Origin of the sequence: Desulfovibrio porci (assembly GCF_009696265.1) — a bacterium.
GTDB classification, from domain to species: domain Bacteria; phylum Desulfobacterota; class Desulfovibrionia; order Desulfovibrionales; family Desulfovibrionaceae; genus Desulfovibrio; species Desulfovibrio porci.
This window is the reverse complement of record NZ_VUMH01000018.1, coordinates 1-48,613: the sequence shown is the minus strand read 5'-3', so window position 1 is coordinate 48,613 and position 48,613 is coordinate 1. Positions and strand designations below refer to the sequence as shown.

Annotated in this window: 39 protein-coding genes and 1 CRISPR repeat array; of the genes, 16 read left to right on the top strand and 23 right to left on the bottom strand. The window is 62.7% G+C overall.

Annotation, left to right across the window (positions count from 1 at the left end):
• Positions 1–28 precede the first annotated feature (28 nt).
• Positions 29–11,118: a CRISPR direct-repeat array (repeat unit 32 nt; unit sequence GTTTCAATCCACGCCTCCGCGTGGGAGGCGAC).
• A 178-nt stretch (positions 11,119–11,296) separates the two neighbouring features.
• The 7 genes from cas2 to FYJ44_RS13305 all read right to left on the bottom strand — a co-directional run bounded on the left by cas2 (position 11,297) and on the right by FYJ44_RS13305 (position 19,140).
• Positions 11,297–11,587, bottom strand: coding sequence for a CRISPR-associated endonuclease Cas2 (gene cas2, locus FYJ44_RS13335; protein WP_154512963.1), 291 nt, complete (start codon positions 11,585–11,587; stop codon positions 11,297–11,299).
• 3 nt (positions 11,588–11,590) lie between these two features.
• On the bottom strand, positions 11,591–12,622 hold the full coding sequence (cas1c, locus tag FYJ44_RS13330; RefSeq protein ID WP_154512961.1) for a type I-C CRISPR-associated endonuclease Cas1c: 1,032 nt from the start codon (positions 12,620–12,622) through the stop codon (positions 11,591–11,593).
• Positions 12,619–13,248, bottom strand: coding sequence for a CRISPR-associated protein Cas4 (cas4, locus tag FYJ44_RS13325; protein ID WP_154512959.1), 630 nt, complete (start codon positions 13,246–13,248; stop codon positions 12,619–12,621). Before cas4 ends, cas1c begins: the two co-directional genes overlap by 4 nt.
• 17 nt (positions 13,249–13,265) lie before the next feature.
• Entirely contained in the window at positions 13,266–14,135 is an 870-nt protein-coding gene (cas7c, locus tag FYJ44_RS13320; protein ID WP_154512957.1) for a type I-C CRISPR-associated protein Cas7/Csd2, read from the bottom strand.
• Positions 14,136–14,138: 3 nt separating this feature from the next.
• Positions 14,139–15,872, bottom strand: coding sequence for a type I-C CRISPR-associated protein Cas8c/Csd1 (cas8c, locus tag FYJ44_RS13315; protein WP_154512955.1), 1,734 nt, complete (start codon positions 15,870–15,872; stop codon positions 14,139–14,141).
• Positions 15,869–16,537 (bottom strand): type I-C CRISPR-associated protein Cas5c, encoded by a 669-nt coding sequence (gene cas5c / locus FYJ44_RS13310; RefSeq protein WP_154512953.1) that lies wholly within the window; start codon positions 16,535–16,537, stop codon positions 15,869–15,871. The genes cas8c and cas5c overlap by 4 nt, the downstream gene beginning before the upstream one ends.
• 290 nt (positions 16,538–16,827) lie before the next feature.
• Positions 16,828–19,140 carry a CRISPR-associated endonuclease Cas3'' gene (locus FYJ44_RS13305; protein WP_154512951.1) on the bottom strand — a complete coding sequence of 771 codons (2,313 nt, stop codon included), beginning with the start codon at positions 19,138–19,140 and terminating at the stop codon, positions 16,828–16,830.
• A 159-nt stretch (positions 19,141–19,299) separates the two neighbouring features.
• Here FYJ44_RS13305 and FYJ44_RS13300 point away from each other — a divergent pair, with 159 nt between their 5' ends.
• The 3 genes from FYJ44_RS13300 to FYJ44_RS13290 all read left to right on the top strand — a co-directional run bounded on the left by FYJ44_RS13300 (position 19,300) and on the right by FYJ44_RS13290 (position 22,856).
• Positions 19,300–20,085 carry an HD domain-containing protein gene (locus FYJ44_RS13300; RefSeq protein WP_154512949.1) on the top strand — a complete coding sequence of 262 codons (786 nt, stop codon included), beginning with the start codon at positions 19,300–19,302 and terminating at the stop codon, positions 20,083–20,085.
• On the top strand, positions 20,078–20,575 hold the full coding sequence (locus FYJ44_RS13295) for a hypothetical protein (RefSeq protein ID WP_326833691.1): 498 nt from the start codon (positions 20,078–20,080) through the stop codon (positions 20,573–20,575). The genes FYJ44_RS13300 and FYJ44_RS13295 overlap by 8 nt, the downstream gene beginning before the upstream one ends.
• 127 nt (positions 20,576–20,702) lie before the next feature.
• Positions 20,703–22,856, top strand: a complete 2,154-nt coding sequence (locus FYJ44_RS13290) for a CDP-glycerol glycerophosphotransferase family protein (RefSeq protein WP_154512947.1) — start codon at positions 20,703–20,705, stop codon at positions 22,854–22,856.
• A 54-nt stretch (positions 22,857–22,910) separates the two neighbouring features.
• Here the strand turns inward: FYJ44_RS13290 and FYJ44_RS14775 are convergent, their stop codons facing one another.
• The 5 genes from FYJ44_RS14775 to rfbD all read right to left on the bottom strand — a co-directional run bounded on the left by FYJ44_RS14775 (position 22,911) and on the right by rfbD (position 26,622).
• Entirely contained in the window at positions 22,911–23,525 is a 615-nt protein-coding gene (locus FYJ44_RS14775; RefSeq protein ID WP_288230685.1) for an adenylyl-sulfate kinase, read from the bottom strand.
• A gap of 293 nt (positions 23,526–23,818) precedes the next feature.
• Entirely contained in the window at positions 23,819–24,349 is a 531-nt protein-coding gene (locus FYJ44_RS13280) for a gamma-glutamyl-gamma-aminobutyrate hydrolase family protein (RefSeq protein ID WP_154512945.1), read from the bottom strand.
• Positions 24,349–24,483, bottom strand: coding sequence for a hypothetical protein (locus FYJ44_RS14910; RefSeq protein WP_268234086.1), 135 nt, complete (start codon positions 24,481–24,483; stop codon positions 24,349–24,351). The genes FYJ44_RS13280 and FYJ44_RS14910 overlap by 1 nt, the downstream gene beginning before the upstream one ends.
• 1 nt (position 24,484) lies before the next feature.
• Complete coding sequence (locus FYJ44_RS13275) at positions 24,485–25,666, bottom strand: DUF3179 domain-containing protein (RefSeq protein ID WP_229772715.1); 1,182 nt, start codon at positions 25,664–25,666, stop codon at positions 24,485–24,487.
• Positions 25,667–25,731: 65 nt separating this feature from the next.
• Complete coding sequence (gene rfbD / locus FYJ44_RS13270; protein ID WP_154512943.1) at positions 25,732–26,622, bottom strand: dTDP-4-dehydrorhamnose reductase; 891 nt, start codon at positions 26,620–26,622, stop codon at positions 25,732–25,734.
• 195 nt (positions 26,623–26,817) lie between these two features.
• Here rfbD and FYJ44_RS13265 point away from each other — a divergent pair, with 195 nt between their 5' ends.
• Together FYJ44_RS13265 and FYJ44_RS13260 are read left to right on the top strand one after the other, a co-directional pair.
• A complete protein-coding gene (locus tag FYJ44_RS13265; protein ID WP_154512941.1) occupies positions 26,818–27,618 on the top strand; it encodes a sirohydrochlorin cobaltochelatase in 801 nt (266 codons plus the stop codon).
• Positions 27,619–27,688: 70 nt separating this feature from the next.
• The gene (locus FYJ44_RS13260; RefSeq protein WP_154512939.1) at positions 27,689–28,561 is read left to right on the top strand and encodes a hypothetical protein; all 873 of its coding nucleotides are present in this window, start codon (positions 27,689–27,691) and stop codon (positions 28,559–28,561) included.
• Positions 28,562–28,700: 139 nt separating this feature from the next.
• On the opposite strand, the gene FYJ44_RS13255 is transcribed toward FYJ44_RS13260, so the two are convergent.
• The 3 genes from FYJ44_RS13255 to mqnE are packed head-to-tail and all read right to left on the bottom strand — an operon-like array spanning position 28,701 to position 31,839.
• Entirely contained in the window at positions 28,701–29,540 is an 840-nt protein-coding gene (locus FYJ44_RS13255) for a menaquinone biosynthesis protein (protein ID WP_154512937.1), read from the bottom strand.
• 17 nt (positions 29,541–29,557) lie between these two features.
• Positions 29,558–30,685: a cyclic dehypoxanthinyl futalosine synthase gene (gene mqnC / locus FYJ44_RS13250; protein ID WP_154512935.1), complete on the bottom strand. Its 1,128-nt coding sequence runs from the start codon at positions 30,683–30,685 to the stop codon at positions 29,558–29,560.
• Positions 30,682–31,839: an aminofutalosine synthase MqnE gene (gene mqnE / locus FYJ44_RS13245; protein WP_154512933.1), complete on the bottom strand. Its 1,158-nt coding sequence runs from the start codon at positions 31,837–31,839 to the stop codon at positions 30,682–30,684. Before mqnE ends, mqnC begins: the two co-directional genes overlap by 4 nt.
• 89 nt (positions 31,840–31,928) lie before the next feature.
• On the opposite strand from mqnE, the gene FYJ44_RS13240 reads away from it, so the two are divergent.
• Together FYJ44_RS13240 and FYJ44_RS13235 are read left to right on the top strand one after the other, a co-directional pair.
• On the top strand, positions 31,929–32,774 hold the full coding sequence (locus tag FYJ44_RS13240) for a 1,4-dihydroxy-6-naphtoate synthase (RefSeq protein WP_154512931.1): 846 nt from the start codon (positions 31,929–31,931) through the stop codon (positions 32,772–32,774).
• A 4-nt stretch (positions 32,775–32,778) separates the two neighbouring features.
• Entirely contained in the window at positions 32,779–34,203 is a 1,425-nt protein-coding gene (locus FYJ44_RS13235) for an MATE family efflux transporter (RefSeq protein WP_154512929.1), read from the top strand.
• Positions 34,204–34,240: 37 nt separating this feature from the next.
• Here FYJ44_RS13235 and FYJ44_RS13230 read toward each other — a convergent pair whose 3' ends face one another.
• The 5 genes from FYJ44_RS13230 to FYJ44_RS13210 form a co-directional block, all read right to left on the bottom strand.
• Positions 34,241–35,779 (bottom strand): response regulator, encoded by a 1,539-nt coding sequence (locus FYJ44_RS13230; protein WP_154512969.1) that lies wholly within the window; start codon positions 35,777–35,779, stop codon positions 34,241–34,243.
• 137 nt (positions 35,780–35,916) lie between these two features.
• A complete protein-coding gene (locus tag FYJ44_RS13225; RefSeq protein ID WP_154512927.1) occupies positions 35,917–36,324 on the bottom strand; it encodes a hypothetical protein in 408 nt (135 codons plus the stop codon).
• 326 nt (positions 36,325–36,650) lie between these two features.
• Positions 36,651–37,268 (bottom strand): bifunctional nuclease family protein, encoded by a 618-nt coding sequence (locus FYJ44_RS13220; RefSeq protein WP_154512925.1) that lies wholly within the window; start codon positions 37,266–37,268, stop codon positions 36,651–36,653.
• Positions 37,262–38,611, bottom strand: coding sequence for a tRNA (N6-isopentenyl adenosine(37)-C2)-methylthiotransferase MiaB (gene miaB / locus FYJ44_RS13215; protein ID WP_154512923.1), 1,350 nt, complete (start codon positions 38,609–38,611; stop codon positions 37,262–37,264). The genes FYJ44_RS13220 and miaB overlap by 7 nt, the downstream gene beginning before the upstream one ends.
• 23 nt (positions 38,612–38,634) lie before the next feature.
• Entirely contained in the window at positions 38,635–39,009 is a 375-nt protein-coding gene (locus tag FYJ44_RS13210; RefSeq protein WP_154512921.1) for a hypothetical protein, read from the bottom strand.
• A gap of 201 nt (positions 39,010–39,210) precedes the next feature.
• On the opposite strand from FYJ44_RS13210, the gene FYJ44_RS13205 reads away from it, so the two are divergent.
• Complete coding sequence (locus FYJ44_RS13205) at positions 39,211–39,786, top strand: hypothetical protein (protein WP_288230683.1); 576 nt, start codon at positions 39,211–39,213, stop codon at positions 39,784–39,786.
• A gap of 156 nt (positions 39,787–39,942) precedes the next feature.
• Here the strand turns inward: FYJ44_RS13205 and FYJ44_RS13200 are convergent, their stop codons facing one another.
• Positions 39,943–40,221, bottom strand: a complete 279-nt coding sequence (locus FYJ44_RS13200) for a DUF5334 domain-containing protein (protein WP_154512919.1) — start codon at positions 40,219–40,221, stop codon at positions 39,943–39,945.
• A 65-nt stretch (positions 40,222–40,286) separates the two neighbouring features.
• On the opposite strand from FYJ44_RS13200, the gene moaA reads away from it, so the two are divergent.
• From moaA to FYJ44_RS13165, 7 genes are all read left to right on the top strand, one after another.
• Complete coding sequence (moaA, locus tag FYJ44_RS13195; protein ID WP_154512917.1) at positions 40,287–41,291, top strand: GTP 3',8-cyclase MoaA; 1,005 nt, start codon at positions 40,287–40,289, stop codon at positions 41,289–41,291.
• A complete protein-coding gene (locus tag FYJ44_RS13190; RefSeq protein WP_229772714.1) occupies positions 41,291–41,710 on the top strand; it encodes an EamA family transporter in 420 nt (139 codons plus the stop codon). The genes moaA and FYJ44_RS13190 overlap by 1 nt, the downstream gene beginning before the upstream one ends.
• A 160-nt stretch (positions 41,711–41,870) precedes the next feature.
• A complete protein-coding gene (ruvA, locus tag FYJ44_RS13185; protein ID WP_154512915.1) occupies positions 41,871–42,482 on the top strand; it encodes a Holliday junction branch migration protein RuvA in 612 nt (203 codons plus the stop codon).
• The gene (ruvB, locus tag FYJ44_RS13180) at positions 42,482–43,471 is read left to right on the top strand and encodes a Holliday junction branch migration DNA helicase RuvB (protein ID WP_154512913.1); all 990 of its coding nucleotides are present in this window, start codon (positions 42,482–42,484) and stop codon (positions 43,469–43,471) included. Before ruvA ends, ruvB begins: the two co-directional genes overlap by 1 nt.
• Positions 43,472–43,487: 16 nt before the next feature.
• A complete protein-coding gene (locus FYJ44_RS13175; protein ID WP_154512911.1) occupies positions 43,488–44,150 on the top strand; it encodes a YczE/YyaS/YitT family protein in 663 nt (220 codons plus the stop codon).
• A gap of 12 nt (positions 44,151–44,162) precedes the next feature.
• Positions 44,163–44,528, top strand: coding sequence for an ACT domain-containing protein (locus FYJ44_RS13170; RefSeq protein ID WP_154512909.1), 366 nt, complete (start codon positions 44,163–44,165; stop codon positions 44,526–44,528).
• An 86-nt stretch (positions 44,529–44,614) separates the two neighbouring features.
• Complete coding sequence (locus tag FYJ44_RS13165) at positions 44,615–45,826, top strand: metallophosphoesterase (protein WP_154512907.1); 1,212 nt, start codon at positions 44,615–44,617, stop codon at positions 45,824–45,826.
• Positions 45,827–45,911: 85 nt separating this feature from the next.
• On the opposite strand, the gene FYJ44_RS13160 is transcribed toward FYJ44_RS13165, so the two are convergent.
• Both FYJ44_RS13160 and FYJ44_RS13155 read right to left on the bottom strand, forming a co-directional pair.
• Positions 45,912–47,855 carry a heavy metal translocating P-type ATPase gene (locus tag FYJ44_RS13160; RefSeq protein WP_154512905.1) on the bottom strand — a complete coding sequence of 648 codons (1,944 nt, stop codon included), beginning with the start codon at positions 47,853–47,855 and terminating at the stop codon, positions 45,912–45,914.
• Entirely contained in the window at positions 47,848–48,279 is a 432-nt protein-coding gene (locus FYJ44_RS13155) for an ArsR/SmtB family transcription factor (protein WP_154512903.1), read from the bottom strand. Before FYJ44_RS13155 ends, FYJ44_RS13160 begins: the two co-directional genes overlap by 8 nt.
• A gap of 100 nt (positions 48,280–48,379) precedes the next feature.
• On the opposite strand from FYJ44_RS13155, the gene FYJ44_RS14770 reads away from it, so the two are divergent.
• On the top strand, positions 48,380–48,613 hold a 234-nt coding region (locus FYJ44_RS14770), incomplete at its 3' end, for a hypothetical protein (protein ID WP_229772713.1).

The following is a 48,613-nucleotide window of genomic DNA, read 5'->3' as shown; positions in this document are numbered from 1 at the left end:
GGATCGCCTGCTGGGCCTGCTGGGCCAGGTTTCAATCCACGCCTCCGCGTGGGAGGCGACGTCAGCGGAGACGGCTCGATGCCGGCAAGTTGCTTGTTTCAATCCACGCCTCCGCGTGGGAGGCGACTATTGCCCGTGTCGGCCGTGTTGTACGCCTGAGGAGTTTCAATCCACGCCTCCGCGTGGGAGGCGACGGTGCAAGAATACAATGCCTACGTCAACGCTGGGTTTCAATCCACGCCTCCGCGTGGGAGGCGACCAGTGGGCGTTATCCATGGAGGCATAACCAAAGAGTTTCAATCCACGCCTCCGCGTGGGAGGCGACTGACGCGTCTCCTGGTCCGTCGCATTGATATCCGTGTTTCAATCCACGCCTCCGCGTGGGAGGCGACGACCACGCCGGGCGTAGTTGCACATGTCCTGATAAGTTTCAATCCACGCCTCCGCGTGGGAGGCGACCCCTGACAGATCGCCCAGATCGGCGGCCCGCTCCAGTTTCAATCCACGCCTCCGCGTGGGAGGCGACTCAGGGGGCCAATCAACGCCTGCCTTCGTTACGAAGATGTTTCAATCCACGCCTCCGCGTGGGAGGCGACGGCGGCAATTTCGGCATCAGTGAAAGCAGGCTGAGTTTCAATCCACGCCTCCGCGTGGGAGGCGACCTCAAGGGTTTGCAGACCGGACAGGCCGCCCCCAAAGTTTCAATCCACGCCTCCGCGTGGGAGGCGACGCCGTGTGCGCGCATTGGATGGCGAGGATTTGCACGTTTCAATCCACGCCTCCGCGTGGGAGGCGACCATACCTTTCTGAGGCCAAGGGCGGGCAGTGGTGTTTCAATCCACGCCTCCGCGTGGGAGGCGACGCCTGCCGTCCGTGGCGGCAAACACGCCACAGGGGTTTCAATCCACGCCTCCGCGTGGGAGGCGACTATCCAGTCCTTTACCGAATTTATCAAACAGCCAGCCGTTTCAATCCACGCCTCCGCGTGGGAGGCGACCGGTGGGAGCCAATGCAGTAGTCCCTCTACTGACCGTTTCAATCCACGCCTCCGCGTGGGAGGCGACGCCAGGATGACCGTCGTCCGGCGGCTCATCCCAACGTTTCAATCCACGCCTCCGCGTGGGAGGCGACCGGGAGTTTGGGACATGGTTTTTTCTCCATGGGATGTTTCAATCCACGCCTCCGCGTGGGAGGCGACTTGGGATTCTTTATCCTCGTCGCCTCGTCTATGATGTTTCAATCCACGCCTCCGCGTGGGAGGCGACGGGCCGTTTTCCCGGCGGGGCAAAACCCCTGTACCGGTTTCAATCCACGCCTCCGCGTGGGAGGCGACGTTGCGCCCAAAGATCTTTCGTCCATATACATCAAGTTTCAATCCACGCCTCCGCGTGGGAGGCGACTCGGAGTATCCCGCTTCAATTTCCGGATTGGTCAAAGTTTCAATCCACGCCTCCGCGTGGGAGGCGACACTATGGAGGCTGTATGACCCTTCACGAGGCATTGTTTCAATCCACGCCTCCGCGTGGGAGGCGACGGCCCGCTGCAGCCCGGCGAAGCTGGATTGGTCGTTTCAATCCACGCCTCCGCGTGGGAGGCGACTCTTATCCGCGCGCCGGAATAATTTCACAGGCGCGTGTTTCAATCCACGCCTCCGCGTGGGAGGCGACGACTGGCTTTAACGCTGCCGCCAATCTCCAATGGGTTTCAATCCACGCCTCCGCGTGGGAGGCGACGCCTTGATCCTCCTTGTCCAGTCCGCTATCGCACGTGTTTCAATCCACGCCTCCGCGTGGGAGGCGACACCAACGCACGTACGATCGTTGTGGGCTTGGAAGTTTCAATCCACGCCTCCGCGTGGGAGGCGACTTTTTTGAGAAATTTTTTTGTCAGACTCATTTTGTTTCAATCCACGCCTCCGCGTGGGAGGCGACTCTACCACGCGGAAAAGACATATTACGTCACAGGAGTTTCAATCCACGCCTCCGCGTGGGAGGCGACAACCACGGCTAACTACCGTGGCAAAGATAAGTATGAGTTTCAATCCACGCCTCCGCGTGGGAGGCGACTTCTCGTGCTCCCGGCCCTTAGCAATCGCCACATGTTTCAATCCACGCCTCCGCGTGGGAGGCGACGCTCTGCTTTCGTAGTCGCATTGTCCGGAGCTGAGTTTCAATCCACGCCTCCGCGTGGGAGGCGACTGCCAGATCCCGGCTCTACGCCTTCATGACTGTGAGTTTCAATCCACGCCTCCGCGTGGGAGGCGACCGTCAGGGTATCCATAATCAGCGGGCTTCCAAGGAAGTTTCAATCCACGCCTCCGCGTGGGAGGCGACGAGTATTGGCGAGCAAACTGTACTGAGCCAGCGGGAGTTTCAATCCACGCCTCCGCGTGGGAGGCGACGACCAGCTGATACGCGCCCTGTTGCGTACCAAGAGTTTCAATCCACGCCTCCGCGTGGGAGGCGACTCGGGTGAGAGGGGTATGGGTATGTTTTATTTTAGTTTCAATCCACGCCTCCGCGTGGGAGGCGACGCGGCAATTTCGGCATCAGTGAAAGCAGGCTGAGGTTTCAATCCACGCCTCCGCGTGGGAGGCGACCGGTGCTGACACTACCACGGTCATGGCTTTGCAACGTTTCAATCCACGCCTCCGCGTGGGAGGCGACCGGCCGTACAACTCGTAGTGTAATAGATGGACAGTTTCAATCCACGCCTCCGCGTGGGAGGCGACAACTGCTTCACGCGCTGCTTTTTAAGCTTATACGGTTTCAATCCACGCCTCCGCGTGGGAGGCGACGGGGGGGGGTCTCGCTGTCACTCGCCACAGTACAGTTTCAATCCACGCCTCCGCGTGGGAGGCGACACGAGCGATAGGTATATCGGACGCCGCCGCCAGGTTTCAATCCACGCCTCCGCGTGGGAGGCGACAACCTTCGCCGATCGTCGACGCATTATTGTCCAGTTTCAATCCACGCCTCCGCGTGGGAGGCGACCTATCGCCTATGCGGCGGTCGGTGCTGAAGTCACGTTTCAATCCACGCCTCCGCGTGGGAGGCGACCAGGCCGTCCACGCCCAGATTGAAGGCCATGTTCAGTTTCAATCCACGCCTCCGCGTGGGAGGCGACCAGCGAGAGGTTTCATTATGACCACACTTGAGATGTTTCAATCCACGCCTCCGCGTGGGAGGCGACGATATATATGGCTACGTTAACCCCTGAAGGCCGTGTTTCAATCCACGCCTCCGCGTGGGAGGCGACTATGGAGCCCTTGACGAACTCATTTCACTTATCAAGTTTCAATCCACGCCTCCGCGTGGGAGGCGACTTTTCTGAGCGGCAAAGATGCGCTCGGTAGGCACGGTTTCAATCCACGCCTCCGCGTGGGAGGCGACGTTGCGCCCAAAGATCTTTCGGCCATATACGTCAAGTTTCAATCCACGCCTCCGCGTGGGAGGCGACGCGGAACCGCTTTCACGTGGCCTCCGTCTTCATAGGGTTTCAATCCACGCCTCCGCGTGGGAGGCGACGACGACTGGACACGTCTATTGTACGCAAGATCCAGTTTCAATCCACGCCTCCGCGTGGGAGGCGACCGTTTTCCCGGCGGGGCAAAACCCCCTGTACCGGGTTTCAATCCACGCCTCCGCGTGGGAGGCGACATGTTCGGCTCTGGTGATCCAGACGTAGCGGATAAAGTTTCAATCCACGCCTCCGCGTGGGAGGCGACGCCTCATGCCGGGCCACAACTTCAACTGTGAGGCTGTTTCAATCCACGCCTCCGCGTGGGAGGCGACACGTAGCGGATAAAGAAGCCAAGGCCAGAGTGGACGGTTTCAATCCACGCCTCCGCGTGGGAGGCGACCGGCGGCAATTTCGGCATCAGTGAAAGCAGGCTGAGTTTCAATCCACGCCTCCGCGTGGGAGGCGACCCAACATGGCCATGTTGACGTTGAACTGGCCGGGTTTCAATCCACGCCTCCGCGTGGGAGGCGACCGTCAGGACTGGGCGGACGCCGCCGCGCGGCTCGGGTTTCAATCCACGCCTCCGCGTGGGAGGCGACGACAAAAGCTGATCTCGAACCTGCCTACCTACCGGTTTCAATCCACGCCTCCGCGTGGGAGGCGACGCCATCGCTTCATCTATCACAGATGTGTTCGTGGTGTTTCAATCCACGCCTCCGCGTGGGAGGCGACCTGGCTATGGGTGTGGAGCAATATTTTTCAGGTGGTTTCAATCCACGCCTCCGCGTGGGAGGCGACGGTGGCCATGGTGCGGTGGCTGGGAGATCAGCTTGTTTCAATCCACGCCTCCGCGTGGGAGGCGACATTCAGTGCTTCCGCCATGTTGCTTAACACAGCCCCGTTTCAATCCACGCCTCCGCGTGGGAGGCGACGCGGTTCACAAGGATGGCCTGACCGGTGTAGCCGGTGTTTCAATCCACGCCTCCGCGTGGGAGGCGACCTTTTTCATAGCTTGTCTCTTGTGTTAAATATTCTGTTTCAATCCACGCCTCCGCGTGGGAGGCGACGTCAGTACCTTCAGCGGTTTGGAGTACCTCACTGTTTCAATCCACGCCTCCGCGTGGGAGGCGACCTTATCGCGCTCGTGGCTCTGCAGACCAAAATTGTTTCAATCCACGCCTCCGCGTGGGAGGCGAGTAGTGGAAAGCGGGCCACAGGTGCCGCTCGTCAGTTTCAATCCACGCCTCCGCGTGGGAGGCGACGCCCGGGCCAAAAGACGACGAGAGCGCTTCGGTGTTTCAATCCACGCCTCCGCGTGGGAGGCGACACCTGCGACGGCTGGAGCGGCCCCTATCACAGCCGGTTTCAATCCACGCCTCCGCGTGGGAGGCGACGATTGGCCGGATGTGTAGACGTACTTGCAGGCGGTTTCAATCCACGCCTCCGCGTGGGAGGCGACGCGAAGCTCAATAGCGTCTTCGTTGTAATCCTGAAGTTTCAATCCACGCCTCCGCGTGGGAGGCGACTTCTTCGCCTCTTTGCTGGGTCAGCATTTTTGGCGTTTCAATCCACGCCTCCGCGTGGGAGGCGACCGGCGCCGGAAAATCCCGGTCCGGTCACGACACTGGTTTCAATCCACGCCTCCGCGTGGGAGGCGACTACCGGGGTGGTATTGGCAAAGAGTGGCTGGGAATGTTTCAATCCACGCCTCCGCGTGGGAGGCGACTCAAGGCAGCATATGCTTTTATGCTGTTCAGTCGGTTTCAATCCACGCCTCCGCGTGGGAGGCGACTTGCACTGAGGAGAGATGCTTTGCAATACGCGCAAGTTTCAATCCACGCCTCCGCGTGGGAGGCGACCGTCATACGTGCAATTGAGTATGTTCGGTGACATGTTTCAATCCACGCCTCCGCGTGGGAGGCGACTGCCCAAGGGCAATGTGCCTGTGCGGGTGGACGAGTTTCAATCCACGCCTCCGCGTGGGAGGCGACGCCGACGCTACGTCAGACAGCGCAGTAACAGTAGAGTTTCAATCCACGCCTCCGCGTGGGAGGCGATCTCAACCATAGGAGTTTGCACCATGTCGCAAGCTGTTTCAATCCACGCCTCCGCGTGGGAGGCGACTTCTTGTCGCCCGTATTGAGCGCCGCTGGCTGACTGGTTTCAATCCACGCCTCCGCGTGGGAGGCGATAGCGCTACGCCCAGCTGACCACGAGCATCAGCCATGTTTCAATCCACGCCTCCGCGTGGGAGGCGACGGGTGGCATCCATGTTGAGCCGGATGGCATCATTTTGTTTCAATCCACGCCTCCGCGTGGGAGGCGACGCTCGGGTATGGTCAAACGCGTAAGCGTCAAGGAGTTTCAATCCACGCCTCCGCGTGGGAGGCGACGCGTCCGGGGCTGGCGTGGACGACGGAGCCGCCGTTTCAATCCACGCCTCCGCGTGGGAGGCGACCCAGTTCGTTAAGCAGCGTGGACGCTGTAGAGCGTTTCAATCCACGCCTCCGCGTGGGAGGCGACATCCTTATTCTGGTGATTGGTATGCTTGGGACAGGTTTCAATCCACGCCTCCGCGTGGGAGGCGACGCCGCCGCCTTTGCCAGTTTTGCGCAGGGAGAAGAGGTTTCAATCCACGCCTCCGCGTGGGAGGCGACTCCTGTTGCCCTCCCCCTGCACTATGATCGCCCTGTTTCAATCCACGCCTCCGCGTGGGAGGCGACCACATTAAGCAGGGCAAAGGCCACGGCGCGGTTGTTTCAATCCACGCCTCCGCGTGGGAGGCGACTCCTGCGCCAGCCGCGCCACCTCGTCAGAGTAATTGTTTCAATCCACGCCTCCGCGTGGGAGGCGACAATTGCTATTATATTTTAATCAACAAAAGGGGGAGTTTCAATCCACGCCTCCGCGTGGGAGGCGACGGGTTAAAAACCACCGTACTCGTGGCCGACGGCGCGTTTCAATCCACGCCTCCGCGTGGGAGGCGACGCAGGGGCAGCGGCATACACTGGCCGGACGTGGATGTTTCAATCCACGCCTCCGCGTGGGAGGCGACTGTAGAGGCCGGATGGAGCAACACTGAGCTGAGAGTTTCAATCCACGCCTCCGCGTGGGAGGCGAGCCGCCGCCTTTGCCAGTTTTGCGCAGGGAGAAGAGCTGAGAGTTTCAATCCACGCCTCCGCGTGGGAGGCGACGTCAGGGTATCCATAATCAGCGGGCTTCCAAGGAGTTTCAATCCACGCCTCCGCGTGGGAGGCGAGATTCCGGCTTTTGTTGCTGGAGCGATGATACCAGTTTCAATCCACGCCTCCGCGTGGGAGGCGACGCGATTACCAACACGCTTTGGATATGGATTATGCGTTTCAATCCACGCCTCCGCGTGGGAGGCGACTCCTGCTGGCCTATGTGTTCCAATTCCTTTTGCCAAGTTTCAATCCACGCCTCCGCGTGGGAGGCGACAAGCAAAAGTAGCTCTTCAAAGACGCCTGAGTCCAGTTTCAATCCACGCCTCCGCGTGGGAGGCGACTTGCGCCCAAAGATCTTTCGGCCATATACGTCAAGTTTCAATCCACGCCTCCGCGTGGGAGGCGACGCCCGCGCTGGCCAACGTCTTCGGCCCATGCCCTGTTTCAATCCACGCCTCCGCGTGGGAGGCGACGTGCTCTTGCAAATCAAACATAGGATCGCCGTCGATGTTTCAATCCACGCCTCCGCGTGGGAGGCGACGCTTCCTTCCGTCAGCTTGCCGGATTTCCCGCTGATGTTTCAATCCACGCCTCCGCGTGGGAGGCGACTGGCTGAGCCGCACATGATCCGGCACTGTGGGCGTTTCAATCCACGCCTCCGCGTGGGAGGCGACTATCCTGTTCCGTGGCCGCCTGCTTTTTCAGGGGTTTCAATCCACGCCTCCGCGTGGGAGGCGACGGAGCGGCTGGGCGACCACTATATAGCTTCCGCAGTTTCAATCCACGCCTCCGCGTGGGAGGCGACACGGCTCTGATGGCCTGTGGAATGGGCAAGCTCATGTTTCAATCCACGCCTCCGCGTGGGAGGCGACTCCTGACTCATGATGCCTCCTCTATATCAGCCCCTGTTTCAATCCACGCCTCCGCGTGGGAGGCGACGTGCCGGGATCGGTGGCGGCGTCGTAGTAGGCGGGTTTCAATCCACGCCTCCGCGTGGGAGGCGACCCCGCGTTCCAATCGCAAAATGCGTAACACACTGTTTCAATCCACGCCTCCGCGTGGGAGGCGACCGCGCTCTGGCTGACCCACGCGGCGGCACAGCATCAGTTTCAATCCACGCCTCCGCGTGGGAGGCGACCCTTGCCGCCGAACATCTCGCTCAGGGCATCCAGTTTCAATCCACGCCTCCGCGTGGGAGGCGACGCCGTCCTCCTGACGCAGACGAAGGGCTTTCAGGTTTCAATCCACGCCTCCGCGTGGGAGGCGACTTAGATCTGGTGGAGAGTTAAACGGATGGGTCGTGGTTTCAATCCACGCCTCCGCGTGGGAGGCGACCCTATAACTGCCTTTGCAATAATACTTGGACAAACGTGGTTTCAATCCACGCCTCCGCGTGGGAGGCGATTCTCAATTACTGGCATATGGCCCGTGACTTTGACGTGGTTTCAATCCACGCCTCCGCGTGGGAGGCGACGCGTACTGCAGAGCATCTCTCCTCAGTGCAAGAAGTTTCAATCCACGCCTCCGCGTGGGAGGCGACTGATAGAGGTCAGGCGAGCCAGACCACGGCGGTTGTTTCAATCCACGCCTCCGCGTGGGAGGCGACTCACATACTGCATAACATAAGCAACAGAGAAGAGTTTCAATCCACGCCTCCGCGTGGGAGGCGACGTCTGCACCGCTCTTGCTCATGAGCTTGCCAGACGGTTTCAATCCACGCCTCCGCGTGGGAGGCGACGACCAAGGCTCCTGGGCGGGCATCCACGTGGAGCTGTTTCAATCCACGCCTCCGCGTGGGAGGCGACGTCCCACTGAAACGGTTCCTCTCGGTCAAAGAAGTTTCAATCCACGCCTCCGCGTGGGAGGCGACCGTAGCCGTGGCCGCGCTGGCCGCCGCCGCCGTGGGTTTCAATCCACGCCTCCGCGTGGGAGGCGACAGAGCGCGTCAATGGCGGTGGGAAGAGAAGAGAGGTTTCAATCCACGCCTCCGCGTGGGAGGCGACCCGAACGACGTCATATTCGTCCATGAGCACGATGTTTCAATCCACGCCTCCGCGTGGGAGGCGACGTAATCGTCCGGCAGTTGCGTCACATTGATGACGTTTCAATCCACGCCTCCGCGTGGGAGGCGACTTGGGCGGATGTGGCGGAACCGGCGGCGGGAATGATGACGTTTCAATCCACGCCTCCGCGTGGGAGGCGACAGCAGCACAAAGCGTCCTTAAGCTTATTGCTGCCGGTTTCAATCCACGCCTCCGCGTGGGAGGCGACGACGAATGCAAACGAGAGTTTTTTCTGGTACAGGGTTTCAATCCACGCCTCCGCGTGGGAGGCGACGACGGCATCCGAGGCTTTTTCGCCTTCCTCAAGGCGTTTCAATCCACGCCTCCGCGTGGGAGGCGACCACCAAGAATAGATGGTGGATATATCTGGAGAACAGTTTCAATCCACGCCTCCGCGTGGGAGGCGACTCCGGGTGTGGGCTAATACAATACCGATTCGTCGGGTTTCAATCCACGCCTCCGCGTGGGAGGCGACTCAAGGTGCTTCAGCCGATACGGGACTTTTTCGGAGTTTCAATCCACGCCTCCGCGTGGGAGGCGACTATTGCTCGTGTCGGCCGTGTTGTACGCCTGAGGAGTTTCAATCCACGCCTCCGCGTGGGAGGCGATGTTCGGCTCTGGTGATCCAGACGTAGCGGACAAAGTTTCAATCCACGCCTCCGCGTGGGAGGCGAGGCCTCCACGCTTGCGGCGTCCACACCAGCACTCTGTTTCAATCCACGCCTCCGCGTGGGAGGCGACTTTCTCTTCTGGACTCAGGCGTCTTTGATTAAGGGTTTCAATCCACGCCTCCGCGTGGGAGGCGACACTGGCCGCCGTATACTGTTCAGAATCACACAGAGTTTCAATCCACGCCTCCGCGTGGGAGGCGACCTGCGCACCACCTGCCACCCCGGCGCCGTCACCATGTTTCAATCCACGCCTCCGCGTGGGAGGCGACGCCTCTTTGTGATTTCAGGGTAGATGGTATTTCTAGTTTCAATCCACGCCTCCGCGTGGGAGGCGACGGCCACGGCTTCGGCGTTCTTGCGGGCCGTCTCGATGTTTCAATCCACGCCTCCGCGTGGGAGGCGAGGAAAATGCCCGCCAGCGTGGTGGCCCGCTACGCCGTTTCAATCCACGCCTCCGCGTGGGAGGCGACAAGGCCGGGAAAGAGGAAGCGTTCAGCGCCAGAGTTTCAATCCACGCCTCCGCGTGGGAGGCGACTATGCGGCGAAAATATGAATCTCATGGTTATGAAGTTTCAATCCACGCCTCCGCGTGGGAGGCGACGCTTGACTTCGCCACTTCGTATCTGCGTATGGCTGTTTCAATCCACGCCTCCGCGTGGGAGGCGACTCTGCCTCCCATTTTTTTGCCTCTGCCTTGGTCGGTTTCAATCCACGCCTCCGCGTGGGAGGCGACGCAACTCAACAGTCGCCTGCACCACGTCTTCTCCCGTTTCAATCCACGCCTCCGCGTGGGAGGCGACTTGGCGGCAGGGGCAGTAGCGGTAACGGCGGCGGTGTTTCAATCCACGCCTCCGCGTGGGAGGCGACTGTTTCGTTGCCAAAGCTTTCCGGCGGCAGGTCGAGTTTCAATCCACGCCTCCGCGTGGGAGGCGACCCTTCGCCCCCTTGGAAAAAGCGATTTGCACATGTTTCAATCCACGCCTCCGCGTGGGAGGCGACATGCGCGCCTGATTCACTGTTCCCGCCCCCTGCCGTTTCAATCCACGCCTCCGCGTGGGAGGCGACATCATCGCCATCAACAAGCCCGAAAATGACCACCTCGTTTCAATCCACGCCTCCGCGTGGGAGGCGACTCAGCACCTTCAAGCGTTCTTCCTTGTGCCGTGGTTTCAATCCACGCCTCCGCGTGGGAGGCGACACGAACCACGGCTCACCATCACGTTCCACCACGCGTTTCAATCCACGCCTCCGCGTGGGAGGCGACACTACGGGTTGTGCGTCCGTCAACACCCACGCTGGTTTCAATCCACGCCTCCGCGTGGGAGGCGACCTTGGCTTGCAGAAGTGCCGGAGTCGTTTGAGGAACGCTGGTTTCAATCCACGCCTCCGCGTGGGAGGCGACGGCGCAAAGTGCTCGGTATTAGCCAGACGGGTTCCGTTTCAATCCACGCCTCCGCGTGGGAGGCGACGGAGCCGGACGCAAGCCTGGATCGCGTTCGCCCCGGTTTCAATCCACGCCTCCGCGTGGGAGGCGACAAGGCTATTAATGATGCTATTGGCCCCGATAGCCACGTTTCAATCCACGCCTCCGCGTGGGAGGCGACCAGCGGGAAGCGACGCGACGGCAGGGAAGGGGTGGTTTCAATCCACGCCTCCGCGTGGGAGGCGACCTCTGCGCATTGGTATATTTTTCATTCTCTACCGGGTTTCAATCCACGCCTCCGCGTGGGAGGCGACGTGGCAGGCCTCAGCCTGCGCGCATAAAGGTTTTGCGGGGGCCATTTCGGGAATCTGCCGTTTGGCGCTGCCCGGCTTTCCGTATTTTTTATAGCTATACAATTATTGTGTTATATTCCAATATGCTGGATGTATCGCGGATCTTCCTGCAAAAAGCCGTCAACTTGAGGTCCCCGCTTCAGAAAATCAACGGCCCCTCAGGATCGTAGCCCGGCTTAACGCCCCAGTGCTCTATCTTGCCCCGCCAGGAGCTGCCGAGAAAATAAAAGCGCAGGCTGTCCTTGTCCTGATCCATCTCATTGAGCAGCGCCGCGCGCAGGTTTTTCCACTGCGCCGGATCCACGGCGCATTCAAAAACAGAGAATTGCACGCGCTGTCCCCAGTTCTGGCAATGCCGGGCAATGCGCCGCAGGCGCCGCCGCCCCGCCGCGTCTTCCGTATTGACGTCATAGCTCACCAGGACAAGCATGCGTCACCTGATGACAAAGGGCGGGTAGGCGTCCATCTCGCCCCTGATATGCCGGGCCAGCAGACGCGCCTGCATATGCCAGAGCAGGCCTGTGGTCATGCGTTCATTCAGAAAAGGATGCAGTATTTCTTCGCGTTTGCGTTCCTGGTAGGCCACAAGCACTTCCTTGCGGGCTTTTTCTTTCAGAAGGACCGCGCCGGACGCGGTCTGCTCAAAATCTTTCGCCCGTATCTGCCCCCTGTTGACCAGCGTCAGCGCCAGCCGGTCCGCCAGAACAGGGCGGAATTCCTCCATCATATCCAGGGCGAGACTCGGCCTGCCCGGCCTGTCCCGATGCAGAAAGCCCACAGCGGGATCAAGCCCGACGCTTTCAATGGCCCCACGCAGGTCCGCCGCCAGCAGCGTGTAGAAAAAGGAGAGCAGGCAATTGATCTCATCCAGCGGCGGACGGCGGCTGCGTCCGGTGAAACGTATGCCTTTGGCCTTGGCGGAGATGAGGCGGCCAAAAACACTGAAGTACATTCCGGCCGCCTCGCCCTCCAGACCACGGATTTCATCAAGCGACCGCGCCTGGGGCAGACGCTGCAGACAGGATGTGAGGCTTTCACAGGCCCGGGCCAGCCCGCCGTCGGCGTGTTCCTCGGGATGTTCTCTGGCCGCCCGCCGCAAGACCGTGCGGCAATTGACAATCTTGCCGGTGATGAAGGCGCGGGCCAAAGGGACCGCCCCTTCCGCGCTGTCCGTTTTGCGGTACTGCTCACGCCGCAGCAGCACATTGCCTGTGGTGGGACCATGCATTGCGGCCATGAAACGCCCGTTTTCCGTGAGCCAGGACACGGCCACGCCGTTCTGGGCGCAATGGCCGAGCAGAAAGGAACTGCAACTGACCTGCCCAAAGCAGACCAGCGACCCGATGGTGTGGATGGGAACTTTTCCCAGTTCCCGCCCTTCCGCGCGCAGACTGACACACTCGCCGTCCTTGGACAGCCAGGTATTTTGCGTGGTCACGAAAAGCGTGTTCAGGTGGCGTTTCATGGTTCTCTCCACAGAGCTTCAAGATAACGCGCGGCCAGCGCGGATTCTTCCACAAAAGCGGGCATGCAGGCGTTTTGGAGAGAGCAGGCCGCGCAATGGCCCCGTTTTTCCGGAAGCGGCGTTTTGCCGATCCGGAAAAGCTCATGCACGGCCAGGGCGATATCCGCGCTTTTCCGGCGCAAGTCCTCCGTGAGCGGCACAACGCTTCTGCGCCGCTGAGCGCCATAAAAGATCGCCGCTTCGGGGATGGACGTTCCCAGCATTTCCTCAAGGCAGACGGCCTGCGCGCAGACCTGTACGGCGTCGGCCTCGGCATGCCCGTGCGGCGAGCCTTTTTTGTATTCCACGGGATAGGGCCGCCATGCGCCGCCGCAACGCCTGAATTCGACCACATCCGCCTTGCCGCTGACGCCCAGGCGGACGGAGCGCAACGGCAGGTCCGTTACAAGACGGACCTGGCCGCGCGCCGTGCTTTCCCCGCTGTGGGCATGCTCGTGCATGAGCCGTCCCTCGGCGGTATGGCTGTTTTCCTCCCAGATTTGTTCCAGGTGGATCAGCGCGCACTGCCGGGGGCAATAGGCATAGTGCTGCAATGCGGAAAGAGGCACAAAGTCCGCTTCGTCCATGGGCGGGCCTCTTCGGTTTATAATTTTTCCTGAATTTCAACGGATTCCAGGCCGTCGCGCCGCACCTGAACCTCGTAGTCGCTGAAGGCTCTGGCCGGGCCGGCCCCGGCATCCACGCGCGTTACCGTGACGCGCTCGAACAGGGCGTGCGCGGGCATGTTGCCCAGGCGGTTGGCATGTTTGAAGACAATCAGTTTCCGCGCGCTCATTTTGCCGCGCGCGGCGGAGTGATCGTGCTCGAACATATTGATCAGCGCTTCCCACAGCAGATCGAGATCGCCTTCGCTGAAGCCGGTTTTTTCAGCAAACGGCGCGGAGACATAGCCTTCGGCCCGGTAGAGGCCGTAGGGCACAATGGCTTTGCGGCCCATGGTGCGTTCTTTTTCCAGATCCTTCTCATTGGTGACGGCCATGCGGGTGATGCTGACCTCCTGCGGCACAATGGGTTCCACGCTACGGGCAAAGGCCAGCTGTACCGGGCCGCGCACCTGGCCGCAGTTGATTTCCGTGCTCATGACGGCTCCGAAGGCGCGCACGTCGTAGAAATTGGCGCACATCCAGGCCGTGAGGCGGGCGGCGTCCTCCGTTTTCTTGGGCAGGCGCTTGCCGCTTTTGTCCGGCTCCAGGCCGCAGGCCTTGTACGCCAGCTCATGGCGCTGATTGAGCACGGCTTTTTCCTGAATATAAATCTTGAGGCCTTCCGCGCCGTTGTGGGCCAGCTCCACGTAATTGCGGATCTTGCGCTTCAGGCAGACATCCGTGACCAGGCCGCAACCGGTTTCCGGGTCGAGGCGGGGCAGGTTGCCCGCGTCCGGGTCGCCGTTGGGATTGCCGTTTTCCACGTCAAACAGCAGTACGAATTCATAACGGTTGGCAAGAGCGGACATGGCTTACTCCTTTTCCTTTTTCTGATAATTGGCGACGCGCTGGTGATAATAGCCGATGAAGAAATCTCCCTGTTCCGGCAGGCTCAGGTGGGGCGGAAAAGCGCTGATGTCCCGCATGACCCCGGCTATTCTGTCTTCGTTATATTTGCCGTAGTCCGCCTTGCTGATATGGTGCTGGGCCAGACGCAGCAGTTGGGGAAAGACCAGAAGCGGCGTGGCGGAAGCGGCACCAATGTAGCGATCCTTGATGGAGGCGCCTACCGCGCCCACAGCGTCGCTTTGCGTTTTTTCCAGCAGGGCGAACAGTCTGCCCAGCAGATAGGGGAGATCTTTGCGGCTTTCGTCAAGTTCCATGGTCCAGGCTCCTTGTGAAGGATGGTTGCGCAGCAGAAAGGCTTTGAGCAGCGCCGCGCGCAAATAGGAAATATTCTTGTCCGCGCGGATGCGCTGCATGACAATCGCCAACAGATTCTCGGGATAGCGGCCGCCGGAGAGAACCGCGCGGGACAGGGCGTCGCCCAGGCCGGCCGGGATATTTTCCGTTTTGCCCTGCGGGGCCAGCTCGCGCAGCAGCATCCAGAGCGGCGGTAGAGGCGGATCGTTCGCGTACTGCGGCGCGAGGGCCAGGTCGTGATAATGGCGGCCAAGGTTTTCCAGCAGTTGCCCGAACGAGGATATTTGCCACACTGTGACGCCCAGGCGGGCCTGGTTGGGCTTCAGGCCCAGCAGGAAGAAGCGCGTTTCCGCCGCGCGCAGGGCCGCCAGATCAGCGTCCGCCGGTTTTTTCCCGTCACGCGCGGCGCGCAGGACAGCGCGCGTCCTGCCCAGCAGTTCCCGGTCTTCAGCCGTATCAGCGCCGCATTCCAGCGCCTCGCCGTCCTCGTAGAGCAGGCAGGAGGCAAAGACTTTTTCCGCCGGGCCGGGCTGCTCCGTCCAGAAAACGAGGCTGGTGGAACCCAGGCGCAGGCAGTGCCCGCTGTCCTTTCGCAGCAGAAAGTTCAGCGCCGTGGTATAGGCTTCGGCGGCCTCGCCGCTCACGGGCGCGTTGAAACTCTGGCTTTTCCCGTAGGATTCAAAGGCGTCGCAGTTGAAGGACACCAGGGCCGCGCCTGTGGGATTGGCCCCGCTGACGCCCCTGATGGGCGGATGGATGCGGGCAATGGGCGCGGTTTTTCCCGTCGCCAGACAGATGCCGGTCGGCTCCTCCCCTCCGGCGCGGCGTTGTTCCTCCCAGATGCGGCGGATGTCAGGTTGATCGTGTAAAAAGCCCTGATCTTCTTCAATCTGAAAGACGCCGTTTTTGTCCAGAATAAGCGGGCCGACGTCCAGATCCGCAAACATTTCGGGCCGCCAGGCTTCCAGAAAAGCGGCCACTGCCTGAAGCCGGGCGTTGCCGGTGCCACGGGCCAGCTCTTCGTGGACCTGCCGGAAGGCGGCGAATGTTTTGGCGCTGCGCTCGGGTTTGCCCTTGCCGTCCACGCCCAGCAAATAGCCGGTGTTGTCCCAGAAAAGATTGGGGCTGATGCCGGAACCGGACTGCTTTCGCGGCGCGGGCACCAGCAGGGGCCGGGCTTTGCCCTTGTCGTCCAGGCGGGGCAGAATGCGGCGCAGAACGCCTCGGGGCGTCAGCACCAGAACAAAACCGATCAGTTCCCGGCTGTAGCCGGGCAGGGGCAATTCCGTATCCGGCTCTTGCAGCATACGCTGGTAAAAGGCCGCCAGTTCGCTCAGAATCATGCTTGCGCCTCCCCGGACCGGCGCAGGCAGTCCGCCACGTCGATGACGCCGCCTTCCAGGCGGGGGCGGTAGAAAATGGGCCGCATGCCGTGGGCGAAATCCAGGTCATAGAGCATCCAGCCCAGATCGCGGGGCGCATCACGGGCCAGTTGGGAGGGCGGCAGGCTGTCTTCCAGTAACGTGAAATGGGCGGGAAATTCCCGGCAGCCCAGACAAGGCCGGTGAAAGCACTGTCCGGCTCTGGCCCGGCGGGTGAAGATGTCCAGATGCTTGCCCGGGTTGTCGCCCGGTCCGGCCTTGTCCGTGAGTTCAAAATGGGCTTCGATCACATAAGCCACTTGGCGCAGCACCAACGAGGCCCGCTGCTGACGCGCATCCTCCACGCAGATATGCAGTGGCGTCATGTTTTTCATGGCCTGGGACGCATTTTGCGCTGAACCTTTACAAGCCAGCTCGTTACGGCGTATGGAATCAAAGCGGATAGGATTCAGGATATGCAGCCTGTCGATAATCCAGCGTATGGCGGGTTTCCAGTGCAGCGATTCAAGAATGCCGCGCGCCGCTGACGGAGTTATTACTTCGTAAGACATGCGTTCCGATTTTGTCTCCGGTCGTGTAAATAAGGCATATTCACCCCAGACATGCAGTGCTATGCCGTAGGCCATGCGTACCTCCTGAACATGCCGGGTCCCGGCGTTGTCCGTTTCAGAAATACCCGCGCGCAGATGCGCGGGTGGTCGCTGTCTAAGCCCAATAATTATTTCAATCCACGGCGCGTATGGATGCGCCGACCAGCTCGTCACGCCGCCTTGTCATCCTCCTTTATTTGCGGATGTGGCCTGTGCACAGGCCACATCCCTTCCTGCGGGAGCTGGCAGAACTCCCTCAAGTGAAAAATTCATAACAAATATTCTATATAAATGCAATAGTATAATTCTATTAATGGGTTTATAAATTAAAAAAGGCAGTCCTCCGGAGTCTGGCGGGTGGGGTCGTCCACCAGCAGGCCCAGTTTCGGATCATAGCCCGCGCCGTTGCGCAGCACGTCAAAGCAGCCGTGCAGGGTTTCCAGGTTGCCAGCCGCGCGCAGCCTTTTCAGTTCATGCGGATAAATCTGCACGCTGTAGCCCTGCAGCAGGCGCAGGGTCAGACGGCGGGGCGGGTATTCCGTTTCCAGGCGGCGGACAAGCGTATGGCTTTGTTCCGCCAGATCGCCGCCGTCTTTCGCGCCGTGCGTGATGATCACCGGAACCGAGCCGTCCGTAATGAAACGGTAACGGGCGTCCATCTGCCGGAAGTCAAAGGCATGGGGAAATGCGGCATTTTTTTCGCGCAGCATTGCCAGCAGGCGCTCTTTGTCCAGGTCCGTGAAACCGTAAAGCGCTTTGAAATAGGCTTCCACCGCCGCCGGGGCAAAGATGTCCGCATGTTCTTCCGCCACCTGGCTGAAAAAACAGGCGCGCAGATAAAGGTCGGCCTGGGCGGAGGAAAGGGGCTGTTCCGGCGTGTAAACAAACAGGCTGCCGGAAGGCAGTTCGCCCGAGCGGTTGCAGCGGCCCGCGGCCTGTGCCACGGAGTCCAGGCCGCAGTGGGCCCGGTACACGCAGGGGAAGCTGATATCCACCCCGCATTCGATGAGGGACGTGCTGACCACCCGGCAGGGTAGTCCCCGGCGCAGACGTTGGCGCACGGCGTCCAGTACGAGCAGCCGGTGTCGCGGCGTCATGCGCGCGCTCAGGTGAAAATGGGCTTCGTCATTTCCCAGGCTTTCATAGGTCGCGCGGGCCTGGGCGCGGCTGTTGACGATGCAGAGCGCCTGATGCTCTTGCCGCAGGCGGCGGCCCAGTTCCTCATTGTCGAGCTTGCCCGGCTGGGAAACACGCATGCGCCTCTGGGTTGTGAAGGTGCTGAAAAGTTCCTCCACCCGTGGGGCGGGGATCAGTTCGCGCAGGCTGTCCTTTGCGAAGCCGTTTTTCAGAGGACCGTCCCGGCGCAGCGCCGGTTGGGTGGCGGTGCAGAGCACAAGGCTTGCGCCGTAATGTTCCGTCAGTTCCCGCAGCGCGAGCACCGAAGGTTCCAGCAAAGGAACGGGCAACATCTGCGCCTCATCCAGAATAACCACGCTGCGGGCTATATTGTGCAGTTTGCGGCAGCGGGAGGGGCGGTTGGAAAACAGGGATTCAAAGAATTGCACCGCCGTGGTGACGATGACCGGCGCGTCCCAGTTTTCGGCGGCCAGCCTGAAGGGCAGGACCGCCCGCCCCTGGTCGTCGGCGTTTTCTCCGGACTGATCCGCCGCCTGCTCACTGGGGTGGACATAGTTGCTGTGGTGCTCCAGCACGGCCTCCTCTCCGAGGACATCGCGCAGCACCCGCGCATTCTGCTCAATGATGCTGGTGTAGGGGGCCACCAGAATGATTCTGTCCAGCTGATGCCGCCGGGCGTGCTCCAGGGCGAAGGCCAGCGAGGAGAGCGTTTTGCCGCCGCCGGTGGGCACAGTGAGGGTGAATGCGCCGGGCGGCAGCGCGGCAGCGTCCAGGCAATGGCCGAGAATTTCTTTTCTGGCCGTGACAATGGGGCTGTCGTCAGACGCCGCGCGCAGAAAGCCTTTGGTGGACAAAAAATTGTGCAGCCGTTCGCATAGCGTATCCAGAGAAGGCCAGCAGCCGCGCTGCTGACAATTCTCCGGAGTGTAAAAGTGTTCCGTATCCAGAAAATCAGCGTCCGTGAGGCAGGAGAAAAGCATGCGCACGAAGAAAGTGACGCTGAATGCGGCATGTTCTCTGGCAAGGCGAAAGGGGAAGGGCAGCGCGTCCGGTTGAGGAATGTCAGCCAGCGCCGCCAGATCCAATCCGGCGGAATAGTCGGGGATGGCATAGGCCGGGTCCAGGCGGGAACGCAGGCTGCCCACATCCGAGGCCCCGTCTCCCAGGTCCGGCAGGCCGCCGTGGTGTCCGGCTATGCAGTAGGCCAGCCAGAGGGCTCTGTATTCTCCCGGCTTGCCCCAGGCCTTCCAGCGTTGCAAAAGCAGGCGTGCCCCGGCGGTGGAGTGGTCGATGCGACGGCGTCCGTTTTGGCCGCTGATGTAGGCCTGGAATTCCGGCGAGGCCTTACCCAGATCGTGCAGGCGGGCGGCCAGCGCGGCCCACTCGCCCGCGCCGAATGCGCGACCGAATGCCCCGGCCCGTTGCGCGCTTTCCCGCAGATGATCTTCAAGGCTTTGCCACTGGGAAACATCCTGGTCCGGGAGGCTGTGGGCATAGAGCATGAGCGCGCTCCTGTTGTATAGCTGTGATCAAATAAAGGTAAAGGTATTGTCGGGCCGGGTCAATGCGCGAGCGGCGGATGAAAGTGAGGATGCGACCTCTTACGGGGTGGGGGGGGGGCGGACTTGCCTTGCGCGCCGCCCCGGCGTACATCCAGAACCATGAACCCGGACATCAGCCAGCATGAAGAATGGTTCGCGGCCTATGCCGCGCGGGAACGCGCCAGGGAGCACGGCGACCCCGCGCCCATGGATCTGAAGCTCAAGCATACCATGGCCGTACTGGATAATGCCCGGCGCATGGCGGAGAGCGAAGGTTTTGCTCCTGCCCTGGCCCGCGCCTGCCTTCTGGCCGCGCTGTATCACGATGTGGCCCGCTTTGAGCAGTATTTGCGCTATCATACCTTCCGGGATCGGGAATCCTGCAACCACGGCCTGCTGGGCGTGAAAATCCTCAAACGCGAGGCCCGTCTGGCCGGGGAAGACGCCGCCACGCGCAAGATCGTCCTGGCCGCCGTGGGTCTGCACAACCGCTTCGTCCTGCCCGCGCATCTGCCGCGCGAAACGGAACTGGCCGCGCATGTGGTGCGCGACGCGGACAAGCTGGATATTCTGCGGGTTATGGATGAGCATCTGGGCGGACCTGGCCCCTACAGTCCCACCGTGGTTCTGAACCTGCCGGATGATCCGGCCCTGGCCGGGCAGGCCGTGTTGCGCGCGGCCCTGGAAGGGCGGGTGGCGGCCTATGCCGATCTGCGCAGCGTCAATGATTTCCGCGTACTGCTGAATACCTGGTTTTTCGACATGCATTTCGCGGCCAGCCGTCGCCAGTTTGTGGAGGACGGCCATGCCCGCCGCCTGCTGGAGGGGCTGCCGTCAAACGCGGTATATGGTCCGGCGCGGGCGGCCTTGCTGGCCCGGCTTGACGGAGCCGACGCGCGTGGCTGAAGCGCCGCTTGCGCCGCGTTTTTTCCCGCAGGCGGTTTTGGCCCGGCGCGTGCCCTGGCCGACGGCGGCGCTGGGCGCGCCGCTCAATCCCGCGCGGGACCGACTGCTGAGAGCACAAGAGGGAGATGCGGCGTGTATCCGCTTGGCATATGTACTGTTTTATCTGCCGCCGGAAGAGGGCGCGGAATTGCTGGGCCTGGCCGTCAGAGCAGGGCGGGAAGTGCTGGCGGCGGATTTCAAGCTGCCGGAACGCAATCTGGAACTGCCTGCCTGTCTGCTGGCGCGCGGTCTGTTGGGGGCCTGGCCGGGACTCTGGCCGGGAACCCGTGGCGGCACGGCCCTGACGGCATTTCTGGCGCGGGGCGGCCTTGAAGGGCTTGTCCTCCGCGCGGGACTGCATGTCTCGTCGCGCCGCCCGCTGCTCGGCGGCGCGGCGGTGCTGCTGGGGCTGAATCGGGGAGAAAGCGTCCGGACGGGTGCGGGAGCATAAGGCTGGACCTGTACGCTGTCTTCGTCAGGCCACCACGCAGGGGCGTGCGCAACTATAGGCGGACACTGGACCTGCGTGTGATGTTGCCGGACCGTTATTGTACTGGAAGGACATTTTGGAGGAACTCATGCCGCAAGAAGTGCTCGCATTGCGCTCCGCTGAAGATTGTCACCGTTTGGGGGCTTTGCTTGATGCACGCCCGGTCATCGCGTTGTGGGCGACCGTGAATGTCCGTTCCTCAGTGGACGTTATGCTTTTTTTTCGTAACATGCTGAGGGAAAAAGGCTATCAGACCATTCTGCTGCTCCGACATGCCGGAGTAGAGCGATTCCGCAAGCTTTGTCCCCAGGAATATTTCGGGCTGGTCAGGCAGTTGGACAATGCGGCTCTGTTACGTCACTGCCCCTTTATCAATCTTTTGTTTACGGACGATCTGTGCTGCGGCGACAAACCCGCGGGCTTTGCGGGCAAGGTCTGCCTGTTCCCGCACAATCTTTCAACGGCGGTGCCGTCGGGAGAACGCTACTGGGCGGATTACGCGGTCGCGCCGACGCCGGAAGCCGCCGCTTTTCCGTTCTGGAGATATCCCAATAGTGTGAAAATAATGAAAAATCACACATATACGGTTATCCCGGCGGGTTATCCAAAATTCGATCTTCTTGCCGATGCCCGTGCGCGATTTGGTCCGGGGCCGCATCGGAGGATCAGCTTTTATCCATTTTGGCTTCCAGTGGAAAGCGACAAGGCCGAAGAGCGTGTCCTGCTCTGGCGGGAGGCTATCAAGAGCACGCTGCGCGCCTTCCCCGACTGGAACTTTGTCTTGCGCCCCTTTCCAACAAACAGGGAAAATCCTCTTTTGCTGAGCATTCGGGAGGAATTTGCTGCGGAACCGGGCTTTATCTGGGATGTCGGCGATGAAAATATTACTTATATAGCTTCAGCCGATTTTATGATTACGGATTATTCTTCCGTATGGAAAAACTTCGTTTACACGGCGTTGCGCCCGGCCATTCGGCTGTGTCCCGCCGAAAAGGGTGGTGACAACGGGGTGACGCATGAAGGACTCGCCTATTTGGCCCATAGCGGGGCCATGGTTGTCGATGCCGTCAGGCATGCGCTACGGCATACGGTGGTCTGGGAAGAGACAATCCGGCGCCAGCGGGATGCCGACATTTGCCATTTTGGGGCTTCATGCGCATATCTCTGCGGGCATATTAACGATATGCTCAAGGACAATCCCGTTCCGGACTGGATCGTGCTGAATAAGGGCGATACCCCATATGACCGTCCCGTTGACTGGTTGCGGCTTCTGGCGGAACCGTTCGGAGAATGGAAAGCCAATGATCCTCCGTGGCTCATGCCTTGGAGTCGCGATCTCATCGGTGCGGACGGACGTGTGGCGCTATTGTTCGTGCGTTCCTGCCTGCTCTCTTGGGGCCGTTATTACCGTTTTCCCGCCAAGGAAAACCTGCGCGTACAAATAGAAATGGCCTTGAGCGCGGCTTCTCCGGAATGGATGTGCGGCCTCCTGCTGCATATGCGGGACAGACATTCGGATTGCGCCGCGCTTTTTGTCTGGCTGGCCGAGGTTCTGTCCCGCTATCGGCCCGGTTCGCCGGAGCTGGTCCGCTCCCTAGACAAGGCTCTGACTCTGCCCCTCGACATCGTGCTGGCCGGAATGGCCGCGCGGTTGCTGCGCACGGCTGCTAAACGCTCTCAAGCGGCGTGCGTTTTTCTTGACGATGCGCTGGCCCGGAGCGAGGAGGTTTTGCCGGAGCGTTTTTATGTTTTGGCCTTCTGCCTCCGGCTTGAAAACGGACGCGTGCGGGAGGCGTCCGCCCTGTTGGATCTCTGGGGGAAGCTCTGTTCCTGTTGCGAAAAAGGCGTGGCGTATTTTTTATGCCGGGGAATATTGGAAGCGGCGGTTCAGGGCAACATGCCCGCATTTTTCATATCCGAAGGGCCGCTGGCCATCCATGTGGACGATGTGCCCGTCAGTTTTCAGAATACGCGGCAGGCCCATGTCTGCCTGAAGAGCGCCCTTGGACTTCTGCGGCACAGAGTTCGGGAAGATCCTGCCCTGAACGTGGAATGCGCCCTGCTGCACGGTATGTCGGGGCAATGGGCTTCAGCCCTGCTCACCGTCCGCAAGATAGCTGATCTGGACAGAAGCGGGAGACGGAAAATCCTTGCCCTTGCGGAAATCATGCGGGCAAATGGGGAGAATGAAAGATCACGCGAGGTATTACGCTGCTTGCGTGGTCTGCACGCCAAGGATTAAGTAAGGGTCGGACTGCCGTTCAGCACGTGAGCCGGGCAATGCGCCACCGGTATGTCATGCGCCGTGCAGAATTTCAAGGAGCTTCCTGAGGCAGACCTCGGCAGAAAGTTTCGCCGTGTCCAGAGTCAGGTGCGGGGCTTCGGGCAGGTCTATCGTCGTGTCCCGCCCGGCCATCTGCGTCATCCTGCCCTGATCCGCCGCCGCGTGGAGTCCTTTGGGATCACGGTTCCGCCGCGCGCTTTCGGGCACGTCCAGAAAAACCTCCAGATAGCCCGGCAGATGGGCGCGGTTCCAGGCGTGAACCTCATGGAACAGGGAAATGGTGGCGATGACCACGGTCTGTCCCTGGTCGGCCAGCAGCTTGCAGAGCCGGGCGTAGATCATGGCCAGGTCCAGGCGGCTTTGCCGGTCGAAACCGGCATGGGACGTGTCGAGAACCGTCTTGCTCACGCCGTGACCGCTGGTGACCGTGTCGGTGCGACCGGAAACGTCGTCGTAATTGATCACATAATAGGGAGAACCGTCCTCCAGAGCGCGGGTCATAGCCACACCACACATGCTTACTTCGCCGACCATGGGTTGCACCAGCACTTGGTCGCGCTCGTCGCGGAAGACGGAGATGGCGTCTTCAATAGCCCGGCCCAGTTGCGGGGCATCTTGCGCGGACACATGCAGGACGCTCTGGAAAGCTCCGGCCAGGGAATGTTCACTGCCGTCCTCACAGCAAGCCGAGGAGCATATGCCAGACTGCCGGATGGGAAGCGATTCTGGATGCTGCGCAGCACTTGGCGCGGGTCGGCATGCCATTGACGGGCTTCAAAGAAATAGCTGGGCGGCACGGGGAAGCCTTGGTCCGCCAGACAGGGCAAGATTTCCGCTTTGGTTCCAAAAGATTGACGCACAGGGCTCTCTCCGCATGTATTTGCCTGGTGTCAGCAAAAAACATATCAGAATTTGGCCGACTATGCGGCTGCGGGCGCAACCTCAGGTGCGCGGCGCAATACGGAATGCCGCCGGAAGAGTTTCAGGTCTTCGGGGTGCGGCACGGCTTCCCGTTCCGGGTGCCATATGATGCCGAGCCAGGGCAAATGGCGGGCGCGCAAAACCTTCACGCTGCCGTCTTCGGGACAGAGAGCCAGAGTTTCCAGTTCCGGGACCAGGGTATCCGGGAGGAGGCCTAGTTGGTGGTAGGAATTGATCTCGCGGCGTTCCATTTCTTTCTTTCGATCCATCCAGCCAAGAGGGTGCCGGGCGCGGACATGCCGCTCAGGATCCAGGCGGTCGAGGCCGCCACCGAAGTAATGTTGGAGCATTTGCAATCCCCGGCAGACGCCGAGCACCGGCAGGTCGCGGGACGCGGTCCAGCGCAACAGAACGATTTCGCTGGCGTCGCGGAGAGGCGTCGCGCCTATATCGTCGCCGCCGGAAAGCACCAGTGCGTTGACGCCCATGCTCTGGGCCTCCGGACAGGATTCGCCCGTATTGGGCAGCATCAGCCAAGGGCGGCCCGGCAGAAGAAACTGAAAAAGCGCGCCCAATCCTGGGCCAGCGTGTCGCGCAGTTCCCGGCTCACGGGATCATACACCACGCGCATGATAATCCCCACCAACGTTTCCGGTCCGGCCATGCTATGACCCTGGTGCGGCCTCTCCCGGCGCGGCGGAGGCCGGTGGGGGAGTCGCGCTGTTTTCTTTTTCGGCGGGGCCGTCCACGCCGGGCGGGTTGAGTGAAAGCAGCTTGGCAGGCACTTCGCCGGGACCGGGAATGACAAGCGTTTCCGGATTCAGGCTGTACCAGGCGAACCACATGGAGTAGCCGCCGAAAGCTTGTTTCATGGACGCGCCCCGCATGTTGCCGTCCAGGGCTTCGCCCGTGGCCGGATCCCAGATGCTGCGCGTGTTGAGGTCCATGAGGCGGCCGTACTGGCTTACGAACAGAAAGGGTTCGGCCCATATCTGGCGGTTATAGACGCGCACCACGTCAAGCCGGGGATCGTGCACGGCCAGAAGGGCGGAGGGGCCCAGAAAAAAATTCACCGCGCCCTTTTTTTTGACGTAGGCGATATCAATGGCCAGCAGAAATTCCCCGTATTCAAGGCAGAGCATGGGAGTCTTGCGGGGAAAGCGCCGGTCCAGGCGCTGTACGGGATAGACCAGGATGTCGTTGTCGTAATAGGTGCCCGTTTTAAGATAATTCCCGTAGGGGTCACGTCCGTAGGGGCGGCTGCCGCGCGGCTGGGCCAGCACGGGGGCGTCGGGGTAGACCCGGCGCGCCGCGCCCCAGGTGGTCCAGAATACGGGGATGGTGGGCATGCCCCGGCCGAGCAGCGGCCCATCGAAAGCCATGCCCGTTTCCTGCAGCCAGAGACTGCCGGAATTGCGGTCAATAAGCACGCTGTTGCCGTCGTACAGGCGACCTTCGAGATCAAATATCAGGTTCAGGCCGTTCATGGAGGCGTTGTAGGCCATCAGCGTGCCGGTGATGGGGCAGTAGGTGACGGCATAGGCCATGTCGTCGATGAGCTCGTTGACCACCTGATGCCAGACCATGAAGCGTTGCGGATAAATGCGCGGGCCGCCCGGCAGCATGACCACAAAGACCACGTCGTTCTGGCTCATGCTCAGGTCCGCGTCCTGCACGCGGTCATAACGCGGACGGTAGAGCGAGGGAATGGCCCCGTAGCTGACGCTGGTTTCCGTCAATTTTTTCGTAATTTCGGCCAGTTGCTGCAAATTCTGGGGACGGGCCGCAACCGGCGCGGGCCACAGGCTCCAGAGCAAGCAGACCAGCGCGGCCAGAAGCCCGGTCAAGGCCCCCGGATGGGCGGGAAGTCGCCGTTCTTGCGCGGCGCGTTTGCCGAAAGCGGGCCTGAAACTCAATGTATGCCTTCTTTACCGCTCTGCGTGCCGGACAGGTATTCGCTGAACAGATATTCGCGCAGGGCCTGCGGCCAGGGACGGGGTTTTTTGCCCAGAAATTCGCTGAGTTTGCCGGTATCCAGTACGGAATAAACCGGACGTTGCGCTTTCTGGGGCCATTGGGAACTGGCGATGGGTTCCAGCCGACAGGGACCGGCGGTCAGGGCGATGGCCTCGCTGGCCAGTTCACACCAGCTGGCCTGGCCGCTGTTGACCGCGTGCCAGATGCCGGTGGCGCCCTTTTCAGCCAGTTCCGCGCTCCATTGGGCCAGATCCAGGCTGTAGGTGGGCGAACCGAACTGGTCGTGGACCACGCTGATGGCATCGCGTTTGCGACAGGCCGCCAGAATGACGTCTACAAAATTTTTGCGGCCCGGTCCGAACAGCCAGGCCGTACGCAACACGCAACTTCGCTCCGGCAATACGCGGAGTACAGCTTCCTCGCCGGCCAGTTTGGTGCGGCCGTAGACGCTGGCCGGATTCGGAGCGTCGTCCTCGCGCCAGGGATGCTGATGCGGGCCGGAAAAGACGAAATCAGTGCTGAAGTGCACCAGGTGGCCCCGCCCCAGAGCCTTGAGCACGCGGGCCAAGGCGTCGGGCAGGGTGCGGTTTATAAGCAGGGCCTCCTCGGGATGGTCCTCGGCGTCGTCCACCTGCGTCCAGGCCACGGCGTTGAAGACCGCATCCGCGCCCGCTTGGCCCAGGCGGTCCTCAAGAAAAGACATTTCCAGCAGATTGCCGTCGGCCCGGCTCAGTGTTTCCACCTGCCAGCCGCGTTCCGTGAGCACGCGCGTGAGCGCCTGCCCCAAAAGCCCGGTAACGCCCCCCAGAACCAAGGCCTTAGCCATCTGAACCTCCCCGGCCTCCCCTGCCCGCGTGGCCGTATGGCGTGCCGGAACAGGCGGAGTGACCATGTTGCGGGCACTGTAGCCTTGTTGGGGGAGCAGGGTCAATATCTGAAAGGATGCCGCCGCCGGGGATTTTCCCTGCTTTGACCGGCCTCGCCTTGCTTCGCCGGGGCAAGTGACGTACAAGACAACGGTATGAAACGCGCAATTCTTCTGGTGGCTTTCGGCGCGAGCAGCGCCCAGGGCCAGAGCGCCCTGAAAAGTTTTGACGCCCGTGTGCGCGCGCGTTTTCCGGGTTTGCCGGTGCGCTGGGCCTATACTTCGCTCTTGCTGCGTGAACGCCTGGCCAGGGCCCGGCAGAAAAGCGATTCCGTGCTCAAGGCATTGCGCCGCTTGTGTTTTGAGAAGTTCGGCGAGGTGGCGGTGCAGCCCCTCCAGACCATTCCGGGGCGGGAACATGCCGAGGTCTGCGCCGCCGTGGATGAAGTGGCCGCGCAGGAGGGCCTTGTCTGCCATGTGGGCGCGCCCCTGCTGGCCGGTCCGGAGGACGTGGCCGAAGCGGCTCTGGCCCTCATCCGCCATCTGCCGCCGGAACGCGGACCGCAGGAGGACGTGGTGCTTATGGGGCACGGGGCCCGGCACGCGGCGGTGGCCCGCTACGGGGATCTGGCGCGGGCCGTGAGCGCCCTGGACCCGCATGTGCATGTGGGCACCATGAACGGCGCGGTGGTGCTGGAGGATATTTTGCCCCGGCTTTCGTCGGAGCGGGTCTGGCTGATGCCCCTGCTTTCGGTGGTGGGGCGGCATGCGTTGCAGGACATGGCCGGGGAGCAGGAGTGCTCCTGGCGCTCACGTATTGAGGCCCACGGCCGCCAGTGCGTGCCCGTGCTCAGGGGGACGGCGGAATACGCCGGAATCGCCGGGATCTGGCTGCGCCATCTGGAGGACGCCGCGAAATCCTTTGACGCGGCGGCCTCTGAAGCGGCGCTGAAATAAGACTGTGGAACCGCTCCCCGGCAGGGCCGGGCGGGCGTCGGTATAATCGTTCTACACAATGAGGTGAACCATGCGCGGACTTCTTGTGTCCACAATGTTTCTGGGGTTGCTGCTGTCAGGCTGCGGCGCGGCCGAAACCGGCGGAGCCGCCGGTCCCGCTGATCGGGGCGCGCCCACCGCCGACGCCGGAGCGGACGCCGTCCTTTCCCCGGCAACGCCGGGCGGCGGGGCCAATGCCTTCAACCCCTATCTGCACGAGCGTCTGCCCAATACCCGCTTGATGTCCGCGGAAGCCGCGCAAATGCTTGGCAAGCTGGGCGCGCATACCCAGAGCATTGAGGGCGAGGCCGCGTACCGGGCGCACTGGCGTCAGGAACTTTATCCCGTGGTCTTCGGCGACCCCAGGGCTCCCCATGAGATTCTGGTGTTGCTTGATTTTTCCGCGCCCCAGAGCGAAAAGGTCTGGCAGGCCGTGGTTGAGGCCGGCCGTTCCCTTTCGCCCCAGCAGTGCAAGATCGTGGTCTTCGGCAACAGCCGGGAGAATTACGGTACGGACCTGCTGGGCCTTGCCATCTGGATTTCCTACTCCCGGCCCGGTCAGGCCATGCCCTATCTGAGCTACGCCCTGGAGCGCTGGAACGCCGTCAAGGCCGAGCAGAAACATTCCGGCGGCGTGAAACCCTTTACCAATGAATATGACGCCACGGCCAAGGCCACGGATTTTCCCATCCATTACGGTTACCTGACCAAGCTGCGTCCGCCCGTGCCGGCCAAGGACGAGCTGGCCGTGGCCAAGTATTGTTATGATGCCGGTAATGTGAACATGTACCAGACGGTCCAGCTCTGCCGGTATTACGGCGTCAAAAGCCTGCCCGCCGTGGTGGCGGACGGCAAGGTGCTGGGACAGGTCAGCGCCAGGGCCATTGTCAATGCGGTGAAATAGCGCGTCGGCCGCGAAGCGGCCCGAAAACGGGATTCTGAGGGCTCCGCCCTCTTGGCCGCCGAAGGCCTAGTATGCGGATGTAAGCATGAAAAAGCCGGGAGCATACGCTCCCGGCTTTTTCGTCACGGTTTCGGGTCCGTTACATGCTGAAAAAACGCAGGGGCGGCGCGGCGGGGATCATGCCCGCAGTTGCAAGTTTTTTGTAAAAGAGCTCCAGGCCCCGCAATTCCTCCCCGCCCAGACTGTAGACCAGGCCGTCGCGGTAGTAGATCCGCAGTTCTTCGCGCGAGAGCGGGCAGCCCAAGCCCGTGAGGTCCAGAATCACGTCCATGTGGGCCAGGCCCCAGTCCCGTCCCTGGCGCAGCAGCGCGCCGGGGTCGCTGCTGAACAGGCCCTGTTCCGCCGCTTCCCGACTGACGACCCAGAGCCCGAAAATAAAGGGCAGACCCGTCCATTCCCGCCAGGCCTCGGCCAGGTCCAGACGGTAGGGATAGTCCGGGTGGTTGCGCAGGCGCAGGGCTTCGTCCCCGATGGCCAGAAAGGCCGTGGGCGGCGTGGCCGAGCGCAGGGCCGGAGTGACCGGGCCGGTGGAAAAGCGCACGTCGAGCCGGTAGCGGTCGCGCAGAAGCAGGCGCAGCAGGGCGACGGAGGTGTGGCTTTCGCCGCTGATCAGGATCTCGTGCCCGCCGAGTTGCTCCACGGGCAGGCGCGAGAGCAGCAGCACGCTCATGACCGGGCCGCGCGAGCCGATGGAGAGGTCGTCCACCAGATAGTAGCGCTCGGGCCGCCGGGCGTACTCAAAGCAGGAGCAGGACGAGACGTGCAGTTCACCCCTGGACATCATCTCGTTGAGCAGGGCGGGCGGCCCGGAAACCAGCTCAAAGTCGTGGGGCAGAATGCCCGCTTCCAGGGGGTGATAAATGGGCAGCACGTTCAGATAGCTGATGCGGCCCATGCGCAGGACGCCGGGGGTGCTCATAATGGTTCTCCCGCCCGTCATTCTTCGGGCTGCGGCTGCACGGGCGTGTAGTTCATGGTGCGCTGCACGGGCGTGAAGCCCGCCGCGCGGATGATTTTGTGGATCTCCCTGCGGCTCAGGTGGTAGGACACGCCCGCCGCGGCCACCACGTTTTCCTCGATCATCAGGGAGCCGAAGTCGTTGGCTCCGTAGAAGAGCGCCAGTTGCGCCACCTGCGGCCCCATGGTTACCCAGGAGGACTGGATGTTGGGCACGTTGTCCAGCACCAGGCGCGAGACGGCCAGCAGCCGCAGATAGGCGGGCGCGGGCAGGGAGGCGCAGTGGATGCGGGTGTGCGCGGGCTGGAAGGTCCAGGGGATGAAGGCCGTGAAGCCGTGGGTGCGGTCCTGCACGGCACGCACGGCAAAGAGGTGGTCCAGGCGGTGGGAGGGTTCCTCCTCATGGCCGAACATCATGGTGGCCGTGGTGCGCATGCCCAGCTTGTGGGCTTCTTCCATGACCATCAGCCACTGGTCCGCCGTGCATTTATTGGGCGAAACCCGCGCCCGTACCTCGTTGTGCAGGATTTCCGCGCCGCCGCCGGGCAGGGAATGCAGTCCGGCCTCCCTGAGGCGGCGGAGCACCTCGGGCACGGGCAGGCCGAATTTTTCGGACCAGAAAAAGATTTCCGGCGGCGAAAAGGCGTGGATGTGCAGCTCGGGCCAGGTTTCGCGCAGCCAGCGCAGCAGATCCTCATACCATTCCAGGGGCAGGTCCGGATGGTGACCGCCCTGAAGCAGGATCTGGGTGCCGCCCAGGCGCAGGGTTTCCTCTACCTTTTGGGCCATCTCCTCGCGGCTGATGACGTAGCCCTCGCCGCTGTCCGGCGGGCGGAAAAAGGCGCAGAAGCGGCAGCCGCAGACGCAGACGTTGGAATAGTTGATATTGCGGTCGCCCACGTAGGTCACCACCGGCTCGGGGTGCAGGCGCAGGCGCATGGCGTGGGCTAGGGCGGCCAGGGTGTGCAGGCCGGCTTTGTAGTACAGGGTTTCGGCGGCGGCGCGGTCCAGGCGCTGCCCGGCGGCGGCCAGCGCGGCAGCTTCGCGCACGTCCGCGAATTCGGGCGCGCTTTCCTCAAACGGGCTGTGGGCGGGAGCGAAATTCATGGACGCGCCTCCGCGGGCTTGCGTTCGCCGGGGGCGTCCGGCGGCATGGTTTCAAAAACGGCGTTGCGCCGTACCGGCCTGAAGCCGGACTGGCGGATCATGTTTTCCAGTTCCGTGATGGTCATGCCCTGGGAGGATTCGGCCCCGGCCATATGTCCGATGCGTTCCTCCACAATGGTGCCGTCCAGGTCGTCGGCCCCATACCAGAGCGCGGTCTGGGCCAGCTTGGGGCCCATCATGATCCAGTAGGCCTTGATGTGGGGGATATTGTCCAGCATCAGCCGGGACACGGCCACGGTGCGCAGCCGGTCCAGACCGCTCTGGGGGCCGAGCCGTTCTTCGGGCAGCTTGAGGCGGCTGTTTTCGGTGAGGAAGGGCAGGGGGATGAAGCAGGTGAATCCGCCGCTCTTGTCCTGCTGTTCACGCAGGCGACAGAGATGGTCCACGCGCTGGGCGTAATTTTCCAGATGGCCGAACAGCATGGTGCAATTGGTCTTGATGCCCAGAGCGTGCGCCTCGCCGGAAATGCGCAGCCAGGCTGCGGCGTCGGCCTTGTGCGGGCAGATTTGCGGGCGCAGTTTTTCGTCGAAGATTTCCGCGCCGCCGCCGGGCATCATCACTAGACCGGCGGCCTGGAGACGCTGGAGCACTTCCTGGCTGCTGATGCCCTCCAGCCTGGCGAAATGCTCGATTTCCACGGGCGTGAAAGCCTTGAGCGGCAGATCGGGATACAGCCCGCGCACGGTGCGCAGCACGTCCTCGAACCAGGCCAGCCGCAACTTGGGATGACAACCGCCCACGATATGCAGCTCGTCCAGATGCAGGGAGCTTTGCCGGGCCGCGCGCAGCCGTTCGAGGATGTCCTCCTTGCTCAGGCGGAACGCGCCGGGCTCCTCGTCCTCGTCGCGGCGGAAGGCGCAGAAGGTGCAGCCGTTGACGCAGACGTTGGTGTAGTTGATCTGCCGGTTGACCACGTAAAAGGCCGCGTCGCCGTGCAGGCGGCGGCGCGCGTGCAGGGCAAGCGCGCCCACGGCGGTGATGTCCGGGCAGTTGAACAGGGCGAGGCCGTCGTCGAAACTCAGGCGTCGGCCGGACAGCACTTTTTCATGGATGGACGAAAGGCCCAGTGCGGCGTAGTATGGGGCGTCAAACATGTGTCATTCCTGTACGCTGGAGTGGCGGCCAAGATGGCCGCCGTCAAGACTAAGCCCGCCCGGCGTGCGCTGTCAATGTGAGGAAAAAAATGTCCGCTTCTTTGCCCGAATCGTTGTCCCTGGGCCTTTCGCCCTGCCCCAACGACACCTATATTTTCCATGCCCTGCTGCACGGGCTGGTGCCCGCGCCCGTGGCCTTCCGGCCGCATCTGGCCGATGTGGAGGAACTCAACGGCATGGCCCGGCGCAAAGAGCTGGACGTGACCAAGATGTCTCTGGGCGCGGCCGCGCGGATTATGGACGATTACGCCCTGCTGGCTTCGGGCGCGGCACTGGGTTGGGGCTGCGGACCTCTGGTGGTGGCCCGCGAGCCCTTGCCGTCCGAGGCCTGGGCCACGGCGCGGGTGGCCGTGCCCGGCCTGCTGACCACGGCCAATCTGCTGCTGACCCTGCACGGCGGCTTTCAGGGGCCGCGTCAAGAGATGCTCTTCAATGAAGTCATGCCCGCCGTGGCGCGCGGCGACGCGGATCTGGGCGTGATCATCCACGAGGGCCGCTTCACTTATCAGCGCCTGGGCCTGACCAAACTGCTGGACCTGGGGGAATGGTGGGAAGGCGCGTTTCACGTGCCCCTGCCTCTGGGAGCCATCGCCGTGCGCCGCAACGTGCCCCTGGAAACCGCTAGGGCCGTGCAGACGGCCATTGCCGCCAGTCTGTCCTACGCCCGCGCCCATCCGCAGGCGTCCGGGGACTTTGTGCGCGCCCACGCCCAGGAACTTGAGGAAAGCGTGACCCGGGCCCATATTGAAACCTTTGTCACCGATTACAGCCTTGATCTTGGCGAGGCGGGCCGGGCGGCCATTGAACAACTGGTGGGCCGCGCCGCCATGCTGGAAGGCCTGCGCATTCCTCCGCAAGGACTGTTTTTAGGGTAACTTCATGCCCAGATTTTTTTCCTGGACAGAGGCCAGGCGTTTCTACGCCATCGGCCTGCCCATCTTTATTGCCCAACTTTCCCAGGTGGGCATGAACTTCGCGGACACAGCCATGACCGGCCAGGCCAGCGCCGAGGACATGGCCGCCGTGGCCGTGGCCGGTTCCATCTGGGCGCCGCTTTCCCTGCTGGGCCTGGGCAGTCTGTTCGCTCTGCCGCCCCTGACCGCCCAGATGGTGGGCGGGGGAGACCGCCACGGCGCGGCGCATCTGCTGCGCCAGGGCATCTGGCTGACCTGCGGCATCAGCGTGCTGTTTATGAGCCTGTTTTACGCCGTGTCCTGGCGTATGGCCGCATTCGGCCTTGAGCCGGAGCTGGCCCGTCTGGCCGGGGGCTATCTGCGGGCCATTCTCTGGGGTCTGCCGGGCTTCATGCTTTTCGTCAACCAGCGCAGTTTTCTGGAGGGCTTTTCGCGCACGCGCCCGGCCATGATCATCGGCATGCTGGGGCTGGCCTTCAATGTGCCCTGCAACTATGTGCTGATCTACGGCAAGTTCGGCCTGCCCGCCTTGGGCGCGGTGGGCTGCGGCGTAGCCACGGCCCTCTGTTACTGGTTCATGGCTCTGGCCATGTTCTACTATTTGCGCCGCGATCCGCAGTACCGTGATCTGCATCCCATCTACGCGCCTCTGTTTTCCCGGCGGGCGGCCCTCCGGGCGGACGGCGCGAAGCGGCGCCCGCGTTTTGATCCCGCGCTGATGTTGCGCATTCTGCGCATCGGCCTGCCCAGCGCCCTAGCGCTCTTTTTCGAGGTTTCGCTCTTCGCCGTGACCGCCCTGCTGCTGGCCCCGCTGGGCACGGTGGCTGTGGCCGGGCATCAGATCGCCACCAACTTCAGCACCCTGATGTTCATGTTTCCCCTGGCGCTGGGCATGACGGCCACCATCCGGGTGGGGCACAGTCTGGGGGCGGCCAGGATGGGGCAGGCTCGTGTGGTGGCGCGCACGGCCCTGGGCCTGAGCGTCATGTTCGCGCTGGTCATCGCCGTCTGTACGGTCTCGTTCCGTTACAGCATTGTGCGGATTTACAACGATGATCCCGTGGTCACGGCCCTGGCCGCGCATCTATTGTTCTACGCGGCCTGCTATCAGGTGGTGGACGGCCTGCAAACCGTGGCTCTGGGCGTTTTGCGCGGCTACAACGACACGCGGATCATCAGCGTGATCTGCTTTGTGGCCTACTGGATCATCGGCCTGCCCCTGGGCTTCACCCTGGCCCGCACGGACTGGATCGTTCCGGCTCTGGGCCCGGCGGGCTTCTGGATCGCCTATATCACGGCGCTGAGCTTCGGGGCCTGCTGCTATCTCTGGCGGGTACGTTTTCTGCACCGCCTGGATGATGCGGCCATCCGGGCGCGTGTCAGGCGCTGACGGTAACGCATGCTGACATTGAACCTGCCGGGATGGCTTATGGTTTTGCCTGTTTGTCGCGGCGGACCAGCTTCCAGGTGAGCTTCATGACCGAAAGCAGCTCGTTGAGCCTGGGGCGTTCCGTAAAAAGCCCGCTGGTGGCTTCGGCTTCGGTGAGGGGCGCGAGCACCACGGCCTGATCGGCTTGGGCCGCGCCGCGCGCGTCGTCGGAACGTGAGTCTGTCCGCTGGTCCCGGCCGTCGGCCTCGGGAAAGTCATCCAGCCGCAGGTCCAGAGAGGCACGCGCGGCGCCTTCCTCCGGCGTCGGAACGCTGGTGGCGATGATCTGGTTGGTGCGGGGCCGCCCTTTGGCCGGAGTTTTGGCGGCCGTCTGCTCCGGCGCATCGGCTTGCGAGCCGGTTTCCGCCGCATTCTCCGGCGCGTTTTCAGGCGAATTTTCCGGGGGCGACGCGGCTTCCGCTTCCTCCCCGCTTTCCTTCTGCCCGGCCAGCAGACGGGAGACCTTCCACTGGCGCTCGGCCGCGGCCTGGCGGCGGCGCGCCTCCTGCTCACGGGCCAGAGCGTCCAGGCTGTCGCGGATGTCATCGCTGAGGCGGTTGCCCCGCGCGCCCATGGCGCGTCCCAGGCTGGCTTCCAGAGCCCGCAGCATGCGCTCCGGTTCGTCGGCGCTCAGGCAGGTCTGGGCGATCTTGTCGCAGACCTGGACCTTGGGCGTCACCTCAAAACCTTGGGCCAGGGTGTCGGCGGCCTCGTCGTAGTGGCCCTGGCGCATGAGCTGTCGGGCCTGGCTGAGAAAGGGGCTTTTGGCCGAAGGATCATCCTGCAGCAGGCGGGCGTAGGCGGCGCGGGCGCGGTGCCAGCGCCGGGCGCGCACAAATGTGGCGGCGGCCTTGGCCAGCCAGGCGCGGAAGCGCGAGAGGTCGCCCTTGCCTTTCCAGGCCACGGCCATACCCAGTTCCGCCTCGCCCTTGATCTGGGCGTTGCGCAGAGCGCGCTGGAATGCGTTGATGGCGTTGTTCCAGCGGTTCTGCTGAAGGCACTGCATGCCCACGCGGAAGTAATCCTCAGGCTGGCGCACGGGCTTGAGCAGAATGCCGTAGGTGGACAGGGCCGCGTCAAAAGCCTTGGTGTCGGCATAGCGCGCGGCCTGCTGCAATTGCGTCAGACGCGGCTGCGACGCAGCCAGCATGACCAGTTGGTCCCGGAGAGCCGTCACGGAATAGGGGCGGCCCAGAAGCGCGCTGGCCCCGCAACCCAGAGTCCTGAGTTGCTCCACTTCGCTGTCGTTGGGCAGGATCAGCAGAATGGGCATAGCCAATAGGCGGGGGTGCAGGCGCAGGATGGCGCAGAACTGTTCGCCGTCCATGTCCGCCAGTTTCTGGCCGCAGACGATGATGTCCGGCTGAAAACCCTGGCTGTCCGAGGCCAGGCCCGCCAGTATGCGGGCCGCCTGGATGCCCGAGGTTAAAACCCTGATCCGGGCCACACCCGCGTCGCGCAGGGCGCGCCTGTCTAGAGCGGCAAGCGGTTCGCTTTCGCTGAGCAGAAGAACGCTGGGCAGGCTGCGGCTGGTCATACAATCATCCATTATCCTTGAACAGGTAAAGGCCACAGCGGCCGTTGCGGCGCCGTGGCCTTTACCTTACTCATATATTATAACCGCTTTCGCCGTCCGGCAAGTGCCGGGGAGGGCTTTTCCGCTGCGCGGTCCGGTTATTTGGCAAAGGGAAGTATGCGGGCCTGGCGTCCGGCAAGGGGCTCTGCCGTTTCGGTCATGACGCGGACGGTGCCTTTGTAGCTGGTGCTGCAATAGGGGCAGAGCAGGGATTTATGCTGTTTTTCCAGGCGGATCAGAGCGCCTTCGCTTTCATAACAGTGCGGGCAGAACGGTCCCTGTTTGATCCCGGCGGTGCGCAGCCAGTAAAAGCCGTATTCCTCGTAGAGATTCTGGGAAAGATACAGAATATCTTCAAAGGTTTGCAGGCGGACCTTGAGCATGCTCATTTCATCGCGCAGAGCGATGCAGCGCGACTGCATTTCCATGAGCAGACGGCGCGCTTTTTCCGGCTGACTGGAGGCGAAGAGGTCGTTGATTTCCTTAAAGCGGCGGTAATCCAACATAGCTTTTTCCATCCGTGTTATGCCCTGCCTATCGGAATAACAGGGAAAAACCTTTAGGGGCCGCTGGGGGGGAGTCCGCCGAAAATTTATAAATATATAATTATATCAGCATGATAATATTAGAAAATTTCTAGAAAAAAGCTAAAAGTAGCCTGATATGGGCTTGCGGAGCCGATGGCGGGAGGCCGCTTTTTTTTGTTCGATGGAAACGGCGCGACAGCGCACGGGAGCCGGCGGGGATAAGGTCCATCAGGGGGAGCGCGCCGGATCATCGTACGCGTGAACGGCGCGGAATCCGCGCGGTCCGGAACGTTGGCGGTGCGCGGCTACATCTTGCGACGGGAAATCGGGTCCAGAGAACGCAGCAGGTCGCGGTAACGTTCCTCTTCGTCGGGATTGTTCTCGGCGGGCAGGACGCCGTCGCGGCTCAACAGACCGTTAAGCAGGTCCACTTCCTTGCGCGCGCTGACTTTGCGCATCATGTCCGTGGCCGCGTCGGCCGCCTGGACAGGGGGGGCCTCCTCGCGCAGGCGCTGTCCGGCCTTTTCCTGGGCTTCCGCCGAGCGCCGCAGCACGTCCGGATTGACCAGAATGGACGCTCCGGCCCGCAGGGCCAGAGCAATGGCGTCCGAGGGGCGGCAGTCCACACGCACCCGACCCTCAGGACCGCGCAGCACCAGCAGGGCATAGTAGACGCCGTCCTTCAGTTCGGTGATTTCCACATTGAGCAGCTCGGCCTTGAGGGCGTTGAGGCTCATCAGCAGAAGGTCGTGGGTCAGGGGCCGGGGCAGACGCTCGTTGTTGAGCACCAGGGAAACGGCCATGGCTTCCATGGCTCCCACCCAGATGGGCAGCACCACCTCCCCGTCGGTTTCCTTCAGGATCACGATGGGGGTTTTGGTCTGGGGGTCGATGGTCAGGCCGAATACGCGCATTTCTACCATAGTTCACCTGTCCGCCGGGCCATGAGGCTGTGTTTTTTGGCCTCCGTGATGCGCACCGGGACCATGCGTCCGGTATGGTCCGCGTCCGGCGGCAGGGCGACGTGGGCCGGCGCGCCGTAGGGGTCGCGTCCTTGCCAGCTGGGTTCTTCGTCCGGGCCGTCCCTGCGGCTTCTGCCTTCGATAAGCAGGCAGGTTTCCCGGTCCACACGGGCGTCCAGCCAGCGCCGGCTGAGCCGGTCCTGAAGGGTTTGAAGGCGCAGCAGGCGTTCCTGCTGGACCTCGGGCGGAATCTTGTCCGGGAAAAGCGCGGCCCGAGCGCCGGGCCGGTCCGAATAGCAGAAGGAAAAACTGGACATGAAGTCGCAGGCTTCCATCATCTCCAGCGTGGCCTGGAAATCTTCCTCGCTCTCGCCGGGAAAGCCCACGATCAGATCCGTGGAAAGGGCCAGATCCGGCCTGGCCGCGCGCAGGGCGGCCACCAGGTCCAGAAAGCCGCGTCGGTCGTATTTGCGCCGCATGCGCGTGAGCACCGCGTCCGAACCGGCCTGCAGGGGCAGGTGCAGGCGGGGGCAGAGCGGAGCCAGGTCCGCGAAGGCCGCCACGTCTTCCGGCCCCATGTCCTTGGGATGCGGAGTCACGAAGCGCAGGCGCTCCAGGCCGGGCAGGGCGGCCACCTGCGCCAGCAACCGGGCGAAGCTCACGCCGTCGCCGCTTTTGTCTCGCCCGAAGGCGTTGACGTTCTGGCCCAGCAGGGTGATTTCGCGCGCGCCCTGATCCAGCCGGGCCCGGCATTCGTCCATGATGGCCGGGGTGGCGCGCGATTTCTGGCGGCCTCGGGTGAAGGGCACGATGCAGTAGGCGCAGAAATTGTCGCAGCCCTGCATGATGTTCACATAGGCCACCGGGCCGCAGGGGCCGTCGGTGCCCGCCTCGCGTTCCACGTAACGGCTGGTGAAATCCAGCAGGGAGAGGCGCAGGTCCGGCTCGGCCAGCAGGCGCTCAATGGCCGCGGGCGCGCCGCTGATGCCGTCGCTGCCCGCCACCAGGCGCACCTGGCTTTCACGCTCGAAAAAGGTCGTGCCCAGTTGCTGGGCCACGCAGCCCGCCACTGCCACCAGCACGCCGGGGGCGCCGCCCGTGACCTGGCGTATCCGCCCCAGGGCGCTCATGACTTTCTGTTCCGGCTTTTCACGCACCGAGCAGGTGTTGACCACCACCACGCCGGCCTCTTCCAGCGGCGCTTCCGTGAAGCCGCGCGCCATGAGGGCGCGCGCCAGCCACTGGGAGTCGTGCACGTTCATCTGGCAGCCGAAGGTAATGATATGGAAGCTTTTTTCAGACATGGCCGCGCGCGTTCTTTGGAAATTTATTGTTCAATGCCTGAATCCGTATCGTACATGTCCGGCGGGCCTTCCTCTTCCAAGGCGGCTACACGGTCTTCCAGCCATTCCAGGATGGCGCGGGCCGTGTGATAGTTGAGCAGCACGCGGCTGTGGATGTGGCGGGTGACGTCGCGCTGCTCGTCATCCTCGGGCGTGATTTCGTGGCCGATGGAACCGTCCGGCGTAATCAGCCGCTCGGAGTAGGCGGGCAGGCAGTCGCTTTCATGGTAGAAATTCATTTCAATTTCGCCCTGGGGGTTGATGCCGCCCCAGACGCCGTGGGCTGTCTGCAGACGGGCCTCTGGCGCCATTTCATATTTGTAGCGGATCTTGGCCGGAGGGGCGTCATTTTTGTTCATGGAAGCTCCTTCTGTGAAAGGTCGCCGGAATATGTGCGTCCCATAAATACGCAAGGCGCGCGGGGAAGTAAAGCCGCCGCGCCCCGGCGGATCGTCCTCGGACGCGCCCTTGACGATGCGCGCCCCTTGGTTACAATAGCGGGAGAGGCGGCGCTGTTCCGTTGCGCCCGCATCCGAATCCGCCCTTTTGAAGGAGAGCACGTGAGCGAGACCAGCATTGTCGAGCATCAGATCAAGCCCTATTTCGACATGGAAGCCTTCATGAATCTGAGCCGGGAAACGCGCCTGGGCGGCGCGACCCTGGAACGGCTCGTGAATCTCTGGGGCCGGTGGCTGCCGGAACTGAAAGTGTGCGAAGTGGGCACGGGCAAAATTTCCTATCTGGCGATCTGGCTGCCGGAAAGCGTGGAGGAGGCCGTGGACGAAGCCTGGGGCAAATCCGCGTCGGACGGCTTTCTGATCAATAATCTGGCCCAGTTTATGTGCATGGCCGCCGTGCAGGAATTGCTGCCGCAGGTGGAGGACGGGGGCTGCGCGCCCTCGCCGCGTCCCACGCAGGCTCTGCGCGAGGCCCTGAGCGGTCTGGGCCTGCCTTACAAGAGTGAGGATTCGTCCCTGCTCAGCCGCCGTTACGCGGTGGTGACCCACTACCCCTTCCGCGGCGGCTGTGAGATCTGCCACATGCAGTCTCATTGTCCCAAAGGCCAGGGGCAGGCCGAGAGCGCCGGCGTGCTGTTGCCGGGGTATGAGCGGGAGGAAGAGGAAAACAGGTCGTAGAGCGAATTAATGTTAAGAATGTAGATTCGTAACATTTGAAGCCCACTTCGGCGCTTACCGGCGTAAATACATTGCGCTTACGCTTTCGTGGCGGGTGGCTGCTCTCGCAGCCGCCAGCTTAATCGTAAAGTTAAATTGCTCTGGTGGGGCGGGCTTTCAGCGCCCTTCCATGACCAGGGTGCGCTTGAGTCCCTGGGGCGTGCGCACCACCACCTCCACCGTGCGGGCGTTGCGGGTCACACTTTCCACAAGGCAGGTCTGGGAGGCGTCGGTATCGTAGTTGCGGACATCCACAGTGTCGCCCTGAGAGGGCAGCCTGTCGGGCGTTATTTCCACGAGATCGGTGGTGGCGGCGTCAAAACCGTCCCACGCCAGGACCGTCAGCGGCACAACCAGGCAGCCCGCAATGGCCGCCCCAAGCAGCAGGTGTTTCATGCAGGCAGATGTAAATCCATTTCGCGTTCTTGGCAACAGGACGCGTCCGGCCGACGGAGGAGCCCATGCGCGCCCTGCATGACGGCCACGGCCGCAGCGTGCGCTATCTGCGCCTTTCCGTGACGGACCGCTGCAATCTGCGCTGTCTGTACTGCCGCAGCAACGCCAGGCAGCGCTGTATTCCCCACGCGCAGGTGTTGCGCTATGAGGAAATGGCGCGCATGGTGGGCATTGCCGCCGCCCTGGGCATCGGCAAGGTGCGCCTGACCGGCGGCGAACCCTTTGCCCGCAAGGGCTGCGAGGCGTTCCTGGCCATGCTGCGCGGGCGTTTTCCGGACATGGACCTGCGCGTCACCACCAACGGCACGCTGCTGGAGCCGCACATCCCCCTGCTGCAGCGTATCGGCATGAGCGCGGTGAATCTTTCCCTGGACAGCTTTGACCGCGCCACCTTCGCGCGGGTCACGGGGCGGGACATGCTGCCTTCGGTGCTGAGCGCGCTGGACGGCTTGCTGGCGGCAGGCATCCGGGTGAAGATCAACGTGGTGGCCATGCGCGGCGTCAACGACGGACAGATGGACGACTTTGTGCATGCGGCCCGGAGCATGCCCCTGGACCTGCGCTTCATCGAATTCATGCCCATGGGCAGCGGTACGCTCTGGAGCCCTGAGAATTTCTGGTCCGCCGACGACATCCGGGAAGAGGCCGCGCGCCGCGCGCGCCTGATCCCCGTGGAAGCGGGCGCGGAGGCCGAATCCGGCCCGGCCCGCATGTACCGCATTGAGGGCGGCCTGGGGCGGCTGGGCTTCATTTCGCCCCTGACCAACCATTTCTGCCTGACCTGCAACCGCCTACGTCTGACCAGCGAGGGAGCCTTGCGCACCTGTCTGTTCGCGGACAAGGAATATCGCCTGCGCGGTCTGCTGCGTCACCCCCGGATTACGGATGAAGCGCTGGCGGGGGTGATCCGTCGGGCCTGCGCGGACAAGCCCGTGGGCGCGGACCTGCTGCGCGCCCGGCGCGAGGGAGCGGCCGTGGCGGCGCGGCAGATGGTCGGCATCGGAGGTTGATGACCATGTGGGGCGTCTACGCCGTGGGAGCCGCCTTTTTCGCCGCTCTGACGGCCATTTTTGCCAAGATGGGCGTGGGGAACGTGGACTCCAATCTGGCCACAGCCATCAGGACAAGCTTTATTCTGGTGCTGACCTGGGGCATTGTGTTCTGCACCGGCGCGGCCAGAGGCATCAGAAGCCTTGACGGTCACACGCTGCTTTTTCTGCTGCTTTCGGCCTTGGCCACGGGCCTTTCCTGGCTGTGTTATTTCAAGGCCCTGCAACTGGGCGACGTTTCTAGGGTCGCGCCCGTGGACAAGCTCAGCGTTCCGCTGGCCATGATTCTGGCCATGCTTTTTCTGCATGAACCCGTCAGCCTGAAGGTCATTGTGGGCGGTCTGCTGATCACGGCGGGTTCCTTGGTGCTGCTGCTCTGAAACCGGTTCGGCTTCGTGGGCGGCTGCTGCGGGGACGGCTCCGGGACTTGCAAAAAACGCTGTTTTGCATTCATTTAACATGGTTCCCGTCTCCGTAAGGCGGCGGGGAAGCGGCAGCCGCCCGAGTTCCGCGCGGCTGCGCGCATAATCCGAGAGTTGTATGATCGCATATATTGAAGGCCGCCTGGCCGAAGTCTGGGGCAATGCCTGCCTTGTGGTCACGGAAGGCGGGGTGGGCTACGAAGTGGCCCTGCCCGCCCACACCCTGGCGGCCCTGCCCGGCAAGGGCGGCTCCGTGGCGCTGTACACCAGTTTGGCCGTGCGCGAGGACGCCCTGGAGCTGTTCGGCTTCGCCTCCTTTGAGGAACGCCAGACCTTTGAGGTGCTGGTGTCCATCTCCAAGGTGGGCGCGCGCACGGCCCTGGCCATTTTGTCCATTTTCCGGCCCGACGACCTGCGCCGCTTGGTGCTGGAGGACGACGTGCTGGCCCTGACGCGCGTGTCGGGCATCGGCAAGAAGACGGCCCAGCACGTTTTTCTGGAGCTCAAGTACAAGCTCAAGGTGGAGGACACGCCCCAGGCCGCCGCGTTGCTTGTGGGCGGACAGCCCGGCTCGGTGTTCCGGGACGTGCTGGACGGCCTCGCCAATCTTGGCTATGCCGAAGAGGAATGCGCGCCTCTGGTCAAAAAGCTGTTGCATGAAGAGCCGGATCTGGACGTGACCGGGGCGCTCAGGGCCGCGCTCAAGGCGCTGGCCAGAGGGAGAGCCTGATGACGGATTTTGACGGCAACCCGCCGGACGCGGCAGCCGGTCTGGACGAGAGCGTCAGACCGCGCAGCCTGGACGACTTTATCGGCCAGGACGAACTGCGCGCCAATCTGCGCGTCTATCTGGACGCCGCGCGGGAGCGGGGCAAGGCCCTGGACCATACCCTCTTTTACGGCAATCCCGGGCTGGGCAAGACCACCCTGGCCCAGATCATGGCTTCCGAACTGGGCGTCAATCTGGTCTGCACCTCGGGGCCGGTGCTGGAGCGCAGCGGCGACCTGGCGGCCATTCTGACCAATCTGGGCCGCCACGACATCCTTTTTGTGGACGAAATCCACCGCATGCCCATTGCCGTGGAGGAAGTGCTCTATCCGGCCATGGAGGATTTCAAGCTGGATCTGGTCATCGGCCAGGGCCCGGCGGCCCGCACGGTGAAGATCGACCTGGAGCCCTTTACCCTGGTGGGAGCCACCACGCGCATGGGCCTGATCTCCTCGCCCCTGCGGGATCGCTTCGGCATCGTGGCCCGGCTGGAATATTACAGCCCCGCTGACCTGGCCCGGGTGGTGCGACGCACGGCGCGCATTCTGGGCGTGGAGGTGACCCCGGAAGGCGCGGAGGAGATCGGCCGCCGCGCGCGCGGCACGCCGCGTATCGCCAACCGCCTGTTGCGCCGGGTGCGGGATTTCGCCCTGGTCCACGGCAACGGACAGGTCACGGGCGGGGAAGCCTCCTCCGCTCTCAAGCGCATGGATGTGGACGAGCACGGCCTGGACCAGATGGACCGCAAGCTGCTGGAAGTGCTGATCACGCACTACGACGGCGGGCCTGTGGGCATTAAAACCCTGGCCGTGGCCTGCTCCGAGGAAGTGCGGACCATTGAGGACATTTACGAACCCTACCTGATCCAGTGCGGCTTTCTCAAGCGCACGCCGCGCGGCCGCATGGCCACGGCCAGGGCATACAAGCATTTGAAATTGCTGCTCTCCTGAACTACCAGTGTCGCCAATGAAGAAAAAGAATCCTGTCCGGCGTTACGCCGGTTTTTGCGTCGCTTCCTTTATCATGGCTATGGGTATCGCCCTGGTCACCAACGCCAACCTGGGCACCACGCCCATCACCAGCCTGCCGTTCGCCTTGGGCGCCATTTTTTCGCTCAGTCTGGGCGCGGCCACTTTTCTGCTTAATATCCTGCTTGTGGCCGCCCAGAAGCTTCTGCTCTGGAAGGAATTTTCCGTCTTGCATCTTTTGCAGCTTCCGGCGGTGCTGATGTTCAGCGTGTTCATCGACCTCTGCATGTGGCTGACCCGGCCTCTGATTACCGACGTCTATCCGCTGCAGATATTGCTCTGCCTGGTCGGCTGCGCCGTGCTGGGCTTGGGCGTCAGCCTGGAAATCGTCAGCGACGCCACCGTGCTGCCCGGCGAGGGCGTCGTCATCGCCATCGCCTACCGCACACGGAAGATTTTCGGCAACATCAAGATGCTTTTTGACCTTTCCCTGGTGGCCGTGGCCGCCGGTCTGGCCTTTGCCGTCCTGCACACTGTGGTGGGTCTGCGCGAGGGCACGGTGATCGTCGCCGTGCTGACCGGCTTCTGCGTCCGCTTTTTCTCCCGCTGGACGCGCCATCTGACGCCCTTTTTCCACGGCAGAAAACTGATTCGGCATTGAGAGGGGGCGGATATGATCATCACGGTTCTGGATGGCGAGTTTTCCGTCTGCCAGGTGCATAGCCTGAAACACATTGATTTTACGGATGATTTTATCTTTGTGGGCAAGACGGATCGGGAGCTTTCTCTGGTTTGCCGGACTGCGGCCGCGCCGGACGACGCCCCGGCCCGCGAGGACGGCTGGAAGGCCTTTCGCATTGAAGGCACGCTGGATTTTTCCCAGGTGGGCGTGCTGGCCGAACTGTCCGGGTTGCTGGCGCGTTGCGGCATCAGCATCTTCGCCGTATCCACTTACGCCACGGATTATATTCTGGTGAAGCGCGAGAAGCTTGCCGAGGCTCTGGCCGCCTTGAAGCGGGCGGGCCACGAGTCGGCCTGAGACGGGGCTGCGCCGCTTCCGGCCGCCCGGCCTGTCCGCGTCACAATTCTCTCTGATTCCGACCCCATTGAGGAGGCCGCCCTGTAATGCTCTATCTGCCTGCCTTTGTACTTTTTTTATATCTGTTTTTCCGGCTGGTGCTGCCGTCGGGCCTGAGCCGCGCCGGTAAGGCTGCGGCCGGAGCCGCGCTTTTTCTTGCCTCGCAGGAATACCTTTTGAACGGTTTTTTTTTCGGCGGGCTGTCCGCGCCTAATCTGCCGTCGTGGGTGTTGATGCTTCAGGGCTGGCTGTTCAGCAGTCTGCTTTTTCTTTTCGCGCTGACGCTGATCCGGGATATTGTCCGCTTGGGAGTTCGGTTCGTTCGTTGGGCGGGGCACGCCTTGCGGCGGGAGAAGCGGCAAAGCCCTGTTTTTTCTTCCGGCAGGCGGCGTTTTCTGGCTTCGAGCCTGGCCGTCGCTCCGGCTTCCGTTCTGGGCCGCGCCTCGCTGGCGGGTCTGGTTCTGGCCCCCACGGCCTATGGCGTCCATGAAGCCGTGGTCGTTCCCGAGGTCCGGCAACGGGAAGTCATTCTGCCCCGGCTGCCTGCGGCTCTGGACGGCCTCAGGCTGGCGCAGATCAGTGATCTGCATGTGAGTCCGCTGCTGGGCAGGGAGTGGGTCAGGGCCGTGGTGGACAGGGTCAACGCCCAGGCGGCGGATGTGGTGGTTCTGACCGGGGACATGGTGGACGGCTTGCCCGCGGCGCGCGCGGAAAGCGTGGCGGAACTGCGCCGTCTGCGCGCCCGGCACGGCGTGCTGGCCTGCGCGGGCAACCACGAATATTACAGCGGGTTCAAGGCCTGGACGGAGATTTTTCCCGATCTGGGCATGAGCATGCTGCTGAACAACCATCAGGTGCTCGGGATACGCGGGCATGAACTGGTGCTGGCCGGGGTCACCGATCCGGTGGCCGCCCGTTTCAACCTGCCCGAACCGGATCTGGCGGCGGCCCTGGCCGGAGCGCCGGACGGGGCGGTGCGCATTCTGCTTGACCACAGGCCGGGCAATGCCGCGCGCAACGCCCGAAACAGGATGGATTTGCAGCTTTCCGGCCATACCCACGGCGGCCACGCGCCGGGCCTGAGCACCGTGGTGGCCCTGTTCAACAAAGGCTATGTGCGGGGCTGGTACCGGGTTGCGGGCATGCCGCTGTACGTCAGTTCCGGCGCGGGCCTTTGGAACGGCTTTCCCCTGCGCGTGGGCGTGCCCTCGGAAATCGCGCTCATCACCTTGCGCTGCGCCGCCGCACGGCCTGCCTGAACGCGAAGCCGGATATGAAAAGGGCGGCGGCTAAAGCCTCCGCCCTTTTCATATCTGCCGGATCAGTCGCCCATCTTCCACGCTTTTACATCCGTCCGGCGCGTGAGGCGTTGAGCACGGCCAGCAGGGCCACGCCCACATCCGCAAAGACCGCTTCCCACAGGCCGGAAAGGCCCACGATGCCCAGGGCCATGAATAATCCCTTGATGCCTAGGGCCAGGATGATGTTCTCCCAGACGATGCGCCGGGTGCGCCGGGCGATGCGCAGCAGTTCCGGCAGGCGCTGGGGGTTGTCGTCCAGGATGACCACATCGGCGGTTTCAATGGCCGCTTCAGCGCCCAGGCCGCCCATGGCCACGCCCACCCCGGCGGTGGCCAGCACCGGCGCGTCGTTGATGCCGTCGCCCACCATCAGGGTATGGCGCGCGGGTCCCAGCGCTTCCAGGGCGCTGGCCTTGTCCTCGGGCAGCAGGTCGGCCTTGAGCACATCCAGCCCCAATTCCTTTGCCACGGGCCTGGCCTGGCTTTCGCGGTCGCCGGTGAGCATGGCCAGCACGTCCACGCCCAGGCGGCGCAGGGCTTCCAGCGCGCCGGGAGCCTGCGGCTTGATCCGGTCCGACACCACCAGCGCGCCCAGCGCGCGGCCGTTGCGGGCCACCTGTACTACACTGCCGGGCATGTCCACCGGCAGGGGCGTAATGTCATGGGCCTCCAGCAGGGCCGCATTGCCCGCCAGCAGTTGCGCGCCGTCGGCGGTCACTTCCACACCCTTGCCCGCGATTTCACGCATGTCCGTGATGGCGCCGCCGTCAGGGGCGCTGCCCGCCGCCTGGGCGGCGCGCAGCACGGAGCGGGCGATGGGGTGGTTGGAGCGGCTTTCGGCCAGGGACGCGGCGGCCAGCAATTCCTCGCGGCTGACGCCGGGCGCGGGCAGCACGGCATTGACCTCGAACACGCCTTCGGTGAGGGTGCCGGTCTTGTCAAAGGCGGCCACGCGGATGTCGCGCAGGTTGTCCAGCACCGCGCCGCCCTTGATCAGTATGCCCCGGCGCGACGCCGCGCCGATGCCGCCGAAGTAGCCCAGCGGGATGGAAATGAGCAGGGCGCAGGGGCAGGAAATGACCAGCAGCACGAGGGCGCGGTAAATCCATTCCTGAAAACTTCCCAGCCCGAAAAGCGGCGGCAGTACGGCCACCAGCAGGGCCAGGCCGCTCACCGCCGGGGTGTACCAGCGCGCCAGACGGGTGATGAAACGCTCGGTGGGAGCCTTGCGCGCGGCGGCGTTTTCCACCATTTCCAGAACACGGGCGATGGAGGACTCCGCGAAGGGGGCCGTCACTTCCACGGTCAGCGCGCCGTTCAGGTTGATGGTTCCGGCATGGACCTGTCCGCCGGGAACCATGCGCACAGGCACGGATTCGCCGGTCAGGGGCGAGGCGTCCACCTGGGATTCGCCTTCCAGCACTTTGCCGTCCAGCGGAATTTTTTCGCCGGGCCGGACCAGAATGCGGCTGCCCGGTCCCAGAGCCTCGGGGCTCACGTCACGCGTGGCGCCGTCGGCCAGCATTTCGTGGGCCGTGGTGGGACGGGCCGCCAGCAGAGCCTTGACGGAACGGCGCGAATTACCGGCAGCGCGTTCCTGCATAAATTCGCCGATGCGGTAAAAAAGCATCACGCCCACAGCCTCGGGCAACTGGCCCAGGGCGATAGCCGCGATGGTTGCGCCGCCCATCAAAGTGAATTCATTAAAAATATCTCCGCGTGCGATATTGCGCAGCATCTGACGGAGCACGTCGTAGCCGCAGAGCGCGTAGGGCAGCACATAGCAGAGGCCTGTCACCAGCCAGACCGGCAGAAAGGTTTCCAGCCAAGCGTCCGCCAGCATACCCACGGCGAAAAGCACGGCGGAAACGCCCATGAGCAGCAGTTCCCGGCGTTCGCCGCCGACCTCATGTTCGTGATCGTGATCCTGGCCGGAGCAGGCGGTGCAGGAGCAATGGTGGTCGTCAATACTGCAGGTATTACACATGGTTCTTTCTCCCGGAGCGGACGTGTTGGTTTTCCGCGTCCTGCGCGTCGCAGGTGGCGGCGGGAATATGCTTTTGTTCCAGAAAGGCGTGGATGTTCTTGTTGTGGAAGATGCCCGGCAGGGCGGCGGCGTCCTGCAATATCTGCGGGGTGTCGGCCAGTTCTTTTTCCAGCCAGATCAGGGCGTCGCGCACGCTGGGCGTGGGATTTTCCGGCAGGCGGTAATAGACCCAGCGGCCTTTCTTAATATTTTCAATTAGTCGGGCCTGCCGCAGCAGGAAGAGATGCTTGGAGGTGGTCGAAGCCGCCAGACCCAGCAGTGTGGTGACTTCGCAGACGCAGAGAGGGCGGTGGCGCAAGGCCATGAGTATGCGGACGCGGCTCTCGTCCCCCAAGGCGCGGACCAGATTGAGAAAGTTGAACATGAGCATCTCCGTTGCCGGTCAACGGGTTGCGGCCGGTCTTTAGCAGATGAATATCTTTTTCAATTCGTTCTGAAGCGAAATATAGGAAAGCTTGCCTGATATGTCAAGCATGTTTCGCCAGATAACGAAATATACTGCGCGCGGGGCCTCTCTTCGCCTGCCCGCTACCCCTTGTTTTATGCGGATTTTCGGGCAAGATGACAAGTTAGTGAGGAAAATTTTACAAAAAGGCGTTGACAGGGAGAGGGCGTCTGGATATCTTCCACTTCCCGCGACTGAACAACAACTTTTGACCGCAGCGAAAAAAATGTTCGCGAAACGAAAAAAAGTCGTT

Bases quoted from the DNA above. Each gene is read 5' to 3' on its own strand.
- cas5c (WP_154512953.1), bottom strand. From the start codon at position 16,537: ATGGCCTACGGCATAGCACTGCATGTCTGGGGTGAATATGCCTTATTT.
- FYJ44_RS13290 (WP_154512947.1), top strand. From the start codon at position 20,703: ATGCCGCAAGAAGTGCTCGCATTGCGCTCCGCTGAAGATTGTCACCGT.
- FYJ44_RS13220 (WP_154512925.1), bottom strand. From the start codon at position 37,268: ATGGTAGAAATGCGCGTATTCGGCCTGACCATCGACCCCCAGACCAAA.
- FYJ44_RS13260 (WP_154512939.1), top strand. From the start codon at position 27,689: ATGCGCGGACTTCTTGTGTCCACAATGTTTCTGGGGTTGCTGCTGTCA.
- mqnE (WP_154512933.1), bottom strand. From the start codon at position 31,839: ATGTTTGACGCCCCATACTACGCCGCACTGGGCCTTTCGTCCATCCAT.
- FYJ44_RS13230 (WP_154512969.1), bottom strand. From the start codon at position 35,779: ATGACCAGCCGCAGCCTGCCCAGCGTTCTTCTGCTCAGCGAAAGCGAA.
- ruvA (WP_154512915.1), top strand. From the start codon at position 41,871: ATGATCGCATATATTGAAGGCCGCCTGGCCGAAGTCTGGGGCAATGCC.
- FYJ44_RS13265 (WP_154512941.1), top strand. From the start codon at position 26,818: ATGAAACGCGCAATTCTTCTGGTGGCTTTCGGCGCGAGCAGCGCCCAG.
- FYJ44_RS13200 (WP_154512919.1), bottom strand. From the start codon at position 40,221: ATGAAACACCTGCTGCTTGGGGCGGCCATTGCGGGCTGCCTGGTTGTG.
- moaA (WP_154512917.1), top strand. From the start codon at position 40,287: ATGCGCGCCCTGCATGACGGCCACGGCCGCAGCGTGCGCTATCTGCGC.
- FYJ44_RS13240 (WP_154512931.1), top strand. From the start codon at position 31,929: ATGTCCGCTTCTTTGCCCGAATCGTTGTCCCTGGGCCTTTCGCCCTGC.
- miaB (WP_154512923.1), bottom strand. From the start codon at position 38,611: ATGTCTGAAAAAAGCTTCCATATCATTACCTTCGGCTGCCAGATGAAC.
- FYJ44_RS13255 (WP_154512937.1), bottom strand. From the start codon at position 29,540: ATGAGCACCCCCGGCGTCCTGCGCATGGGCCGCATCAGCTATCTGAAC.
- FYJ44_RS13155 (WP_154512903.1), bottom strand. From the start codon at position 48,279: ATGTTCAACTTTCTCAATCTGGTCCGCGCCTTGGGGGACGAGAGCCGC.
- FYJ44_RS13175 (WP_154512911.1), top strand. From the start codon at position 43,488: ATGAAGAAAAAGAATCCTGTCCGGCGTTACGCCGGTTTTTGCGTCGCT.
- FYJ44_RS14910 (WP_268234086.1), bottom strand. From the start codon at position 24,483: ATGGCCGGACCGGAAACGTTGGTGGGGATTATCATGCGCGTGGTGTAT.
- rfbD (WP_154512943.1), bottom strand. From the start codon at position 26,622: ATGGCTAAGGCCTTGGTTCTGGGGGGCGTTACCGGGCTTTTGGGGCAG.
- FYJ44_RS13210 (WP_154512921.1), bottom strand. From the start codon at position 39,009: ATGAACAAAAATGACGCCCCTCCGGCCAAGATCCGCTACAAATATGAA.
- cas1c (WP_154512961.1), bottom strand. From the start codon at position 12,622: ATGAAACGCCACCTGAACACGCTTTTCGTGACCACGCAAAATACCTGG.
- cas7c (WP_154512957.1), bottom strand. From the start codon at position 14,135: ATGTCCGCTCTTGCCAACCGTTATGAATTCGTACTGCTGTTTGACGTG.
- FYJ44_RS13160 (WP_154512905.1), bottom strand. From the start codon at position 47,855: ATGTGTAATACCTGCAGTATTGACGACCACCATTGCTCCTGCACCGCC.
- FYJ44_RS13280 (WP_154512945.1), bottom strand. From the start codon at position 24,349: ATGCTGCCCAATACGGGCGAATCCTGTCCGGAGGCCCAGAGCATGGGC.
- cas8c (WP_154512955.1), bottom strand. From the start codon at position 15,872: ATGATTCTGAGCGAACTGGCGGCCTTTTACCAGCGTATGCTGCAAGAG.
- cas2 (WP_154512963.1), bottom strand. From the start codon at position 11,587: ATGCTTGTCCTGGTGAGCTATGACGTCAATACGGAAGACGCGGCGGGG.
- ruvB (WP_154512913.1), top strand. From the start codon at position 42,482: ATGACGGATTTTGACGGCAACCCGCCGGACGCGGCAGCCGGTCTGGAC.
- FYJ44_RS13165 (WP_154512907.1), top strand. From the start codon at position 44,615: ATGCTCTATCTGCCTGCCTTTGTACTTTTTTTATATCTGTTTTTCCGG.
- FYJ44_RS13305 (WP_154512951.1), bottom strand. From the start codon at position 19,140: ATGCTCTATGCCCACAGCCTCCCGGACCAGGATGTTTCCCAGTGGCAA.
- FYJ44_RS13190 (WP_229772714.1), top strand. From the start codon at position 41,291: ATGACCATGTGGGGCGTCTACGCCGTGGGAGCCGCCTTTTTCGCCGCT.
- FYJ44_RS13300 (WP_154512949.1), top strand. From the start codon at position 19,300: ATGAACCCGGACATCAGCCAGCATGAAGAATGGTTCGCGGCCTATGCC.
- cas4 (WP_154512959.1), bottom strand. From the start codon at position 13,248: ATGGACGAAGCGGACTTTGTGCCTCTTTCCGCATTGCAGCACTATGCC.
- FYJ44_RS13170 (WP_154512909.1), top strand. From the start codon at position 44,163: ATGATCATCACGGTTCTGGATGGCGAGTTTTCCGTCTGCCAGGTGCAT.
- FYJ44_RS13225 (WP_154512927.1), bottom strand. From the start codon at position 36,324: ATGTTGGATTACCGCCGCTTTAAGGAAATCAACGACCTCTTCGCCTCC.
- mqnC (WP_154512935.1), bottom strand. From the start codon at position 30,685: ATGAATTTCGCTCCCGCCCACAGCCCGTTTGAGGAAAGCGCGCCCGAA.
- FYJ44_RS13235 (WP_154512929.1), top strand. From the start codon at position 32,779: ATGCCCAGATTTTTTTCCTGGACAGAGGCCAGGCGTTTCTACGCCATC.